Source organism: Aquirufa sp. Wall-65K1, from assembly GCF_054558475.1.
Genome location: NZ_JBPXKD010000007.1, coordinates 115344 through 157070, shown reverse-complemented (window position 1 = coordinate 157070; position 41727 = coordinate 115344). Strand labels below are relative to the sequence as shown.

Genomic DNA, 41727 nt, shown 5'->3' with positions numbered 1-41727 from the left:
ACCTTCTTGAATAATAGCTAGACGGTCTTCTGGACTGAATACTCTTCTTTCTCTTTTCATTTTCCCTAATTTAATTGGTTCTAAACTCTTTTTAAAATTTAGTCCAGTCTATTAGGGGGTTAGTACAAAAGTCTATAATTGGGTATATTAATTTAGAACAACTTATTGTCAATTAAAAAAATGAAGAAAATTTAAATATTAGAGGTATTTATTAAAATTACTGAAACATTTTTTGACTAATTCTAATATCTGCTACTTGATTTGCTACCATTGCCGTAAAATAAAAAAAACCACCTCGTATGAGGTGGTTTCTGTGGTCCCACTAGGATTCGAACCTAGGACCCCCTGCTTGTAAGGCAGGTGCTCTGAACCAGCTGAGCTATAAGACCCTTTCCGTTGAATTGGTTTGCAAATATCCGTGTTTTTTCTGCTTTTTGCAAGTCCTGTTCTGAAAAAAATATAGAAATTTTTCCTCTCCTTTATTATTTGTTGGCTATCTCGCAGAAAGCCAGCATCTTTGCAATCATAAAAATTATTACATGGAACACCTTTTTTCCCTCAACGGACTCTTTAGCTTATTAACCCTGACCTTTTTGGAAGTTGTACTGGGTATAGACAATATCATTTTCATCTCGCTCACCGCGCATAAATTACCTGAAGAACAACAAGCCAAAGCGCGTAACCTGGGTCTAATCCTTGCTATGGCATTCCGTGTGATGCTTTTATTAGGACTTTCTTACCTTATTTCTCTCCAAAAACCGTTCTGGCACTTTAGCTCGGATTGGCTCTCCATTGCCCCAACAGGTCAAGCAGTAATCCTGTTTGTCGGCGGACTTTTCCTACTCTATAAAGCCACCAATGAAATCTTCCAAAAGCTAGAAGGCGAAGAGCATCACGAAGGAGCCAAATCAAAAAGCGTTAAAGCTAAATTTGCCCAAGTCGTTACTCAAATCGCATTAATCGACTTAGTCTTTTCCATTGATTCCGTCCTGACGGCCATTGGTTTAACCAATGAAATATTCATCATGATTACCGCCGTAGTGATTTCCATCTTCATCATGATGGGCTTCTCAGGGCCCGTTGGTCGCTTCGTTAACCAACATCCATCTTTGCAAGTGCTAGGGCTGTCCTTCTTAATTATGATCGGTTTTATGCTAGTTGCCGAGGCCAGTCATGATTCGGAATTTATTATCCTAGGAAATAGCATCGGACAAATCCCGAAAGGCTATCTCTACTTTGCCATTGCTTTCTCACTTTTCGTGGAATTCATCAACATCAAAATGCGTAAGAAATCTACCAAGGCCGTGGAAATTCGGGATGTGAAGAACGAGGCAGGGGATAAGGGGATAATCTAGTGATTAGTTGTTAGTGATTAGTTGTTAGGGATTAGGGATAAGTTATTAAGGACTTAGATACAAGTTTCTAATTGCTTGATATTCAAAAAGTTACGAAGGTTCAATTCAAATAGTAATGGTTGGCTTCGAGAACCTCAGCCAACTTATCCACTTATTTTAAAATTAGTACTTATGTCTTAGCCCAGAAATTTACAGTTGGCTGAGGCTCTCGAAGCCAACATCATAAGTTGTTTGTTCTACTAAGTGTAATGTCGAATAGTCAATTTAAATCATTAAAATCCTTTTCAATTGACCCTTTACCTAGTTTTTGATTACTAAGGACTTTCTTTTTTTCTCCCAAAAAAGAAATACCTAGAAAATTTATGGAATTACAAATTCCAATGATCTATCATTCGACATGACCCTTCGGAACATGTCTAATAGCTATGTTAGAATTTACAGTTGGCTGAGGCTCTCGAAGCCAACTGCTAATTTACAAAATGCTATTTAACACCTAAACACTAATCCCTAACCTCTAATCACTATATTTCTACATTCTACATTACATAGGTTAATCCTACGAAAGATGGGAACGGAGCGAAAAGGAAATTGTGAATGATGAATGATAAATTAAAAATGGATATCGCACAACATGCTAATAACTAATCCCTAATAACTAACAACTTAGGATTAACCGCTTTCCAATAAGTTTTTTTGTTTCTTTTTTTATGAAAAAAAGAAAATCCACGTGATTTGATGAAAAGAAAGATGAATATTTAAATATTCTTTAAATCAATCACTTTATTTAAATAGCGCTTACCAAGGCATTTCTTTTTTTTCAAAAAAAAAGAAACAAAAAAAACCTTTTTTTTGTCGTCCAGCAAAGGCGAATTCTGCTACGCAGAACCGGGATTCACTTCGCTATCGCCTATACTTTTGACGCCGACGCGGCATCGCCCTTGCGCGTTGTCAAAACCTCGTCTACCGCTGCGTTCATTCCCTTTCGCTGGAGCTGAACGACGAGACCTGCTATTGATTAGAAATTACTTGGATAAATAGAATAGATTAATTATCAGATTCTTAGCACTAACTACTAAACACTAATCCCTTTATTTTAAGTTGAACGGTTAATCCCAACGAAAGATGGGAACGAAGCATGAGCGAAGCGGTAGGCGCATTTTTGACTCTTGCGTAGGGCGTAGCCAAGCGTCAAAAATTAAAGCCGTATGCGGAGTGAGCATCGGTTCCGCAAAGCGGAATTCGTCTTAGGATTAACCGTATTTACCTATAAGTTTTTTTGTTTTTTTTTCTCCAAAAAAAGAAATACCTGGAAAATGGTACTGAAGTAGTGTTCGATTAAAAGATTACAAATTGAATTTTAAAGGTTGGCTTCGAGAACCTCAGCCAACTCATCTACTTGAAGTAAATTGAGTAGTTGTGTCTTACTACAAAAATTAACAGTTGGCTGAGGCTCTCGAAGCCAACTGTTAATTTACAAAATGCTATTTAAGAGCTAAACACTAATCCCTAACCACTATTCACTATTTTGCTACATTCAAAGGTTAATCCCAACGAAAGGTTGGAACGAAGCGGTAGGCGCATTTTTCACTCTTGCGTAGGGCATAGCTAAGCGTCAAAAATTAAAGCCGTATCAAATGAATGATCTTCGGAATTACAAATTCCAATGATCTATCATTCGACATGACCCTTCGGAACATGTCGAATAGCACAATTTACAGTTGGCTGAGGCTCTCGAAGCCAACATCGTCTGAGACTCTCGAAGCCAACATTATTTAAAGAGCCTTACAGCCTTTTTATGAATGAGGGACTGATTATTTAACAGATTTGGCTACCGTCAATAACTCCTTAGCACCACCACGAGGCAAACCCAATACCTTCTTCTTTACCTTTCCCGAAGCATCCATGAACATCAAAGTTGGATAACCTTCTACTGGATACATATTGGCCAATTGCGGACCTTCACCCGCTTCCATGTCCACACCAATAGAAATGAACTTCGCATTCATGTATTCACCCAATTCTTTGTCTGGAAATACTTTGGTTTTCAATACCTTACATGGCCCACACCATGAAGTATAAGCATCAAAAAAGATTAATTTGTTCTCCTTCTTCGCCTTTGCTAATGCCTGCTTGAACGTTCCATGAAAAAATTCAATGCCATCACCATCTGCCGTTTTAGCAAAAGAAGCGAGTGAAATGGATAGTAAAAATGTTAGAGCTAAATATTTCATATTGTTTAAATGTAGAATGTAGAATGAAGAATGTAGAATGAAGAATGAAGAATGAAGAATCGGTTGTGCTTTAAGTTTACAATTGATAACGGATAAATAAGTTAAAAATTATATTTGAAGTAATTGCAGCAATGAAAAACTAGCATGATAACATTAAATTTCAAAATGTAAAATATAAAGTTTGAAACTCTACATACTTAATTCTACATTCTACATTCTTCATTCTTCATTCTTCATTCTTCATTCTACATTCTACATTCTTCATTCTTAATTATACGAGTTCAACATCACCGGCATCACCAATAACAATACATCCTCATTTTCATCTTGATCCGATGGAATGATTAAACCTGCCTTGTTCGGTTCGCTCAATTTAATGTCCACATATTTCGCACTTAAATTACCCAATAGCTCCGATATCAATTTGGCATTGAATCCAATCTCCATATCTTTTCCAGCATATTCGCATGCCAAGACCTCATTGGCCTCATTGGAATAATCTAAATCCTCTGCAGAAAGCGTTAATTTATTGGCACTTAATTTCAAGCGAATTTGATGCGTTGTCTTATTGGAATAAATCGAGATACGTTTCACCGAACTCAAAAACTCCATGCGGTTAATCGTCAAAATCTCATTGTTCTCCTTCGGAATCGCATTTTCGTATTCTGGGAAACGCTCGTCGATAATCCGACAAATCAAGGAGAAACTTTGGAAGGTAAAGAAGGCGTTCGACTGACTGAATTCTACTTTCACCGTGGTATCGTCCATCGGTAGGGTAGATTTCAATAAGGATAATGCTTTCTTAGGTAAAATTAAGCTGCTTTGAGCCTCTGGACGAATATCTGTTCTGCGGTAACGAACTAAACGGTGGCCGTCAGTAGCCACAAAATTGGTATGATCACCCATCATTTGAATCAAAACCCCTGTCATAGCCGGACGCATGTCATCATTAGAAACGGCCAACAAGGTATTAGCAATGGCTTCTCCCAAAACAGAAGAAGAAAGACTAATCGATTGATTTTTGGCTACTTCTGGAATACGTGGGAAGTCGATGGGATTTTCTCCGCTCAATTTAAAACGACCATTCTGTGTGGAAATTTCCGCCCCAAAGGTACCCTGATCTGCCATAATCGTAACAGGCTGCTCAGGTAGGCTACGAAGGGTTTCCAACAATAAACGTGCTGGTAGTGCAATAGATCCATTTTCTGAGCCTTCTACATCCAAGGTGGTGGTCATCACCGTTTGTAAATCAGATGCCGTTAAGGTCAATTGATTGCCCTCCAATTCCACTAAAATATTCTCTAAAATAGGAATGATTGGATTGCTCGCAACAACCCCATTGATGGCTGAGATTTGTTTCAGAAGAACACTAGAAGCTACATTAAATTTCATGTATAGGATGGTTTTAAGAGTATTTGTGATAAAGGCACCTGCAGGTGCATTCAAACCTTGAAGTTAAAATAATTTAGGTATTCTACCAAAGGTTTCAGGCATTGTATTTTTTCTTTCGGTAGACTATTACCAAAAGGCTGATAATTCCCGCAAAAGCGATGGGAATAGCCAAATTTATACCTTGCCAAAAGCTTTTGTCTTCCTTTACCTTGACTTTATCCAAGGGCCTCAAACGAACATTTTTATTTCGGGCCAATAAGGCTTGTTGATCATCCAATAAATAATGAAAAGCATTCAAAATAAAGTCTTTATTGGCAAAGGTATGTTTCGCGAAAGTATCAAATCCTAGCGGGAGTGGCGCCTTGGTACTAGGGTCCACTCCATTCAAAGGTATGTCCCCGTCGGCCACAATGATCAAAGCTCCCTTTTTATCAGATTGGGCTTGAAACGGTTTCGCTAATTTTTCGGTAGGTAAAATACGGTTGGTGAAGGCCGACTGAAATGCACCTTCCAGCATGTAAGAAATCACTTGCGATCCTCCCTGGTATTTAGCCGGGTCAAATTCTTTGCCAGAAGCTGAAAAGGGAAGGGTGGCAGGTGTTTTTTGAACTTGAGTATAAGGACTCGTTTTTAATAAAGCTGTCCGTTTTAAACGCTGGCCGCTTTGTACCGTATCCAAGCTAGAAACAAAATGCCCATACACCGCATCTAAGTTTTTAGTAATGACCGAATTCGGATTTCCATTCAACAAGGGGAATGCCGGCCAAGGCATTAATTCTAAATTAGCTTGGTTACCAAAGTTGCCCACCGCCAATGGAATGGCTCCACAGAGTTGCGCATCCTTCACCAAATTAGCGTTCAATCGGATGCCATATTGAAACAAAAGGTTTTGCAAACCTATCTCCTGGGGAGTCACAATTAAGCCTTGCCTCTCCAAGGTATCAATTCGAACTCCATCCAAAAAGAAAATGCCCTTTCCGCCCTGAACCAGAAATTGGTCTATTTTGTATTGATCTTCCATCGAGAATTTGATGGAAGGCTGTATCACACAAATGGCATCCAAGCCGTCAAGGGTCAAGGATTGTGATAAATCAACCGGATATAAATCGTAGGATTTTTTTAATTGAGCTATCAAATCCAGTTGTTTGATGGCGGGTACTTGACTATGATCTAAAAAGAAACCGATTTTTTTACGTTCTTGATTTTGTTGTACCTGCCTGATTCCCTGCATCAACTCGTACTCTAGGCCTTCAATCGACTGATTTAATACCTCTTGTGGACTAGTCAGCTTATTTCCTTTCAAAAGCAAAATGGCAGCTTGGCGGTCTGATTTCTCAATAACGATACCCGGAAATATCAATTGCTGTACTTGTTGGCCATCTTCCTGATTGACAACATTGGTAGGAGGGATGCCTAATGAATCTAAATAAAATATGAGAGCTTGTCGATCTTTCTCCTTCGGATAGGTTTTATAGACGTCTATTTGCTCTATATCGATGCGCTGCGGGCTTTGTGCGCGAACATCATCAAGTAGCTCCATCAATGCTTTTTCTAGCCTTCTAAAGCCGCCTGGAAGATTACGCCCACCCAAATATACTTTGATGGCGATTGGGCCATCCAAGGATTGCAATACGGATATGGAGGATTCACTCAAGGTGAATTTCTTTTCTTCACTTAAATCCCAACGTAAACGAAGCTGTGGACTAATGATCATGAGTAAAAAACCCAATCCGATCAAGATGGCCCATAAGCTGTTTTTTGTCAGTTTCATGTAGATAAAATTGGTTTCAAACAAGAAAAGCATTCTTTGCAGAATGCTTTTCAAAGATAAAAGATATTTTGATTAATAGAATTTGTAACGCTTATCTACAATCTTCGCATTTTCTTTAATGGCTTCATTGATGTAGTAAGAAGTACGTTGTATACCCATCGACTGAATCTGAGTTTTATACGTGGTATAATCCGCCAAAGCTGGAGCAGCTACAGCAGCCGTTTTTTCTGCAATGTAAACCCCATTGTCTCCTACGAATACTTGACTTCTTTTCCCAGTTTTTAAACCTGCAATTTTACCTAGAGCTATCGCATCTGGACCAGCAGTATTTAACATACCCGTAGATAAAGTAACATCAGCTACATTCTCTACCAAGGCACCAGCACCATATTTCTGAGCAATTTGCTCTAAGCTACCTTTGATAGTGCTCAATTTCGCAGCAATTTTTTCACCTTTCAGTTCAGCACGAACCAAGTTGGTAATACCTTCACGGTAATCGTCCACTTTAACATTGTCTTTATCTGTTTTACCAGTTAAATAAGCCACAATGTATTGATTGTCTTGTTCAAATACTTTTTTAGAACCATCACCGATCGAAGTACCTTCATCAAAAGCCCAACGCACAATTTCACGAGCATTCGTTAGGTTATTGATGCTAGTCGCATTTTCTAACAAGCGCTCAGCACGCATCATGATGATGTTTTTATCTTTTTTCAAAGCTGCCTCAAACGCGCCTAAAGTTCCATTGGCATTGGCAAATGCATCGGCTTGTGTATAAACACGGTCTAAAGTAGCTTGTGAAGGAGCAATGGTCTTGTTGATAGCAGCTAAACGGTAAGCTGTATTGGTTTTCGCATCAGTAATTTTAACGATATGGTATCCAAATTCAGTTTCAACCACACCCGGCATTAAACCAGCACCGTTAAATCCGAAAACAGCTTTTTCGAAGGCTTTGGTCATAGCACCATTGTTTTTGAAATATCCTAGGTCACCACCATTTTGTGCAGTACCATCCATTCCGTTCAATTGCGCCAAGGTTTCAAAGCTTGCACCACCTTTGATTTGAGTCAAGATGCTTTCTGCTCTTTGTTTTGCTTGTGCCTTAGCAGAATCTGTTTTATTAGCCGGAGCAATCAAGATATGGCTGGCACGAACAGTGAACAAGCTATCTTTTTTAACACCGCCGTATTTGTAAATAGAATAAGTCAATCCGTTTTTGAATGGGCCATAAATACCACCCACTTGGAAAGTACCTAATTGAGATTTAACCGCTTCTGGAATTTCAGAGTAAGCCAATAAATAAGGTGTGCGCACATCGGAATTCAACATGGCAAAAGCTGAATCATTCGGTGCAACAGCTAAGTCTTTCGCTAACTTCTTGATTTGGTTGTAAAACTCAACCGTATCTTGTGCCGTAGGCACAACTGGGAAAGTAGCATATTGGATGGAACGTGAGTTAACCCCTTTGAAACGATCTTTGTGTTTAGCTAAATATTCTTCCAATTGTGCATCACTCACCTTGATAGTAGAATCAGGAATAGAGAAGAAAGGCACGTATAAGAAGCGAGCTGAAAATTTAGCATTTTGAGATTGGTATTCTTTTTGTGCTTCAGCCGTGTTTACGTATGTAGATAAACGGATAAGGTTTTCATATTTTGAACGAATACGATCTTGAGCAATGGATTTCTCAAAACTAGCCCAGCCTTGTTGCTGCTGTGCAGGCATTGTCTTTAAGTTTTTCAAAAACTGAATCACAAAAATCTTATCAAACTGACCTGTTTGTGGATTTGTGAATTGCTGACGAACAGATGGGTGGATATTATTTCCTTGAACCATGTCAATCAATTCTTCGGAAGAAACTTTTAGACCTAAGGCATCAAACTCTTTTTTGTAAGCAATATCCAAAATGTATTGATTCCAAACTTGATCACGTATCATAGTGGCTTCTTGCTCACCTGGACCTTTTCCTGTTTGTGCCGTGTAATTGGCTGTAGCCTCTTCTACCTTCTTTTGAAATTCAGGTAATAAAATGCTTTCACCGGCAATTACCCCTACTTCTTGGTTGTTGGAGCCAAATAAAGACGATCTTCCTTGGAAAATATCACTACCGATGAGAAATAAAATTAAACTGATGGCGATTGCTGCTGCCGCGATTCCCGATTTCTCTCTAATTTTTGTAATTAATGCCATTGATAATGTATAATAAGTTGTTTAATGTCTTTTTTAATAGCCTTAGCCTTTCACAAAAGAAACGCAAAATAATCACATTTCTAATGAAAAAGCAAACCTTTGTCAGAATGTAACTCCGAAATTTAAGCTTTCAGGACTTGGGTCAAACTTTCTAAAAACTGATCAGCCACCTTTTGGTCAATAGCTAAACTTGGTAATAAGCGCAATGTATGCTTTCCAGCGTATCCACAGAAGATATGGTGATCAAATAATAAAGCATCACGAATGGGTCCAACGGGCGCTTCGAATTCTATTCCAATCATCAAACCTTTTCCTCTTACTTCTTTGACCGCGGTGAATTGACTTAATTGATCGATCAAATATTGACCCACTTTAGCGGCGTTTTCAATTAAATTTTCCTCTTTGATGATATCCAAAACCGCATTTCCTGCTGCACAAGCCATGTGATTACCTCCAAAAGTGGTACCCAAAAGGCCATAGCTGGCTTTAATGTGCGGTGCTATTAATACCCCACCCATAGGAAAACCATTTCCCATGCCTTTGGCGGTTGTCATCATGTCTGGTTGAATACCGGCATACTGATGGGAGAAGAATTTACCTGAACGGCCGTATCCGCATTGTACAGAATCCAATATTAATTGAGCTCCCGTTTCATCACAACGTTTTCTAAGGGCTTTCAAAAATTCCGTTTCAGCTACTTGAATACCACCTACGCCCTGTATTCCTTCCACGATCACCGCCGCTGTTTCTTCAGTAATTCCCTCATCTAAACCTTCTAATTGATTGAGAGGAAGGAAACTCACATGAGAGGTGTCATTGATGGGTGCTACTATGCTTGGGTTGTCGGTCACAGCCACTGCACCAGCTGTACGTCCATGGAACGCATTTTTAAATGCCACCACTTTTTTGCGTCCCGTATGAAAGGATGCCAATTTTAAGGCATTTTCATTGGATTCAGCCCCTGAATTGGTTAAAAACAATTGATAATCAGGGTAACCTGATAATTTCCCTAGCTTTTCTGCTAGCTCTTCCTGACCTGGAATGATCACAGAATTGGAATAAAATCCTATGTTCTGCAATTGTTCCGTCAATTTGGCCACATAATAGGGATGAGAATGTCCGATGGAAATAACGGCGTGGCCCCCGTATAAATCGATATATGTTTGACCCTTTTTATCCCATAAAATGACTCCTTGTGCTTTTACAAGTTCAATTGGATAAAGTGGATATACGTCAAATAAATTCATGATATGCGTAATTTTTGAATGAAAATCTAGCTATTAAATACTAATTAAAAACCAATGGCTTTTAATCGTAGACCTTCATCTTCTTTCCATCCGAGCATGATGTTCATGTTTTGCACGGCTTGACCAGAGGCTCCTTTGATTAAATTATCGATAATGGAAGTAATCAATAATTGTCCTTGGTGGATTTCAAGGTGCAACAAACATTTATTGGTATTCACCACTTGCTTTAAATCAATGCTGGCTTTAGAGACGAAGACAAAGGGTAAGGACTCATAGTAATCGTTATATAATTCCAAGGCCTCTTCCAGAGTACCTGTGTATGGAGTATATACATTGGCCATGATTCCCCGGGAGAAATTTCCTCGATAAGGGACGAAATGGATCAAAGGGGCCTTGTTACCAAAGGCTAAGGTTTGACCAATTTCTGCCAGATGTTGATGGGTGAAAGCTTTGTAAATACTAATATTATTATTTCTCCAAGAAAAATGACTGGTGCTGGATAAGGATTGTCCGGCTCCAGTACTACCTGTGATGGCTGAAACATGCACATCGCCAGTAATTTTTCCTGCAGCTGCCAAAGGCAAAAGAGCTAATTCAATGGATGTGGCAAAACATCCTGGATTCGCAATTTTTTGAGCCGTTTGAATTTTGGCTTTTTGAAATTCGGGAAGACCATAAACAAAGCCATCCGATTCATCCCGGTAGTCGGTACTTAAATCAATGATTTTTGTATGCCAAGGAATGTCATTTGCCTCTAGAAATTTTTTGGATTCTCCGTGACCCGAGCAAAGAAAGAGTACATCCACGGGTTTTAAGGTATCCGTGAATTTGGCATAAGTACTACCCAATAAATCTGTGTGTACATCAGAAACCAATTTCCCAGCTTGTGAATTAGATAATATACAAGTCAATTCCACATCAGGATGATTGACTAAAATCCGTAATAATTCACCTCCGGTGTATCCTGCTGCGCCTACTATTCCTATTTTAGCCATACTATTGTTCGTTTACCTTCCGGTGTATCATGGTTTGGTTGGAGACGATTTTAGAGAAACCTCTTACATCATCGCCCGTCCAAGCTTTATTCATTTCTCCATAGGCTCCAAAAACAGAGGACATCAAATCGTATTTCGATTCAATACCTAGGATGTGGAATTGATATGGGTTTAATTGTACATGAACAGTTCCTGTTACATTGCTTTGGGTATCTGCCAAGAATGTTTCAAAGTTGCGCATGACAGGCTCTAGAAACTGGCCTTCGTGCAACAAGGTTCCGTACATATCACCAATGTTTTGTTTCCAATACAATTGATGTTTGGTCAAAATATGTTTTTCTAAACTATGGTGTGCCTTGATGATAATTAAAGGAGCAGGAGCTTCAAATCCCACACGACCTTTGATACCAATAATGGTGTCTCCTACGTGGATATCTCTTCCAATGGCAAAAGCACCCGCTAATTCTGTTAATTCGCGGATGGCAGCTACTTTAGATGCGGATTTTTTTCCATTGATACCAACTAATTCTCCTTGTTCAAATTCCAAAGTAATTTTCTCTGGACTAGTTTTGGTCAATTGAGTAGGCCAAGCTTCTTCCGGTAAATATCCATCAGAAGTTAATGTTTCTTTTCCGCCCACCGAAGTACCCCAAAGGCCTTTATTGATGGAATAAGCGGCTTTATGCCATTCTTGAACGACACCTTTAGATTTTAAAAAGTCGATCTCAGCTTCACGTGAAAGTTGTAAATCACGAATTGGCGTAATGACTTCACATTCAGGAGCTAAGATGCGGAATACCACATCAAATCGAACCTGGTCATTTCCTGCCCCTGTACTTCCATGAGCGATGGCCTTGGCACCTAATTTTTCAGCATATTTTGCCACAGCCGTGGCTTGAAATACACGTTCAGCAGATACAGAAAGCGGATAAGTATTATTTTTCAAAACATTGCCATAAACCAAATAACGTAGGCAATCTTGATAATAAGAATCCACCACGTCCAAAGTAACGTGTGAGCTAACTCCTAAAGCATAGGCTTTGGCTTCAATGGCTTTTAATTCTTCCGGAGAAAAACCACCTGTATCTACCAATGCCGAGTGCACTTCCATGCCACGCTCTTCGGTTAAATATTTGACACAAAATGAGGTATCTAATCCTCCACTAAAGGCTAAAATTACTTTCGGCTTGCTCATGTTTATTTGGATTTCCCCTTTTTCTTAAAGGGCATTAATAATTTTTCTTTGATCTTTTTCAATTTGCTGAAATCAGCAATGTTTTTGAGGAATAACCATTTTTCCTCTGAATCGCCTATAGACTTCTTTGCTGCATTGGGATCATAAATCATCCCAGTGCAAAGGCAAATTTTTCGCTCAGTCCGAGTTAAAATATCATAGTTGACACAAGATTCGCAGCCTTTCCAGAAATTATCATCTACTGGTAATTCAGAAAAAGTAGTGGGTTCATATCCCAAGTCCGAGTTGATCTTCATCACGGCTAGGGAAGTGGTGATACCTATGATTTTGGCGTCGGGATAGCGGGTTCTAGATAATTCGAAGGCCTTAGCTTTTACGGCTTTGGCTACTCCATATTGCCGATAAGAAGGATTAACGATTAATCCCGAGTTAGCAACAAACTTTCCATGTTGCCAGGTTTCTATATAACAAAAGCCCACAAATCCACCGGTGACGTCATCAGTGGCGATGATGGCCTTACCTTCCGACATTTTCTCTTGCAGGTATTCAGGCGTTCTTTTGGCAATACCCGTTCCACGAGCTTTTGCCGATTCTGCCATTTCGTGGCAAATAGACTCTGCTAGGCCAAAATGGGCTTGACTAGCAACTTGAACAGTATAAGAATTCATTCAGTAACGACGATAAAAATTAAACAATAGCATTCTTCGGGTCCCTAGGGGATCATACCCTAAAGATGTATCGTCGCCTTCGTCGGATAGGAGATGTAAGATGTACGAATAATAATTTTATCTGCATTCTTTTTGTAAACCCAGGTAGTTCGTCCTAAGTTTGTCCTAATTAGCTCGCAATTTCAGAAATTCAACGGGGAAATGCGAATAATCTCCAAATTATTTCATGGAAGAGGTTAAACTATTATCAGTCGAACAATTAATTTATGCCTATGCCAAAGGGGTTTTTCCCATGGCAGATGAGGGTGAAATACATTGGTATAGTCCAGATCCCAGAGCTATCATCCCGATTGATACCTATAAACCTGCCCAATCTTTGCGCTCCATAATAAATAAACATATATTTGAAATACGCGTGGATACGCAATTTGAAGCAGTTATGCGGTTTTGTGCTGCACCTAGGTCTACTGACTCTGAAACTTGGATTTCGGAGGAAATTATTCAAGCTTATACCGAGTTAAATCGGAGGGGTTTTGCTCATTCTGTGGAGGCATATCAAGATGGGGAATTGGTAGGGGGCTTGTATGGAGTAGCTTTGGGTGGGGCCTATTTTGGGGAATCCATGTTTAGTTTAGTATCAAATTCATCCAAGGTAGCCTTTCATTACCTAATGGTTTTATTGCGCGAGAAAGGATATTCTTTATTGGATACCCAATTTATGAATGACAATGTGCTACGTTATGGAGCCATTGAAATCAGTCGGAGGGAATATAAAAGTCGATTAGCCAAGGCCTTAAAAAAGACCTGCCATTTTCAATTGCCCGGAATGGATTATTGAACTAGGTACTATTTTGCTTGCTGGGTCAATCCTTTCATGACTAAAATACAAACTAAGAGCATAGTGATGGTGACTAAAACCAAGCCCATGGTTATGACAGATTCTATGAATGGCCCTTGTTCCCTTCCTCCAGCAATGGGTAATAATTTTCCTGCTCCTGTCGCTGCTGCTAGACCGATACTTAGAAAATTGAGGTAGGTTCCTACCACGGCCAACTGAAAAGTTAATTTTAACCAAAGAGTTGATAAATTCAGTCGGTGCCAAATTAGTCCTAAAATAACTAAAAACATGCCATTCATAACTCCTTCTAAATGAGAGGATAAGCCTAATCTAGGTTTGGCAAGTATTGGGATGAGTAATCCTATCACCAATCCTAAAAAGAACAAGAAAATGCCCAAAAATATGAGCTTGTCGGCCTGCTGTTTGTGTAATGTGGTATTTTCCATATGCCTGATAATGAGTAGGTTGAATCATATTTGAGTAATTTAAGTGGCTTTTTGAAAATTTCAAAATCATAGAAAGTTTTCTTTTTATAAAGCAATTCTCCATTCTCCATTCTACATTCTTCATTCTACATTCTCCACTCTCCATTCTCCATTCTACATTCCAAGAATGAATTCTATTGCTTAAATTGCAGGAATATCGATTGATTATGTCAAAACCCATCCTAGTAATAAAATTTGGATCGTCCTCAATCACCCATGCTAATGGGGAGGTAAACGAGCAAACCTTAGAGAAAATAGCCTCGCAAGTCGCTCAATTACAGCCTAATTACCATATTGTATTGGTATCGAGTGGGGCTGTGGCAGCAGGTAAATCAGTCTTTAAAAATTACAAGGGAAGTTTGTCGGAACGTAAAGCCGCAGCCGCCGTGGGAAATCCCATTTTGATAGCGAAATACAATCATTATTTTCAGAAATACGGTATTTCTATTGCTCAAAGTCTTTGCGAACGTCATCATTTTTCGCAGAGAGGTCAATTTTTACAATTAAAAGAAACCTACCAGGAGCTTTGGAAAAATGGAGTTATACCCATTGCCAATGAAAATGACGTAGTGAGTAATGTAGAGTTGAAATTTTCCGACAATGATGAATTAGCTACTTTGATAGCTACAGGTTTTGGAGCTTCTAAACTATTGATTTCCACCTCAGTTGGAGGGCTTTTGGATGGAGCAGGAAATATCATCAGGTATGTTAAAGAGATTGATTCTGAGGTATTAAGTGTGGTAAGTACGGATAAATCTAGCTCTGGTTTAGGAGGAATGATTTCCAAATTGACATTCACTCGTATGGCAACACGGCTCGGAATTAAGGTGGTGATATTTGGCCTTGATCAAAAGGAGGGAATAGTGGATGCCTTGCACGAAAAAATAGGGACAGTTTTTGAAGCTCAGGAAGCTACTTTGAATTCTCGGCAAAAGTGGTTGGCAACAGGTTCTTTGATTCGTGGTAAAGCGGTATTGGATAAGGGTGCAGTAAAAGCTATATCTCAAAGAAAAAGTTTGCTTTCTGTGGGCGTAGTTGAGTTTTTAGGTGATTTTGAAAAAGGGGAGGTCATCGAATTATTGGATGTTTCCAAAACGCCTGTGGCCATCGCTAGGGCCCGTTGTGCTAAATCTGAATTGCTAGCAGCTACATCTAGTTTAGAAGTAGCACATGCAGATGATATTGTGCTTTGGTAAAGGAGTCAGCCTTTTATTTTTTTATTTTATACCTAAAATCACACCGCTCAGCACCTTGGGCAATCGTACCTTGTCGGATCATTTCTAATCCAGCTAAACTAGTAGTCAAGTGGTCAACCTCGCATAAAATGGAGGTAAACCGAGCATAATTATGTTTTTGAAATTGCTTGCAAATACCGCATTGTAGGATGTCAATGCCATAGCCTAAGCCATGCGTAGATGCTTTATCCGTCACTATTCGAGCAATAAATCCATCAGGATGTCCCGATTTTTCAGCTTCTTTTTTTAAGTTTTGAATTAATAGTCGTCCCAACCAAGTTCCTATGAAGCGAGATGGCCAGGTTTTGATCAATCGTTGAAATCTATTTTTAGGCTGAACAAAATCATTGGCTACTTCTAAACATACTTGTCTAATCTGTTCATAACTTTCCCCTTTCTCATCTAGACTTTGAATCATGGCTAAAAAGTAGGCACTGAAAGATAATCTTTTGTCGATGGGATTTTGAGAGTCAGCTAAGCTAGCATCGTAAATCTGGGGATAAAGGACATCCATTTTGAAAATGATTTCAATGGCCGTCAAGGGATAATGTTTGACTAATGTGGGCAGAAAATAGGTATGAAATTTTTTCATGGGAAGGATTATTTTCAAAAAATCAGTGAAAAGAACGATGGATTATATAGCTAGTACCTACCTTTTTTAATTATCAATTTCTTGGACAATTTATTGAATTTTAATCCGTTAACGCAACGCTGGCAAGGTTTCGAACCTTGACAGCGTTAAAAATGCGTTAACATTTTATTTGTGTTTTACCTTGGCTATCCTGAGCAGTTTCTAGAAATTCGTTAACATCTCCTTTGACCGGATCTGTTAATACTTGATTTTTAAATGGCATGGTATAGTAGATTTTGAACGTTTTAATACAATAGTTAGAAAATTATTTAATTATTTAAATATTTTCAAAAAAACAAAAAAAATGGTTAGTTATTCGACTCGCTGAGCCGCCCATAACTAACCAATTCATATGGAAATAATATGTAGTTTTTAGGCGATCACAACCGCTTCTCCACTTTCTACATCTTGTTCCACTGTCTTATATTTGACATTTTCCTTCAAGGAACCATCGCGATACTGAACAGTGACTCTTTGATTTCGGTCAGCAATTTTAATAGCCTGACGCGGAGCAATTCTCTCTTCGCTCCTCGAAGAAGGGTCATGGTATTCTTGCTGTTCTTCACCTTGTCCTCCGGCTAAACCGCCCAACAAGGAAGAAATAGCTTCATCTTTGCTTAATTGCAATTTCGGGGCCTTCTCTTTTTTAACTTGTTGTGCTTGGTTTGTTTGTTGAATTTCAGGTATTTCTGCTTTTAATACAAAACTGATGGTGTCTACATTTACTCTTGACACAAAGCGTTGGAATAGATTTACGGCTTCAAATTTGTAAATCAACAATGGATCTTTTTGCTCGAATACGGCATTTTGAACGGACTGCTTTAAATCATCCATTTCACGTAAATGCTCTTTCCATTCTTGGTCAATCAATGTCAAAGTGATGAATTTCTCCATTTCTTTGACTACTTCTTTTCCTTGCGAATCAATGGTCTTTTGCGCATCAACCACAACACCCGTTACCCAATTTCCATTGGTAATAGGAACCTGAATGCCGGAATATCCTTGACGCAAAGCTTCTTGAGCTACTTGAATAACTTGCTGAGCTATACCTTCATTTTTACTCTTATAATGATCTTCTGCAGCCAAGAATAAACGCTCAATCTTCACCTCAGGAGATAAACGGTTGAAGTCTTCTTCCACAAATGGTGGCTCAATGCCCAATAATTCGATAACCTTCAATTCCAATTCAGCATAGCTTGAATATTGACCCACCAAATCTTGGCATACATCAAACATCGTATTGATGATATCCAAAGATAAACGTTCTCCTAAAAGGGCATTTTGTCGACGTTTATAAATGGCATTTCTTTGGTAGTTCATGACGTCATCGTATTCCAATAATCGTTTACGAATACCAAAGTTATTTTCTTCTACTTTCTTTTGTGCTCTTTCAATGGAAGAGGTAATCATGGAATGTTGAATAACTTCTCCTTCATCCATACCCAAACGATCCATCACCTTAGCGATACGGTCAGAACCGAACAAACGCATTAAATTATCTTCCAAAGAAACAAAGAACTGAGATGATCCCACGTCTCCTTGACGACCCGCACGACCACGTAACTGTCTATCGACACGTCTTGATTCATGTCTTTCAGTACCAATAATGGCCAAACCACCAGCAGCTTTTGATTCCGGACTTAACTTAATGTCTGTACCACGTCCCGCCATGTTTGTCGCAATGGTTACCTTACCCGATTGACCAGCTTCGGCTACAATCTCTGCTTCACGTGCATGTTGCTTCGCATTCAATACATTGTGAGGAATCTTACGAATCGTCAATAAACGGCTAATTAATTCTGAGTTTTCTACTGAAGTCGTACCCACTAAAACAGGTCGGCCTTGGTTCACTAACTCTTGAATTTCTTCGGCTACAGCATTGTATTTTTCACGAACCGTACGATATACTTTGTCTTCCGCGTCTTTTCTTTGAATAGGACGGTTGGTTGGAATAGAAACGACGTCCAATTTGTAAATCGTCCAAAACTCACCAGCCTCCGTTTCGGCTGTTCCGGTCATACCACCTAATTTGTGGTACATACGGAAATAATTTTGCAAGGTGATGGTGGCATAAGTTTGGGAAGCATCCTCCACATTAACGCCTTCCTTCGCTTCGATCGCTTGGTGTAAACCATCCGAATAACGGCGTCCTTCCATCACACGACCAGTCTGCTCATCCACAATTTTCACTTTGCCGTCTACTATGATGTATTCCGTATCCTTCTCAAACAATGCATATGCCTTTAACAATTGATTGACCGTATGTATTCGGCTGGCTTTATCATTGTATTCACGAATCAATTGTTCTTTTTGAGATAAACGGTCAGCATCTGACAGCTCTTTATTTTTCTCAATTTTATTAAGGTCAATGGATAAATCTGGAAGTACGAAGAAGTTTGGATCTTCGGTATTACCACTCATGAATTCCAATCCTTTTTCGGTTAATTCTACTTGGTTATTTTTTTCTTCAATGGTAAATAACAAAGGAGAATCTGCTTGTGGCATTAATTTTTGGTTTTCTGCCAAATAAATGGATTCCGTTTCATGTAAAATTTGCTTATTTCCAGATTCCGATAAAAACTTAATCAATGGTTTGGATTTAGGTAAACCACGGAAAGCCCTAAATAATGCTAATCCACCCTCTTTTTTATCGCCTGCCGCAATCTGTTTCTTGGCTTCAACTAAAAAGTTTTGTACTAATTGCTTTTGAGCTTCAACAAGCTTTTGAACTCGAGGATTGAAGACATCAAATTCTTGCTCATCTCCACGAGGAATAGGGCCAGAAATAATCAATGGGGTTCTTGCATCGTCAATTAAAACGGAGTCAACCTCATCCACCATAGCAAAATGATGCGGTCTTTGAACTTGGTCCTCTAGGCTACGAGCCATATTGTCGCGCAAATAATCAAAGCCAAATTCATTGTTAGTACCATAGGTGATATCCGCTGCATAGGCATTTCTACGCTCTTCGGTATTGGGTTCATGCTTATCAATGCAATCTACTCGTAACCCATGGAATTCAAATAAAGGCGCATTCCATTCCGAGTCACGTTTAGCTAAATAATCATTGACAGTAACAATATGTACACCTCGGCCAGCTAAAGCATTTAAATAAGTGGGAAGGGTAGAAACCAACGTTTTACCTTCTCCTGTGCCCATTTCAGAGATTTTTCCTTGGTGCAATACAATACCTCCAATCAATTGGACATCGTAATGTATCATGTCCCAAGTAATGGTATTTCCTGCGGCATCCCAGGTATTTGACCAGATGGCTTTATCGCCATCTATGGTTACATTGGATTTCTTGGAAGCAATGAATTTATCTTCAATACTGGCTTGAACCACCAATTGTTTATGCTCGGTAAAGCGACGAGCCGTTTCTTTAACTACGGCAAATGCTTCTGGTAGAATTTCATTCAAAATGACTTCTAATTGCTTATTGCGTTCCAGATTTAATTTATCAATCTCTTGGAAAAACTTCTCTTTGGCATCTATGTCCTCGGTGGCTTGACCCTGTGCATGTAAGCTATCTATTTGAGCATCTATATCAGCTAAAAATGCTTGAATACGAGCTTTAAAATCATAGGATTTTTGACGCAATTCATCGTCTGAGATGGAACTCAAGCGAGCGTACTCTTCTTTTATTTTGTCGACAATCGGCATCAAGGCTTTGATGTCTCTTTCCGACTTGGTTCCAAATATTTTGGTTACTGTTTTGCTGAAGATGGATAACATTGTATAGAATGTGTGCCTACCTAGGCCATTTTAAAATTGAATATGCAATTTACCAATTAATCTCTAAAATCTCTAAATTCTCCAGGATTGGGCTAGAGTAAATCACTTTCAGAACTTTTGGAATATATATTGTGCTAATTGATTGACCAAAAATAGATGATGCGACATGTTAATCTTTAAACTTTATGGTCATGGTGGTATCTGGTTTGGAAAAACGGGTAACGACCACATTCAAGGATCCAGACTCTTTTTTAAGTCGCTGCGGAACAGCTACTTGATCGAAAAATACAGGATCGGCCAAATGTAAATCTAATTTTCTACGTGTCCCGTCTTTTTGCTTCACAACCAAGATGTAATGTATTTCGTTTGGGTTAGTGGCATCCGTATACTTTTTACGAATAGACCCTTCCAAAGCTAAATCGCGAAGTTCAATTGGTGAATCATACATTTTTTCTGCCCAAAGGTTAGGCAAAAAAAGTTGGGCCAATAATCCTAAAGTTCCAACGATGAATACAAGTTTGGTGAAATTTTTTCCTCCCCAATCCACCGATTCTCCTGAACCTGAATTGCCACCAACCATATTGCCGAACAAGGGCATTTTTAATTTTTTTCGAGGAGCTCTTCTGGGTGGGGTATAAGCTTGTGACATAGGAAAAGGGATAATTCTCGCAAATCAAGTGATTTTTTTTGGTTTCTACGGTTAATTTTTTTGATCCGTTCCAAAATATTTTATCAGTAAACTTCAGTAAAACGGAATACCCCCAGGAGAAGTTCCCAGATTTCTTGAAAATAGAAAAATGACAAGTTAATTTATCAATTATTTGATAATTAAGTTTGATTGCTTTATTATTACAGTCTACTTTAAACTTATTAACGGCTGTATTTCAATGGCTTTTGTGAAATACATTTAAACACATGGACACCATGTTAACTTGGAATACCACCCATGTTTCCCATTTATTATCCCGCGTATTGTTCGGCTATTCTAAAACGGATTTAGAGCGAGCTATGGGTTATGGCAATTTTAATGATTTGCTAGACCTAGCTATTTTAAAGGATATTCCACTTCCTTCCCCACCTGATACTTGGGTGGATTTAACTCCTGAGCAAGCTCAATTGGATAGGAATCAGGCTGGTCCTTGGTTTTTGCAGTTGACGAAATGGTGGTACAGCCGTATGCATAAAGAATCACTCAGCATGCAGGAAAAAATGGTTTTATTCTTACATAACCATTTTTCCAACGAGAGGCAAAAAGTAAATTATCCTCAATATGCTTACAAGCAAAATCAGCTTTTTAGAAAATATGCCTTTGGGGATTTTAAGCAATTAGTGAAAGATATTAGTATTGATCCATCCATGCTCATCTATTTGGATGGTAATAATAGTAGGGGGACTTCTCCCAACGAGAATTATGCCCGGGAAGTAATGGAATTATTTACGCTAGGGATTGGTAACTATACTGAGAATGACATCAAGCAAGCAGCCAAAGTATTTTCAGGATGGCAAGTAAGGGGATTGGTTTCGGTTTTTGATGCAACAAGGTGGTACCGAGAAACTAGTCTTACGGTTTTAGGTAAAACTGCCCGATTTGATAATAATGGCCTGATTGATCATATTTTTACACTAACAGCAGCAGCCGAATTCATAAGTCGGAAGATTTACAAGGAATTCGTTTATTACAAGCCAGATGAGGTGTTTGTAAAAAAAATGGCTGCGGTTTTAAGGCAAAACAATTTTGAGTTAAAGCCCTTATTGAAATTCATATTTACTTCAGAGGAGTTTTATAAACCAGAAATTATAGCAGCTAAAATTAAGAGCCCAACGGAGTTGATCGTAGGGGCAGCTAAGCAATTGGAATTGAAAAACCCAGATTTACAGAACTGGTATGATATGGCAATCATCCTTCAAATGCAGTTGTTTCAGCCACCTGATGTTTCGGGTTGGGAAGGCCAGCGCGATTGGATCAGCTCAACAACCTATTCCTACCGATCAGGGTTTACGGATTCACTTTTAAGTGGGAAAAGGTATAATGGGGCTACGGTCACGGGAAAATTAGATCCCATAGCTTTTGCTAGGTTATCTTCCAATGCTGAAAAACCCAAGGAATTTGTGGATGAAATGGTCAAATTATTCATTCGCTTCCCCTTAACTGAAGCTAGAAAGGCATTTTTACTGGAAGTCCTTTTGGATGGCACTATTGCAGCCAATTGGTCCACGTATACACCCAATGCAGATGCGAGGATTAATAAATTTTTGAAAGCAATGATGCGTTTACCTGAATATCAATTGGCATAAAATGAAAAAAGAAATTAGCCGCCAAAAGTTTTTGCGTCAAATGGCCTTGCTTAGTGGTGGGGTGACCTGGGGTATGGGTTCCATTTCAGGGAAAGCATTTGGAGCCATTCCCTATGCAAGTTCGGCAAGAGGGAAGGTTTTGATTATTATTCAACTCAATGGAGGTAATGATGGATTAAATACCATAATACCTGCTGAGGACGATAATTATTTTTCTAAGAGGCCAGATATTTCCATTAAAAGGGCTGATGCTCTTCCGCTTTCCAATGGCATGTACATGAATCCTGCCATGACCAGCATGAAGGCTTTGTACGATAAAGGACTGGTATCCATTGCGCAGAGCGTTGGGTATGCTAATCCTAATCGATCTCACTTTAGAGCTACGGATATTTGGAATACAGGTTCCGATGCCGCGACCGTATGGGATGAGGGCTGGGCAGGCCGTTTTTTAGAAATGCAATACCCCAACTATCCCATTCAATTGCCTAAGGATCCCATGGCAATACAACTTGGGTCTGTGGAATCACTCTTATTTCAAACGGATGTGGGAAGGGTTGGGACCGTATTTGAAGATCCCAATTTATTTTACCAATTAGTTTCTGGCACCTTAGCTGATGCTGAATTACCACCTGCTACCCTTGCCGGTGACGAGTTGGCTTTTCTAAAGCAAATCGCGAGTTCATCCATACAATATTCCACCGTTATTCGGGACGCAGCCAATAAGGCAAAAAATACTTACACTTACCCCAATTCAAATTTAGCTAGACAATTAAGTATCATCGCTAGATTAGTGGCTGGAGGATTGGAGACACCGGTTTACCTAGCTAATATTGGCGGATTTGATACCCATGCGAATCAAAAAAACCAGCATGCCAACTTATGGAAAACCATTTCAGAGGCGGTTTCAGCTTTTCAGTATGATATGACCAACCAAGGTTTAGCAGATTCCGTCAGCATCATGACTTTTTCAGAGTTTGGAAGGAGAGTAAATCAAAATGGTACACAAGGAACAGATCATGGAACGGCAGCACCTATGCTGTTTATTGGAAATTCCGTTCGTGGAGGCTTAATTGGAGCCAATCCTAATTTAACTAATTTGGATAATAATGGCGATTTACGCTATAATTTCGATTATCGTCAGATTTATAGTACGGTCCTTCGCGATCATCTAGGATTAGATGCCTATAAGACGCAGGAGCTTTTCAAACAGACATTTGAGCGTGTACCTATTTATAAAAATTCTCCAGATGTCTTACCAGATACTTTGGGAATGGAGTTGAATTCTCCTATGCCTAATCCTGTGACTGATTTTACTACCGTCCAATATGCCGTATATAAACCAGCTTTAGACATCAAAATTAGTCTCTATGATATACAAGGACAGGAGATCAAGACTATTTATCAAGGTACGCGGACAAAAGGGACTTATCAGTTGACTTTGAGCGCATTAGGTCTTTCTCCGGGCATTTACTTGGTACATATGTCTAGTACATCAGGGCTTTCGATGCACAAAAGGATGATTGTTCAGTAAGGGGGTAATTTTAATACAAGCCATAAATTTGTATATTCGTAGCGCCTTTTACTGCAACATTTGAGGGGGTATCAACGTTTTATGATCTAACTAGCAGCATCATCTATGATCAGACTCTTCAGCTTTTGTATTTTGATTTCTCTTTTGGCATCCACCTCCGTGCAGGCACAATTTTGGTTTTTGGGTCAAAATAGCAAAAAAGCAGCTCCTAAAAGTCCATTTAAAGCTCACTCATCTTTTGGTTTTGGTGCCGGATCCTCTACTTACCTTGGCGATATTTCACCAGCTATGACCTTACTGGATGTAGGAGGTAAAACCTTGCGTTGGAATGCCGGGTTACAATATACCCGTCATTTTAAAAAGCATTTTAGTATCCAAGGAAGCTTTACCTATATCCGCATTGCTGCTGATGATAATTATTTTGATCCAGCTGGTCGATTCGAACCAAGTTATACCAGAAACTTGCATTTTAGAACGGATATGCAGGAATTATCTCTGATAGGTATTTATGAAATTCTAGGAAACGAGGAAAACTTGCCCAAGCGCAGAACTTTGTCACCTTATTTATATGCAGGGCTATCTGGGGTGTATTTTAACCCAACCACGAGAAGGCCTGCAACGCATGAGACAAATTTTTTAACTACAGTTCCACCTGTTCAGCAGGATTGGAATACCGATTTACAATCTTTGCAAACCGAAGGTGTCGATTACTCTAAAATTACAGGTGCTGTACCTTTTGGTTTTGGAATTCGTTACAAACTCAATCAATCCTTTGATATTGGATTTGATTTTGGATATCGTATTGCGTTTTCTGATTATTTGGACGATGTATCCGATAACCGTGTGAATGTTCCTGCTGTAACTTCATTGATTACTGACCGTTCAACAGAATGGTTCGCGGCTAATACTTTGGCAGATCGTAGACCCAACTTACTCACGGGTTCAGGTAATCCCCCTTTAGTCGCCAAAGGTTCTGACCAGTATTTTACTACCCAAATTCGCTTGATTTATCATTTAAAAAATAAGATTGATTGTCCTCCACTGCCACGATAGTACCCTCCAACATATACAAGGCCAGTTTTTTGTGTCTTCTTGTTTTCTTTTTAGCTCAATCTACGGATCTAAAAGCTCAAAGGTGGGCATGGGGTGCAGGTTTTGGTGCTACTGCATATAAAGGGGAATTAGCCGATTGGGGATATCGACCTAGCGTGGCTGAGTTAAAGGAAACTTTGCCTGCCATGCACTTATTTGTTTCTTATCAAGAAAGGCATGCTTTTTCCTATCGTTTTCAAATGATGGTGAGTCGGCTTCAAGGTAATATTGCCAATAGGCCCAGTACATTTTTTCCCGTGGGAACTCCTCCAACCGTGATAACTCCTAATGGAAAAGTTGCCGATGCTTCCATTTTTGCCACTTCAATCACGGAATTTTCTGGTATCGTAGATTATAATTTTTTGGATTATGAAATTGATCCTAGACATGTTAATTGGACCCCCTATTTCTATGGTGGATTGGCAGCAGTATTTGCTAGTCCAGATAAAATTGATGCCTTTTTAACTCCCGCCATTCCATTTGGAATTGGGGTCAAGTTTCAAATCAATAAAAATTGGGGGATTCGTGGGGAGCTGGGTAGTAGAAAAGTGTTTACTGATAAATTAGACCAAGTTGCCTCACACAATGGAAGTATGGAAAGCTTTACCCTAGACGGTGGAGACCAATATTTACATCTCGGTTTTTCTGTTACTTATACTATTCAATCCATCTTTTGTCCCAAAGTTTATTGATTGCTCCGTGCATTTTGAATAGGTGTTCAAATTAGCTATCTTTACCACTTTGTTTTATCCGATTAATTATTGCCCTATTTGTGAAAGAATCCATTGACCTTAACAATCTTCCTGCCCATATTTCCGTTATCATGGACGGTAATGGTCGTTGGGCGAAACAGAAGGGTTTCACAGATCGAATTTTTGGTCATCGTAATGCGATTCAGGCAGTTAGGGAAACCATAGAAGGTTGTGGAGAATTAGGGGTAAAATTTTTGACTTTGTATGCCTTTTCCACTGAAAATTGGAATAGACCCAAAGCCGAGGTGATGGCCTTGATGAGTTTATTGGTGAGTACCATCAACGAGGAATTGCCCACCATGATGAAGAATCAGGTGCGTTTAAAGGCCATTGGTAACATAGAGTCATTGCCAGATAAATCTCAAAGAGAATTGCTGGCAGCCATGGATAAGACAGCAAATAATACGGGCTTAACTTTAGTCTTAGCTTTGTCTTATTCTGGAAAGTGGGATTTGGTGCAAGCCACTAAAAAGGTAGCTGAAAAGGTAGAAAAAGGGGAGTTGAAAGCAAATGATATTAATGATCTGGTCATTGACCAGCATTTGTCGACCGCAGGAATGCCTGATCCAGATTTAATGATTAGAACCGGTGGTGATCACCGAATTAGTAATTTTATGTTATGGCAATTGGCTTATGCCGAATTGTATATTTTTGAAGATTTATTTTGGCCTGATTTTAGAAAAGAACATTTACATCAGGCTATCGTTGATTTCCAAATGAGAGAAAGACGATTTGGTAAAACGAGTGAACAAGTTAAAAGTGAAGGCTAAGGCTTCGTATGAAAAATAGATATTTAATGAATCGAGTTAACGCGTGCCAATTACAATGGAAATCATTGGGCTTGTTTTTCAGTTTGATGATGATTGTAAGTCAAGGTGTATTAGCTCAAGGCTTGGGTGGGCGTCTTTTTTCCACCACACCTAGCAGTGCAGAACCTACATTTTCCTATTCATTGCCCCAAGAATATACCATTGGGGGGATTTCTATCTCTGGATCCCAATTTTATGATGCTAATTCCATGGTAAACATTTCGGGTTTACAGGTGGGAGATAAAATTAAAGTTCCCGGAGATGCCATAGCTTCTGCTATCAAGAAGATCATGGATCAGGGTATTTTGGAAGATGTTGAGATTTTTGCCGAAAAAGTAGAAGGAGAGAAAATATGGTTGCGAATCCAATTGAAGGAGCGGCCTCGTTTATTTGCCATTACCTACGACGGGATTAGAAAGGGAGAAAGAGAGACTTTGAATGAAAAAGTAAAAGCCTACAAAGGGAAAATAATTACAGAAACACTGCGTAAAAATCTTGAATTAGTTATTCGTAAATATTACCAAGAAAAGGGTCGTTTAAATGTTACTACCAAATCCGTTGTAAAAACGGATACCACTAAAGGAAATAACGCCACCTTGATTGTTACGGTTAATAAAGGTGAAAAAGTTAAGGTACATAAAATAATTTTAGACGGAATAGAGCCTTCCCAACAATCGCTTATTTTGAGAAAAATTAAAAACACCAAGCAAGTTCGGTTTGGTCGTATTTTTAAGCCATCAAAGTTTGTTCCTAAGAAGTGGGATGAAGATAAAGAGAAACTTTTGGCAGCCATGAATAAATTGGGTTTCCGTGATTTCCAATTGATTTCTGATTCCGTTTACCGTCATGATAATGAATCGGTTAACTTGAAGGTCAAATTAGTTCAAGGTCGTAAATATTACTATCGAAATATCTTTTTTGAAGGAAACTACATTTATCCAGACTCCGTTTTGAAGGATGTATTGGGAGTCAAAAAAGGGGATGTGTATAATACCGAGGAATTAGATAAAAAAATGGGAGGAAATCCAGGAGAGGATTTGAGTTCGGTTTACATGGATAATGGGTATTTATATTACAATGCAGAACCCGTTGAAACGTCCATCGTAGGTGATTCCATAGATTTAACCATTCGAATTTCAGAGGGAAAACAGGCTACCATCAACAAAGTGATTTTGAATGGTAATACCAAAACTTCTGACCACGTGGTGATGCGTGAGATTCGTACCTTACCAGGTCAAAAATTCAATAAATCAGCCATTATTCGTACGGTTCGTGAGTTATCTCAAATTGGCTATTTTAACCCAGAAAAAATCTCGCCCAATCCTCAGCCTCGTGCCGATGGAACAGTGGATATTGAGTACAATGTGGAGGAAAAGCCTTCCGATCAGATTGAATTGTCTGGAGGTTGGGGTGGTTACGTGGGTTTTGTAGGAACCCTTGGAGTGGTCTTTAACAACTTCTCAGCTAAAAATTTGACCAATTGGTCAGCTTGGCGACCATTACCAGCTGGAGATGGTCAAAAATTGGCGGTTCGTTTTCAGGCCAATGGAGTGGCATTTCAAAATTATAGTTTGACTTTCACTGAACCATGGTTGGGAGGTAAAAAGCCTAACTCGTTTTCTATTGCATTAAATCGTAGTATTTCTTACCCATATCAGTTTAGAACGACAGGTTATGGTGGACAAGGTCTTGGTGGGGGACTTGGTGGTCTAGGCGGTGGATTTGGCGGCTATGGTGGTTATGGTGGCTACGGCGGCTATGGTGGTTATGGAGGTTATGGTGGCTATCAAAGTTATTCTGTGCCAGATTCATTGTTATCGGCTCACTTCAATGTGAATAGTATTACTTTCAGTTTAGGAAAGCGTTTGAAATGGCCGGATGATTATTTCTCTTTGAGTCACTCTTTATCATTTTCGCAATATGACGTAGACCGTTACTATACTTGGGCTTATCCTCAAGGTATTTCTACTTCGGTTACTTTCATGACTAATTTTTCTAGAAATAGTATAGACAACCCTACATTTGCTCGTTCAGGATCTAGTTTTTCATTGACAGCATCCTTAACTCCACCTTATTCTTTATTAGGAGGAAATAAATCAGGTCAATTGATTGAGTACCATAAATGGATGTTAGATGCTAGTTGGTTTAGTCCATTAGCTGGTAAATTTGTCCTTCATACGCGTGCTCACTTAGGTTTCTTGGGCTCTTATGGTGGAAAAGAAACAACTCGATTTGAACGATTTGACTTAGGAGGTTCAGGTATGGTTCAAGGTTTTTCTTTCAATCGTGATATCGTAGGTTTAAGAGGTTATAAAGACCGTGTTATTGGACCATCTGGATCATATGGAAATGGGGGAGTGGCGTACAACAAGTTTGTGATGGAAGTTCGTTATCCTGTATCCTTAAATCCTTCTGCGACTATTTTTGTATTGGGTTTTGCTGAGGGAGGAAATAACTTCTCTAGCTTATCTGATTACAATCCTTTTAACTTGTACAAGTCAGCAGGATTTGGAGCACGTATATTTATGCCGGCATTTGGTATGATTGGTATTGATTATGGTTTTGGATTTGATAAACCAAGACCAGGAGATAGTGATTTTGGACGCCAGGCCTTTACCTTCTCTATCGGTCAACAGATTCGATAGTGATTTAGCAGCAGACAATGAAAAAGTCGATTTTTTTATTAATTTTGATGCTTACGGTGCTAGGACAAAGGTCTTTTGCCCAGAAATTTGGATACATTGATACTGAATTTATTACGTCTAAAATGCCAGAATATAAGCAGGTGCAGGCTAAGATAGATCAGATGACTAAACAGTGGATTCAGGAGATTTCGAGTAAAAATGAGGAAGTCGCTAAATTGGAGCGGGAATATAAGTTAGAAGAACTTCTTTTGACAGAAGATTTACGCCAGCAAAGGTTAAATCTAATCCGTCAAAAAGACAATGAAGCCAAGACCTTTCAAAATCGAATATTTGGAACAGAAGGTGAATTGTTTAAGTTTAAGCAAGCAGCTTTGAAACCTATCTTGGATGAAGTGTCTAAAGCGGTTGAAAAAGTAGTTCGTGAAAAGCGACTCGATTTCTTATTTGATAAGGCAAATGATGGATTGGCTATGATTTATACCAATCCGGTACACGACTATTCTGATTACGTATTGGAAGAATTGGGATTGGAACTAGATCCTAATTTGGTCGATAAAGCAACTGATAAAAGTAAACCAGTAAAAGAAAATTAATAATCAATTAAACAAACGTATGAAAACCAAATTTTTGTTGGCCATGGGCCTAGTGTTCGGAATGGCTGTTTTGCCTCTTAAGGCGCAGATTAAGATCGGATTTATCAATGCAGATTACATATTAAGTCAAATGCCTGAAGCTAAACAAGTGGAAGAGGATTTGAAAAATACGCAAAAGCAATATGAGACTTTGTACCAAGGTAAGGTAAAAGACTTTCAAGATAAATTAGCTGTATTTGAAAAATTGCCAGCTAGTACTGCTGATATCATTAAACAAGATAGAGAAAAGGAATTACAGAACCTTCAAACTTCTATTCAAGAGTTCCAACAAAATTCTCAATCTTCTTTACAAAAGAAGCAAGCACAATTGTTGCAGCCTTTGTTGAAGAAAATAGAGGAAAATATGCATGCGGTAGCTAATGAAAATGCTTATACTTATGTATTTAATTACGATGCAGGTATGGGTACCGCACCGATTTTATTACACTATCCTGCTGATGCAAGTATCTCTGATTTAGTATTAAAGAAAATGGGTATAACTCCAAAGCCAGTAACAGCTACTCCAGCTGCTGCTACTACCACTCCAGCTACAAAAACAGCTACTCCAGCAACGAAGAAATAAGTATTATTTGTTGATAAAAAAGGGTGCAAGTCTGACTTGCACCCTTTTTTTATGTGTTCCAACTACTTGATTTTTTTCGAATCAGCGCTTATTATATCAAGTTATTGAATTGCTTTTGGCTTACATTTGTTAAGCCAGGTTTGCTTACTTTTTGCTCATTAGTTTTGAGTTTTTTCAGCTTTTTGATTTGTAAGCATTCAGGTTTTTCAAGCTTTGGGATTTGTCAAGCCTTAGAATTTGTCTAGCCTTGGGATTTGTCAAGCTTTTAGATTTGTCAACTTTTTAAAAGTTGACAAATCTCCTAGTTCCCTAATCCCTAATCCCTAATCCCTAATCCCTAATCCCTAATCCCTAATCCCTAATCCCTAATCTCCTAGTCTCCTAGCTCCCTAGTCTCCAAGTCCCCTAGTTATATTTGATGACCAACACCTCATCAATTAGGGAAGCTCAAGCCTATGCTTTTCCCCCTTGGTATTTATTCTTTTTCCAACCCGTATAAGGCGTATTCTTTTTGGGTTCAAAGGTGCCAGAAGTATTTGCACCCGCGGCCCCACCTGTTCTAGGTGTTCCACTATTTCTATGAGAGGAACTAGCATTCGCTGCCCTTGGCGGTCTTTGTGGCTTAGCGGCCTTCTTTGCAATGGTATGGTTCATTAATGGATAAGGATGATCCTCTATAACAGGGATTTGTTTACCTATTAATTTTTGAATATCTCTTAAATATTCTTTTTCTTCTGCTTCGCAAAACCCAATGGCTATGCCGCTAGCCCCCGCCCTTCCTGTACGACCAATTCGGTGTACATAAGATTCAGGTATGTTCGGAAGCTCGTAATTAATTACGTGGGTTAATTCATCAATATCAATACCTCGAGCCGCAATATCTGTTGCTACCAATACCCGCGTAAGTTTGGATTTAAAATTATTCAAGGCTGTTTGACGGGCATTCTGTGATTTGTTTCCGTGTATGGCCTGCGAATTAACTCCAGCTTTGGTTAAATCTTTGGCTACTCGGTCAGCACCATGCTTTGTTCTTGTAAATACCAAAGCTCTTTCAATGGATTTATCCTTGAGAATATCGATTAATAATTTTCGTTTATTGTCCTTATCAACAAAATAAATCACCTGATTAATTGTGTTTGCCGTGGATGAGACGGGAGTCACTTCCACTTTTGAAGGATTGACTAAAATACTGTTGGCCAACTCAACAATAGCTGGGGGCATCGTAGCGGAAAAGAACAATGATTGACGTCTTTGTGGTAACCTAGCAATCACTTTCTTTACATCATGAACAAAGCCCATGTCCAACATTCGATCTGCTTCATCCAATACAAAGAACTGTATATTTTGGAGACTAATGATTTTTTGATTCATCAGATCCAATAATCGACCTGGAGTGGCTACTAATATATCTACACCAGCACGTAATGATTCCACTTGACTATGCTGACTAACCCCGCCAAAGATCACTTTGTAGCGCAAATTGGTGTTTTTACCATAACTTTCGAAACTTTCACCAATTTGAATAGCTAATTCACGTGTAGGGGTCAATATAAGACTTCTAATTAGCCTTTTGCCTGCAGGTAAATGTTTGTCTTGAGTTAATAGTTGAATAATTGGTATCGCAAATGCAGCCGTTTTACCTGTACCTGTTTGCGCACATCCCAATAAATCTTTTCTGTCCAAAACCAAAGGAATGGCTTGAGCTTGAATAGGGGTGGGGGTTGTATACCCTTCTGATTGTAAAGCCTTCAGAATAGGCTCAATTAAATTTAATTTTTCAAATGACATATTGCCTTTTTGTTTATCGACCGGGTTGTTTTGATTTCTTGATCACCGGTCGGACGAAAAGGAACTCGTTTTCTGAAATGTAGACGTATTATTTTTTAAGAAATGCAGCAAACATCCAAATTAATTTCTCTTGCTCTCGTATGTAATCGCTCATGAGGGCGTTTGTGCCTTCGTCTTGAGCATCAGAGGCTAAATTCAATAATTCTCTTTCCAAAAGGATAAGCGCTTGAAAACCTTCTAAAATATGGCTTAAAGCTTCTTTTCCGTCCGATACATGCTTGACTTCTTTAATGGTCGAATGAGACACATAATCCGTAAAAGAATGTAATGGGGTATGGCCTAACGTTAGAATACGTTCTGCGATTTCATCAATTTTCAACAAAGCATCATTATAAATTTCTTCAAATTTCAAATGCAATTCAAAAAACTTATCACCCGAAATGTTCCAATGGAAACCTCGAGCATTGATATAAAGAATTTGATAATCTGCTAAAAGGATATTCAATTTAGCGGCTAGTTCTTTTGACTTTTGACTGTCTAGTCCGATAAGATTCGTGTTAGCCATAGAAATAAAAATGCATGTTAAGCTAATGTATCCAACGACATCATGACGAAAATGGTTCAATACTTTCTGAGCCATTCACTGAATACCCGCGCAATTTCGACATTATTCAGCTAGAAACCTGTATTTGTGCTAAAAATATGTCAAATGTCAGTAAATAAGATTTTTTTTATTCTTGAAAATAATGAACCGTCTGAAGGATGGTCGTAATAATTATCACCGATAAAACGATGTATCGAAAGGCATTTTCGGATATTTTGGTTAAAATGATTTTACCAATGTATGTCCCTAAAATACTGATGATAATCAAAAAAGGAATGAGAATGATATGTTCCCGGTGGAAGTAACCTTGTGAAATATATACAACTGCTCTGCTCAGGTCTACTCCAAAATCAATGACCGCAGATGTAGCGATAAATACATCTTTTTCTAATTGAAATGCGGCTAGGGTAACACCTCGAATTGCCCCTCCTGTGCCAATTAAACCGGCTAAAAAGCCAGATATAGCTCCACCTGAATACAGGTTTTGATTGTTTTTTTGAATTCTCCGATGAGCTCCTGACATTAAATAAAACGATAGAGCAAGGATGATGATATTCATGCTTAACTCAATCTTTTTTTGAGGAATTAAACTAGTTAATAATGCCCCCAATATGACAAATAGGACTGCAGGTATGCCAAGTTTAATGACAATGTTTTTGTCTATTCCTTTTCTGAATAAAAGAATTTTGGAGGTATTACTAAATACATGAAATACTGCGGTTACTCCCAAAACAATTTTGAAATCTAAAATCAAAGAGGCCAGTGGAACAAATAGGATAGAAGAACCGAATCCGCTAACCGTACCTATTATTTCGGCCAAAAGAGCTAGAAAAAAGAATAGAGTATAGGTTTCCATTCGTTGAATATACCAAATACTCGCTAGATTCTAATGGGAAGAATCTTCGTTTTCTTTAGATTCGATAGATTCCGAAATCAATTCTTTATTTTCTTCTGAGCTATGTTTTTCTAGAAATCTATTTTGAAAGATCAAGAAAAGCACGACACCACAAAAAATGGAAGCGTCAGCAAAATTGAAAATGGGCGTAGAATAATAGCTTCCTCCCCAAATGGGTATCCAGTTGGGTAAAATACCTTCCCAAATATCAAAGAAAAACATATCAATTACTTGGCCATGAAACCAGGTCATTGGAGCATTGGCTGGGGCATTATTGAACCATACGCCATAAAAAATGGAATCGATTAAGTTTCCGATGGCACCTCCCAAAATTAATCCCATACATACCAATAATCCGGAATGCATCTTTTTCTTGGTGAAACTATAAAGGAAATAGCCAATGCCAAACATCGCTATGATGCGAAAAGTGGTCAGCATTAATTTGCCATAAATAGTGCCTAATTGAATACCAAAGGCCATCCCTGGATTCAGGGTATAGTGTAACTTGAAATAGCTTCCAATGATTTCAATTTGACCAAAATAACCTGGCTCCATGAAAAAATGCACAGATAATTTGATGGCTTGATCAATGAGAATAATAGCAATGCTGACTAAAAAGTAGCGGTAATTTTTCAACTTCATAGGTTATTTCTTCGGCTCACTTCTTTTTGTAAAAGGGCAAACTCCCTGGATGTTTGTCCGGCAATGGAACTATTTTCTTCAGCTCGGCGGAATAGATAAGGCATTACTGCGGAAACAGGACCATATGGTACATATTTGGCCACATTATACCCTGAAGACGCTAAATTGTAGGAAATATTATCTGACATTCCCAATAATTGAGCAAAATATATATGAGGATGATTTGATGGAATACCTTTTTCATCCATCCATTGGCATAATAATTGACAACTTTGCTCATTATGTGTCCCCACACAGAAATGCACTTGATCCAAGTGTTCCAAACATGCCTGAATGCCTAAATTAAAATCGCGGTCTGTTGCCTCTTTTTCTTTGTGCAAAGGTTCCGAATATTCGTCCTCATGTGCTCTTAATCGTTCTTTTTCCAAATAGGCACCGCGAACTAACTTCACCCCTAAAAAATAGGATTGATCGACGGCCTTTTGAATGGCCTGATGAAGATTTTCCAACATATCTACTCGATACATTTGGAAAGTGTTGAAAATGATAGCAGTTTTTTGGTTAAATCGCTGCATCATTTCGTAGCATAATTCATCTATGGTGTTTTGAATCCAACTTTCTTCCGCATCAATGAATAAACGAACCTGCTGTTGGTATGCTTCTTGACAAATTTCAACCAAATATTCTTTGCTTTTGAGGAAATCTACTTCTTCCTCTTCCGTCAGTCCTTTTTCTGTTTGATATTTCTCCAATAGTTCACTATTAAAAATCCCCGTCATCTTGAAAACAGCAAAGGGTATAGCACTGTTTTCGTGTGATTGAACTATGGTTTTAAGTATTTCATTTTTAGTTAATTGAAAAGATTTGTCGTTTTCTTCTCCCTCAACCGAATAATCCAGAATAGTACCAATGTGAGCTTTATCAAGTTCATGAATGGTGGTTTGGCATTCCTGTATAGATTCTCCCCCACAAAATTGGCCAAAAAGAGTAGTTTTTATTATTTTTTTAACAGGTAAATGTAAGAAAAGGAATAATTTGATGAAAAAAGTCCCTAACTTTACAAGCCAATTTTGGTTCATTATCGCAAAAATCCAATAGGACTTGCGAAGTTGAAAATCACTTTTAGAAGCAAAGGCGATTTGGGTGTCCTCAAAAGATAGCTTTTTCAAGTTTTTCGAAGATGTTTGGTGGGTCATTTTTTTTAAATTGCCTGCAAATATAAGTGAATAAAATTTAACCGAATCTGTAACACAAGAATAATAATATTAAAACAGTTTTGAGCCTAGGCTCTTTTAATCTATCCAAATTTATGAATGCCAATTTAGAAGTAGTGCCGATGCAAGAATGGATTCAGACAGATGGCAAGCCGCTTATTATAGCTGGACCTTGTTCTGCTGAGACTGAGGACCAAGTATTAGAAACCGCCCGCCGTATTAAAGCGGAAGGTTATGCGCATATCATGCGTGCTGGTGTTTGGAAACCTCGTACACGTCCAGGAAGTTTTGAAGGCATGGGAGAACCAGCATTAAAGTGGTTGGTTGAAGCAAAAAAAGAAACAGGTTTACCATTAGCTATCGAAGTAGCCACACCAGAGCACATTGAATTAGCTTTAAAATATGGTGTGGATGTTTTATGGATTGGTGCTCGTACCACTGTAAATCCATTTAATGTACAAGACTTAGCTGATGCGTTAAAAGGTGTTGATGTTCCTGTATTGGTGAAAAACCCAGTTAACCCAGATTTAGCTCTTTGGGTGGGTGCGTTTGAGCGCTTACAAGGTTCCGGAATTAAAAAATTAGGTGCTATCCACCGTGGTTTTTCTAATGCACAAGAGACTAAATACCGTAATTCACCTATGTGGGCTATGGCAGTTGAATTGAAGCGTTTGTTCCCACAAATGCCCATTATTGGTGATCCATCTCACATGGCTGGAAAGCGTGCTTTATTGATGGAATTATCTCAGCGTATTTTGGATTTGAATTACGATGGTATGATCATCGAAACTCACCGCGATCCAGATGCAGCTTGGTCTGATGCTTCACAGCAAGTAACTCCAGAGAAATTAGGAGAAATGTTGCGTGAATTAGAAGTTAGAAAAGCCAATTATGGTGCTGATTTCTCTGATGAATTAGCTGCTTTGCGCGAGAAAATTGATAATATTGACCGCGAGTTATTGGAGGTATTAACTGCTCGTATGGCTGTGGTTGAAAAATTAGGCGAATACAAGCGTGATAACAATGTAGCTGTATTACAACTTGACCGTTGGAAACAATTACATGGAGACCGTGCTAACCAAGCTAAAGGCTTAGGTTTATATCCTGAGTTCGTAGAAGAATTATTTAAATTGGTTCACTTAGAATCTATCCGTAAGCAAACGGAAGTAATGAATTCAGCTACTGCTTAATCAAGAATTTGATAATTTAGCTTAAAAGGCTAGGCGATGATATCATTGCCTGGCCTTTTTTCGTTAACCTTGACAGCGTTTCAAACGCTGTCAAGGTTTAGAATACATCCTATTTTTTTGAGATTTGATAGCTCCCCACAATCACCAAGGCCATACCAATAAGTACTACTAAATCAGGTAGGCCATGTCCCAAGATGATTTCTATTAAAATTGAAAACAAGACAGCACTATTACCTACGGCCCCCACAATGCTCGTTTTTTCAAATCGTAATGCTTGAGTGGTAAAGCTTTGTACTCCCAGCGCCAAAAGGCCCATAATGATAATCTCCATGTATTGACTTCCTTGGGGATTAACCCATTGGCCTGACCAAAAACTATTGGGTAAATTACCCCAGGTACCCAGGGTCAAGGATATGCTGGATGCGACAAATCCCGCTGCCATGAAAGAGAAGATTACCCAACGTGAGTCATAATATTTTTGAGCTTCTTTTATCGCCATATATCCTAATGCGGTTCCTATGGCATATAACAATCCAACCGAATGATTTTGCCATTGCTTATCGGCTGATGGTTGGAATATGAGTAAAATCCCTAGGAAGCCCATCAATAAAAATAATACTTGTCTACTTTTTAAGCTTTCTGTTGGGATCCATAAAAATGTAAAAATGGCGATGAAGAGCGGGAAGGCTTGGCCATATGTATTGGTTAATGATAGTCCTAAATGCTCTAAGGCATAAAACAAACAATATAAAGTAAAGGCACCTAAAATACCTCGAAATACTAAGAAGCCTAATTTTCCACCTGTTTGAACAGCTGGTTTTTGCCATAAACTTATTATTAAAAAGGGTAGTCCTACGGCATTTCGAAACAATACCAATTCAACCGATGGGAAGAATTTACTCATCCTTTGGGCCATAGCGGACATCATAGCAAAACACAAAGAAGATAAAAGCATAAAGCCTATTCCCTTGTTTTTGCGAATGAATGGTTGAATTTTGGGAAGCATATTTTAGGGAGAAAGCTTGTCGGAGATTCTTTAATCCTTATTTTTTTGGTAACTTGCATTTCTTTTTTCAAAGGTATGACAAAAAAAATAATTTTATCGGAATCAGCTCCTGCTGCCATTGGTCCCTATTCTCAGGCGGTTGCCGTTCAGGGCGCTTTGTATGTATCAGGTCAAATTGCTGTGTCAGTTTACGAGGCCGGTGGAGATATTGAAGAAGAGACCCATCAGGTTTTAAAGAATTTGGGATATATTTTGAATGAAGCGGGTTATGATTTTCAGGATGTGGTTAAGTGCTCCATTTTTATTAAAAATATGAATCATTTTGCTCAAATAAATCAGGTATATGCCCAGTATTTTTCTGTCAATCCTCCCGCACGTGAAACGGTAGAAGTGTCTCGTTTGCCCAAAGACGTTCGAGTAGAAATTTCTTGTATTGCCCATAAATAAATTCATATGCCTAATTCAGTACGTGTTCGTTTCGCCCCAAGTCCTACAGGTCCACTGCATATCGGTGGTGTACGAACAGCCTTATATAATTTTTTATTAGCTCGAAAATTGGGAGGTATCTTCATTCTAAGGATTGAAGATACAGATCAAGCACGTTTTGTTCCCGGTGCTGAAGCGTATATACTAGAAAGTTTGGCATGGTTAGGCATTTCACCTGATGAGGGTATTGGTGCTGGTGGACCTCATGAACCATATCGTCAAAGCGAAAGAAAAGATATTTATAAGTCTTATGCGGATGAGTTAATTAATTCTGGCAAAGCCTATTATGCCTTTGATACTTCTGAAGAATTGGATGCCATGCGAACAACCTTTGAAAGTCAAGGATCAGCATTTCAATACAATGCAGTAACACGAGTAAAACTAAGGAATTCTTTATCTCTTTCTAAAGAGGAAGTTGATCAATTGTTGGCCAACAATATCCCTTATGTCATTCGTCTAAAGGTTCCTGCTAAAGGAGAAATTCGTTTTCAAGATACCATACGTGATTGGGTACATGTGCATACTTCCAGCATAGATGATAAAGTACTGATGAAGTCAGATGGTATGCCAACCTATCACCTGGCCAATGTAGTAGATGATCATATCATGCAAATTACGCATGTAATTCGAGGTGAAGAGTGGTTGCCATCCGCTCCTTTACATATTTTACTATATCAAGCATTTGGTTGGAATCCTCCCCAATTTGCTCATTTACCTTTATTGTTAAAACCGGAAGGGAATGGTAAACTTTCCAAGAGAGATGCTGATTTAGGTGGTTTCCCTGTATTTCCTTTGGAATGGACAGATCCACAAACAGGAGCCATTTCGAAAGGATTTAAACAAGAAGGATATTTGCCTGAAGCAACCTTGAATTTTCTAGCTTTTCTGGGTTGGAATCCGGGGACTGAGCAGGAATTGTTTTCATTGGATGAGTTAATTGCGGCATTCTCTTTGGAAAGAATAAATAAAGCCGGGGCCAAATTTGATGTTAAAAAAGCACAGTGGTTCAATGAACAATATTTGAAACAACATAGTGCTCAAGAATTAGCTTCTACTTATTTACCATCTATTGATGCTGAAAAGGCAGAAGCCTTTGTGCATTTGTTTTTGGATAGAATAACGTTTCCCCAAGAACTGGAACGACTGGTACAAGAATTTTCTGAATTTCCAGTAACTTATGATGAGGCGGTTTTAAGTTCTAAATGGAATGCTGAAACCAAACAAGCGCTAGAATTAATTTTGGGAGCTTTGCCTACTTGTGAGCATTGGCATGCGGAAGATATTAAAGCTTGTATTCAACTTTGTTTGGAGCAAGCTGGAATTAAAATGGGTAAGGTGATGCAATTGTTTAGAGTAGCGATGAGTGGGAAAGGTGCAGGACCGGATTTAATGATTTCATTGGAACTTTGGGGTAAGGAACAAGTGTTAGCAAGACTAAATAAAGCCTTAGATATATTTCCAGCCATTTAATATGAAAGATAAATCAAAGAAAGTAAAGGAAAAAGCTCCTAAAGTTCACCCCGATTTGGCTGGATTTGAGATGAATATTGATTCATTTGGACAAATTACATCTACCTTGAATCGAGATGCTTTGAATGCATTTTTAGATAAAGAAATGCCAGATGATAAAAAATTAAATCCTAAGAATGATGAAGGTAAATAAGGAAGATGTGATTAAAATTGCTCATTTGGCTCGTTTGGAGTTGAAAGAGGAGAAAATTCAAGATATGCAAGATTCAATCAATAAAGTATTGGATTGGATGGAAGCTTTGAATGCAGTAGATACTTCATCGGTTGAACCTTTAGTTCACATGACTCCCGCCATAAATCATTTTAGGGAAGATCAAGCCAAGGCAACTTTGGATCGTCAGAAAGCCTTGAATTTAGGTCCAGATACCAACGAAAGCTATTTTAAAGTACCTCAAGTTATTGAATAATTACCCAATATAGTATTGCAGGGCTTTTTTCATTTCTGATTTTCCAACCGGAATATCATATCCGCAATCACCAATTCCTGTTAGTAAAGAGAAACGAACCTCATTTCCGAGGTTCTTCTTGTCTTGCATGGTTAATCGAATAATCTCCGGAATTTCACTTTCTTGTATACTTACCTTTCCATAGGTAGCAAATAGATAAGCTTCAATGTCTTCCAATTCAGTCAAAGTAATTAAATTTCGGCTGTATGAAAGAAAGGCCTCCGTAATAATCCCAACCGCAACGGCCTCACCATGTAAAATTTTTCTTTTCCCCTGGTTTAATAAAAATGTTTCAACAGCATGACCTAGCGTGTGCCCCAAATTAAGTATTTTACGAATTCCAGCTTCTTTGGGATCTTCTGTAACAACGGCTTGCTTGATGGCTACAGAATGGGCGACTAAGCTAGGGAAATCATTTTCTTGCCAATCTAACTGACTTATTTCCTCCCACTTTGCAGCATCGCGAATTAGGCAATGTTTGATGATTTCGGCAAAACCTGAACGCTTTTCTCTTTCGCTTAATGTCTCTAGGAAAGTAGGGTCAATTAGGACCGTTTTTGGTAATTGGAATACACCTAAATGATTCTTAAAGCCTTGAAAGTCAATGCCTAATTTGCCACCCACACTTGCATCTACTTGAGCCAATAGCGTTGTGGGGATCTGAATAAAGTCAATCCCCCTTTTATAGGTAGAGGCACAAAATCCACCCATATCACCAATGACTCCTCCTCCTAAATTGATCATTAAGGCATGCCTATCTAAATTAGATTTGGTCATTACTTTCCAGATTTTCACACAAGTATCCAGGTTTTTATGGGCTTCACCTGATTTAATAACAACTTTGATGAAATTTTTTGGAAGTAGTTTTTCAATCCTGGGTAAACAATGTTTTTGGGTTAGCTCATCCACTAAAACAATAACTCTGGAATAGTTTTTAGAGTCAAGAAAAGAAGGTAGTGAAGTGGAAATGGGAGCTATTTGTACGGACATAGGATGTAAAATTCGTATGAAAGTTTAAAAATACCACGAATTTCTCAAAATGGGCAATTTGAGAACCTAATTTTGGTTTTGTGGTATGCTTTTTCTTGCCTAATTTTGCGCGGTTATGTTTTTTCATACACCTTAACATTTTATGAGAGAGATTCAATTCAGAGAAGCCTTGCGTGAGGCAATGCAAGAAGAGATGCGACGCGATGCATCCGTTTTTTTAATGGGTGAAGAAGTTGCGGAATACAATGGTGCATACAAAGTTTCCCAAGGTATGTTGGATGAGTTTGGTCCGGACCGAGTAATTGATACTCCGATTGCAGAGTTAGGATTTGGAGGTATTGGAGTAGGGGCGGCAGCCAATGGTTTACGTCCGATTGTCGAGTTTATGACTTTCAACTTCTCTTTGGTAGCTATTGACCAAATTATCAACTCCGCTTCCAAAATGATGTCGATGTCAGGTGGACAATATTCATGTCCAATTGTTTTCCGTGGACCTACTGGAAATGCCGGTCAATTATCCTCACAGCACTCGTCAAACTTTGAGAATTGGTATGCTAATACCCCTGGTTTGAAAGTAGTAGTTCCTTCTAATCCAGCAGATGCAAAAGGTCTTTTAAAGGCATCGATTC

The 41727-nt window shown here is 38.6% G+C and carries 36 protein-coding genes and 1 tRNA gene (1 of these 37 cut by a window edge); 17 read left to right on the top strand and 20 right to left on the bottom strand.

All coding sequences use genetic code 11. The features are described 5' to 3' along the window. Positions 1-314: 314 nt before the first annotated feature. Positions 315-389: transfer RNA gene (locus tag ACST15_RS11330), tRNA-Val, on the bottom strand. A gap of 150 nt (positions 390-539) precedes the next feature. Here ACST15_RS11330 and ACST15_RS11325 point away from each other — a divergent pair. Further along, positions 540-1355, top strand: coding sequence for a TerC family protein (locus tag ACST15_RS11325; RefSeq protein WP_459454766.1), 816 nt, complete (start codon positions 540-542; stop codon positions 1353-1355). A gap of 1811 nt (positions 1356-3166) precedes the next feature. Here the strand turns inward: ACST15_RS11325 and ACST15_RS11320 are convergent. The 8 genes from ACST15_RS11320 to ACST15_RS11285 form a co-directional block, all read right to left on the bottom strand. After that, positions 3167-3586, bottom strand: a complete 420-nt coding sequence (locus ACST15_RS11320; protein ID WP_459454765.1) for a thioredoxin family protein — start codon at positions 3584-3586, stop codon at positions 3167-3169. A 267-nt stretch (positions 3587-3853) separates the two neighbouring features. Next, positions 3854-4978, bottom strand: a complete 1125-nt coding sequence (gene dnaN / locus ACST15_RS11315; protein WP_459454764.1) for a DNA polymerase III subunit beta — start codon at positions 4976-4978, stop codon at positions 3854-3856. 94 nt (positions 4979-5072) lie between these two features. Next, the gene (gldG, locus tag ACST15_RS11310) at positions 5073-6749 is read right to left on the bottom strand and encodes a gliding motility-associated ABC transporter substrate-binding protein GldG (protein WP_459454763.1); all 1677 of its coding nucleotides are present in this window, start codon (positions 6747-6749) and stop codon (positions 5073-5075) included. Positions 6750-6821: 72 nt separating this feature from the next. After that, positions 6822-8939, bottom strand: a complete 2118-nt coding sequence (locus ACST15_RS11305) for a peptidylprolyl isomerase (protein WP_459454762.1) — start codon at positions 8937-8939, stop codon at positions 6822-6824. 122 nt (positions 8940-9061) lie between these two features. Continuing rightward, positions 9062-10189, bottom strand: coding sequence for an aspartate aminotransferase family protein (locus tag ACST15_RS11300; protein WP_459454770.1), 1128 nt, complete (start codon positions 10187-10189; stop codon positions 9062-9064). A 41-nt stretch (positions 10190-10230) separates the two neighbouring features. Continuing rightward, on the bottom strand, positions 10231-11181 hold the full coding sequence (gene argC / locus ACST15_RS11295) for an N-acetyl-gamma-glutamyl-phosphate reductase (protein WP_459454761.1): 951 nt from the start codon (positions 11179-11181) through the stop codon (positions 10231-10233). Between the two features lies 1 nt (position 11182). Next, positions 11183-12376: an argininosuccinate synthase gene (gene argG, locus ACST15_RS11290; RefSeq protein ID WP_459454760.1), complete on the bottom strand. Its 1194-nt coding sequence runs from the start codon at positions 12374-12376 to the stop codon at positions 11183-11185. Positions 12377-12378: 2 nt separating this feature from the next. Next, positions 12379-13044: a GNAT family N-acetyltransferase gene (locus ACST15_RS11285; RefSeq protein ID WP_459454759.1), complete on the bottom strand. Its 666-nt coding sequence runs from the start codon at positions 13042-13044 to the stop codon at positions 12379-12381. 226 nt (positions 13045-13270) lie between these two features. Between ACST15_RS11285 and aat the strand changes: the two genes are divergently transcribed. Further along, positions 13271-13882: a leucyl/phenylalanyl-tRNA--protein transferase gene (aat, locus tag ACST15_RS11280; protein WP_459454758.1), complete on the top strand. Its 612-nt coding sequence runs from the start codon at positions 13271-13273 to the stop codon at positions 13880-13882. A gap of 8 nt (positions 13883-13890) precedes the next feature. On the opposite strand, the gene ACST15_RS11275 is transcribed toward aat, so the two are convergent. Then, positions 13891-14328, bottom strand: coding sequence for a hydrogenase (locus ACST15_RS11275; RefSeq protein WP_459454757.1), 438 nt, complete (start codon positions 14326-14328; stop codon positions 13891-13893). Positions 14329-14534: 206 nt separating this feature from the next. On the opposite strand from ACST15_RS11275, the gene proB reads away from it, so the two are divergent. Beyond that, positions 14535-15563, top strand: coding sequence for a glutamate 5-kinase (gene proB / locus ACST15_RS11270; protein WP_459454756.1), 1029 nt, complete (start codon positions 14535-14537; stop codon positions 15561-15563). 13 nt (positions 15564-15576) lie between these two features. Here the strand turns inward: proB and ACST15_RS11265 are convergent, their stop codons facing one another. The 3 genes from ACST15_RS11265 to ACST15_RS11255 all read right to left on the bottom strand — a co-directional run bounded on the left by ACST15_RS11265 (position 15577) and on the right by ACST15_RS11255 (position 20617). Beyond that, positions 15577-16194 (bottom strand): L-2-amino-thiazoline-4-carboxylic acid hydrolase, encoded by a 618-nt coding sequence (locus ACST15_RS11265; RefSeq protein ID WP_459454755.1) that lies wholly within the window; start codon positions 16192-16194, stop codon positions 15577-15579. A 411-nt stretch (positions 16195-16605) separates the two neighbouring features. After that, positions 16606-19968: a preprotein translocase subunit SecA gene (secA, locus tag ACST15_RS11260; protein ID WP_459454754.1), complete on the bottom strand. Its 3363-nt coding sequence runs from the start codon at positions 19966-19968 to the stop codon at positions 16606-16608. 169 nt (positions 19969-20137) lie between these two features. Further along, complete coding sequence (locus ACST15_RS11255; protein WP_459454753.1) at positions 20138-20617, bottom strand: hypothetical protein; 480 nt, start codon at positions 20615-20617, stop codon at positions 20138-20140. Between the two features lie 266 nt (positions 20618-20883). Between ACST15_RS11255 and ACST15_RS11250 the strand changes: the two genes are divergently transcribed. The 8 genes from ACST15_RS11250 (at position 20884) to ACST15_RS11215 (ending at position 30307) form a co-directional block, all read left to right on the top strand. Continuing rightward, positions 20884-22263 carry a DUF1800 domain-containing protein gene (locus ACST15_RS11250; protein ID WP_459454752.1) on the top strand — a complete coding sequence of 460 codons (1380 nt, stop codon included), beginning with the start codon at positions 20884-20886 and terminating at the stop codon, positions 22261-22263. Position 22264: 1 nt separating this feature from the next. Further along, positions 22265-23794 carry a DUF1501 domain-containing protein gene (locus ACST15_RS11245; RefSeq protein WP_459454751.1) on the top strand — a complete coding sequence of 510 codons (1530 nt, stop codon included), beginning with the start codon at positions 22265-22267 and terminating at the stop codon, positions 23792-23794. Positions 23795-23899: 105 nt separating this feature from the next. Further along, the gene (locus tag ACST15_RS11240; protein ID WP_459454750.1) at positions 23900-24847 is read left to right on the top strand and encodes a DUF6089 family protein; all 948 of its coding nucleotides are present in this window, start codon (positions 23900-23902) and stop codon (positions 24845-24847) included. Continuing rightward, positions 24826-25578 (top strand): DUF6089 family protein, encoded by a 753-nt coding sequence (locus ACST15_RS11235; protein WP_459454749.1) that lies wholly within the window; start codon positions 24826-24828, stop codon positions 25576-25578. Before ACST15_RS11240 ends, ACST15_RS11235 begins: the two co-directional genes overlap by 22 nt. Before the next feature lie 80 nt (positions 25579-25658). Further along, entirely contained in the window at positions 25659-26408 is a 750-nt protein-coding gene (locus ACST15_RS11230; protein WP_459454748.1) for an isoprenyl transferase, read from the top strand. A 26-nt stretch (positions 26409-26434) separates the two neighbouring features. Next, positions 26435-29092, top strand: coding sequence for an outer membrane protein assembly factor BamA (gene bamA, locus ACST15_RS11225; protein ID WP_459454747.1), 2658 nt, complete (start codon positions 26435-26437; stop codon positions 29090-29092). A 17-nt stretch (positions 29093-29109) separates the two neighbouring features. Continuing rightward, a complete protein-coding gene (locus tag ACST15_RS11220) occupies positions 29110-29685 on the top strand; it encodes an OmpH/Skp family outer membrane protein (RefSeq protein WP_459454746.1) in 576 nt (191 codons plus the stop codon). A 19-nt stretch (positions 29686-29704) separates the two neighbouring features. Further along, a complete protein-coding gene (locus ACST15_RS11215; RefSeq protein ID WP_459454745.1) occupies positions 29705-30307 on the top strand; it encodes an OmpH/Skp family outer membrane protein in 603 nt (200 codons plus the stop codon). A gap of 453 nt (positions 30308-30760) precedes the next feature. Here the strand turns inward: ACST15_RS11215 and ACST15_RS11210 are convergent, their stop codons facing one another. From ACST15_RS11210 to ACST15_RS11190, 5 genes are all read right to left on the bottom strand, one after another. Further along, the gene (locus tag ACST15_RS11210; protein WP_459454744.1) at positions 30761-32095 is read right to left on the bottom strand and encodes a DEAD/DEAH box helicase; all 1335 of its coding nucleotides are present in this window, start codon (positions 32093-32095) and stop codon (positions 30761-30763) included. Between the two features lie 88 nt (positions 32096-32183). Continuing rightward, complete coding sequence (locus ACST15_RS11205) at positions 32184-32660, bottom strand: Dps family protein (protein WP_459454769.1); 477 nt, start codon at positions 32658-32660, stop codon at positions 32184-32186. Positions 32661-32826: 166 nt separating this feature from the next. Continuing rightward, the gene (locus tag ACST15_RS11200; RefSeq protein WP_459454743.1) at positions 32827-33555 is read right to left on the bottom strand and encodes a sulfite exporter TauE/SafE family protein; all 729 of its coding nucleotides are present in this window, start codon (positions 33553-33555) and stop codon (positions 32827-32829) included. A 30-nt stretch (positions 33556-33585) separates the two neighbouring features. Continuing rightward, positions 33586-34236 (bottom strand): lipoprotein signal peptidase, encoded by a 651-nt coding sequence (locus ACST15_RS11195; protein WP_459454742.1) that lies wholly within the window; start codon positions 34234-34236, stop codon positions 33586-33588. Next, positions 34233-35405, bottom strand: coding sequence for a proline dehydrogenase family protein (locus ACST15_RS11190; RefSeq protein ID WP_459454741.1), 1173 nt, complete (start codon positions 35403-35405; stop codon positions 34233-34235). Before ACST15_RS11190 ends, ACST15_RS11195 begins: the two co-directional genes overlap by 4 nt. 140 nt (positions 35406-35545) lie before the next feature. Here ACST15_RS11190 and ACST15_RS11185 point away from each other — a divergent pair, with 140 nt between their 5' ends. Continuing rightward, the gene (locus tag ACST15_RS11185; RefSeq protein WP_459454740.1) at positions 35546-36640 is read left to right on the top strand and encodes a chorismate mutase; all 1095 of its coding nucleotides are present in this window, start codon (positions 35546-35548) and stop codon (positions 36638-36640) included. A gap of 109 nt (positions 36641-36749) precedes the next feature. Here the strand turns inward: ACST15_RS11185 and ACST15_RS11180 are convergent, their stop codons facing one another. Then, complete coding sequence (locus ACST15_RS11180) at positions 36750-37646, bottom strand: DMT family transporter (RefSeq protein ID WP_459454739.1); 897 nt, start codon at positions 37644-37646, stop codon at positions 36750-36752. Positions 37647-37721: 75 nt separating this feature from the next. Between ACST15_RS11180 and ACST15_RS11175 the strand changes: the two genes are divergently transcribed. The 4 genes from ACST15_RS11175 to gatC are packed head-to-tail and all read left to right on the top strand — an operon-like array spanning position 37722 to position 40069. Continuing rightward, positions 37722-38093: a Rid family detoxifying hydrolase gene (locus tag ACST15_RS11175; protein ID WP_459454738.1), complete on the top strand. Its 372-nt coding sequence runs from the start codon at positions 37722-37724 to the stop codon at positions 38091-38093. A gap of 6 nt (positions 38094-38099) precedes the next feature. After that, complete coding sequence (gene gltX, locus ACST15_RS11170) at positions 38100-39602, top strand: glutamate--tRNA ligase (protein WP_459454736.1); 1503 nt, start codon at positions 38100-38102, stop codon at positions 39600-39602. Position 39603: 1 nt separating this feature from the next. After that, positions 39604-39795 (top strand): hypothetical protein, encoded by a 192-nt coding sequence (locus ACST15_RS11165; RefSeq protein ID WP_406751686.1) that lies wholly within the window; start codon positions 39604-39606, stop codon positions 39793-39795. After that, a complete protein-coding gene (gene gatC / locus ACST15_RS11160) occupies positions 39779-40069 on the top strand; it encodes an Asp-tRNA(Asn)/Glu-tRNA(Gln) amidotransferase subunit GatC (RefSeq protein ID WP_459454735.1) in 291 nt (96 codons plus the stop codon). The genes ACST15_RS11165 and gatC overlap by 17 nt, the downstream gene beginning before the upstream one ends. On the opposite strand, the gene aroB is transcribed toward gatC, so the two are convergent. Further along, a complete protein-coding gene (gene aroB, locus ACST15_RS11155; RefSeq protein ID WP_459454734.1) occupies positions 40070-41098 on the bottom strand; it encodes a 3-dehydroquinate synthase in 1029 nt (342 codons plus the stop codon). Positions 41099-41240: 142 nt separating this feature from the next. Here aroB and ACST15_RS11150 point away from each other — a divergent pair, with 142 nt between their 5' ends. Then, positions 41241-41727: the 5' portion of a pyruvate dehydrogenase complex E1 component subunit beta gene (locus ACST15_RS11150; RefSeq protein WP_459454733.1), read on the top strand. It continues 497 nt past the right edge of the window; the window shows 487 of its 984 coding nt (coding positions 1-487); the start codon lies at positions 41241-41243; its stop codon lies off the right edge, out of view.

Coding starts and splice junctions, on each gene's coding strand:
- ACST15_RS11325 (WP_459454766.1), top strand. CDS start 540: ATGGAACACCTTTTTTCCCTCAACGGACTCTTTAGCTTATTAACCCTG.
- ACST15_RS11320 (WP_459454765.1), bottom strand. CDS start 3,586: ATGAAATATTTAGCTCTAACATTTTTACTATCCATTTCACTCGCTTCT.
- dnaN (WP_459454764.1), bottom strand. CDS start 4,978: ATGAAATTTAATGTAGCTTCTAGTGTTCTTCTGAAACAAATCTCAGCC.
- gldG (WP_459454763.1), bottom strand. CDS start 6,749: ATGAAACTGACAAAAAACAGCTTATGGGCCATCTTGATCGGATTGGGT.
- ACST15_RS11305 (WP_459454762.1), bottom strand. CDS start 8,939: ATGGCATTAATTACAAAAATTAGAGAGAAATCGGGAATCGCGGCAGCA.
- argC (WP_459454761.1), bottom strand. CDS start 11,181: ATGGCTAAAATAGGAATAGTAGGCGCAGCAGGATACACCGGAGGTGAA.
- argG (WP_459454760.1), bottom strand. CDS start 12,376: ATGAGCAAGCCGAAAGTAATTTTAGCCTTTAGTGGAGGATTAGATACC.
- ACST15_RS11285 (WP_459454759.1), bottom strand. CDS start 13,044: ATGAATTCTTATACTGTTCAAGTTGCTAGTCAAGCCCATTTTGGCCTA.
- aat (WP_459454758.1), top strand. CDS start 13,271: ATGGAAGAGGTTAAACTATTATCAGTCGAACAATTAATTTATGCCTAT.
- ACST15_RS11275 (WP_459454757.1), bottom strand. CDS start 14,328: ATGGAAAATACCACATTACACAAACAGCAGGCCGACAAGCTCATATTT.
- proB (WP_459454756.1), top strand. CDS start 14,535: ATGTCAAAACCCATCCTAGTAATAAAATTTGGATCGTCCTCAATCACC.
- ACST15_RS11265 (WP_459454755.1), bottom strand. CDS start 16,194: ATGAAAAAATTTCATACCTATTTTCTGCCCACATTAGTCAAACATTAT.
- secA (WP_459454754.1), bottom strand. CDS start 19,968: ATGTTATCCATCTTCAGCAAAACAGTAACCAAAATATTTGGAACCAAG.
- ACST15_RS11255 (WP_459454753.1), bottom strand. CDS start 20,617: ATGTCACAAGCTTATACCCCACCCAGAAGAGCTCCTCGAAAAAAATTA.
- ACST15_RS11250 (WP_459454752.1), top strand. CDS start 20,884: ATGGACACCATGTTAACTTGGAATACCACCCATGTTTCCCATTTATTA.
- ACST15_RS11245 (WP_459454751.1), top strand. CDS start 22,265: ATGAAAAAAGAAATTAGCCGCCAAAAGTTTTTGCGTCAAATGGCCTTG.
- ACST15_RS11240 (WP_459454750.1), top strand. CDS start 23,900: ATGATCAGACTCTTCAGCTTTTGTATTTTGATTTCTCTTTTGGCATCC.
- bamA (WP_459454747.1), top strand. CDS start 26,435: ATGAATCGAGTTAACGCGTGCCAATTACAATGGAAATCATTGGGCTTG.
- ACST15_RS11220 (WP_459454746.1), top strand. CDS start 29,110: ATGAAAAAGTCGATTTTTTTATTAATTTTGATGCTTACGGTGCTAGGA.
- ACST15_RS11215 (WP_459454745.1), top strand. CDS start 29,705: ATGAAAACCAAATTTTTGTTGGCCATGGGCCTAGTGTTCGGAATGGCT.
- ACST15_RS11210 (WP_459454744.1), bottom strand. CDS start 32,095: ATGTCATTTGAAAAATTAAATTTAATTGAGCCTATTCTGAAGGCTTTA.
- ACST15_RS11205 (WP_459454769.1), bottom strand. CDS start 32,660: ATGGCTAACACGAATCTTATCGGACTAGACAGTCAAAAGTCAAAAGAA.
- ACST15_RS11200 (WP_459454743.1), bottom strand. CDS start 33,555: ATGGAAACCTATACTCTATTCTTTTTTCTAGCTCTTTTGGCCGAAATA.
- ACST15_RS11195 (WP_459454742.1), bottom strand. CDS start 34,236: ATGAAGTTGAAAAATTACCGCTACTTTTTAGTCAGCATTGCTATTATT.
- ACST15_RS11185 (WP_459454740.1), top strand. CDS start 35,546: ATGAATGCCAATTTAGAAGTAGTGCCGATGCAAGAATGGATTCAGACA.
- ACST15_RS11180 (WP_459454739.1), bottom strand. CDS start 37,646: ATGCTTCCCAAAATTCAACCATTCATTCGCAAAAACAAGGGAATAGGC.
- ACST15_RS11175 (WP_459454738.1), top strand. CDS start 37,722: ATGACAAAAAAAATAATTTTATCGGAATCAGCTCCTGCTGCCATTGGT.
- gltX (WP_459454736.1), top strand. CDS start 38,100: ATGCCTAATTCAGTACGTGTTCGTTTCGCCCCAAGTCCTACAGGTCCA.
- ACST15_RS11165 (WP_406751686.1), top strand. CDS start 39,604: ATGAAAGATAAATCAAAGAAAGTAAAGGAAAAAGCTCCTAAAGTTCAC.
- gatC (WP_459454735.1), top strand. CDS start 39,779: ATGATGAAGGTAAATAAGGAAGATGTGATTAAAATTGCTCATTTGGCT.
- aroB (WP_459454734.1), bottom strand. CDS start 41,098: ATGTCCGTACAAATAGCTCCCATTTCCACTTCACTACCTTCTTTTCTT.